Origin of the sequence: Pseudomonas sp. I2 (assembly GCF_040984075.1) — a bacterium.
Classification (GTDB): Bacteria; Pseudomonadota; Gammaproteobacteria; order Pseudomonadales; family Pseudomonadaceae; genus Aquipseudomonas; species Aquipseudomonas guariconensis_B.
The window spans coordinates 1-55,749 of the sequence record NZ_JBCGFQ010000030.1 but is presented as its reverse complement, the minus strand read 5'-3'; the positions used below and the strand labels follow the sequence as shown (position 1 = coordinate 55,749).

Below are 55,749 nucleotides of genomic sequence, written 5' to 3'. Positions count from 1 at the left end.
CAGGGAGCTGGCTCTGATCGAGGAGCTGGGCTACGAAAGTTATTTTCTCACCGTCCACGACATCGTCGACTTCGCCCGGCAGCAGGGCATCCTCTGCCAGGGCCGGGGCTCGGCCGCCAACTCGGTGGTGTGCTTCGTGCTGGGCATCACCGAGCTGGACCCCATGCAGCACCGGCTGCTGTTCGAGCGCTTCCTGTCCCGCGAGCGCAACGAGCCGCCGGACATCGACGTGGACTTCGAGCACGACCGCCGCGAAGAGGTGATCCAGTACGTGTTCCGTCGCTATGGCCGGCACCGGGCCGCACTCACCGCGGTGGTCAACACCTACCACGCCGCCGGTGCGGTGCGCGACGTGGCCCGGGCGCTGGGGCTGCCGGCCGACCAGGTGGATGCCCTGGCCAAGTGCTGCGGGCGCTGGAGCGACCGCATCCCCGGTGCGCAGCGCCTGGCCGAGGCTGGCTTCGAGGCGCAGAGCCCGTCGCTGCGGCGCATCCTGGTGCTGGCCGGCGAGCTGATCGGGTTTCCCCGGCACCTGTCCCAGCACCCCGGGGGCTTCGTCATCTCCGAACAGCCGCTGGACCGCCTGGTGCCGGTGGAGAACGCCGCCATGCCGGAGCGCACGGTGATCCAGTGGGACAAGGACGACCTCGATCTGGTCGGCCTGCTCAAGGTCGACGTGCTCGCCCTGGGCATGCTCAGCGCGCTACGGCGCTGCTTCGACCTGATGGCCCGGCACCGTGACCGGCACCTGAGCCTGGCGACCATCCCGGCCGACGATCCGGCCACCTACGCCATGATCAGCCGTGCCGAGACCATGGGCGTGTTCCAGATCGAGTCGCGGGCGCAGATGGCCATGTTGCCCCGGCTCAGGCCACAGACGTTCTACGACCTGGTGATCGAGGTGGCCATCGTCCGCCCGGGGCCGATCCAGGGCGATATGGTCCATCCCTTCCTGCGCCGGCGCCTGGGGCAGGAGCCGATCAGCTACCCGTCGCCGGCGCTGAAGGCGGTGTTCAAGCGGACCCTGGGCGTGCCGCTGTTCCAGGAGCAGGTGATGGAGCTGGCCATGGTCGCTGCCGACTACAGCCCCGGCGAGGCCGACCAGTTGCGTCGCAGCATGGCCGCCTGGAAGCGCCATGGCGGCTTGGAGCCGCACCGCGAGCGGCTGGTCCGCGGCATGCTGCGCAACGGCTACGACCAGGCCTTCGCCGAACGCATCTTCGAGCAGATCAAGGGGTTCGGCAGCTATGGCTTTCCTGAGTCCCATGCCGCCAGCTTCGCCTTGTTGTGCTACGCCAGCAGTTGGCTCAAGTGCCACGAGCCGGCGATCTTCACCTGTGCCCTGGTCAACAGCTGGCCCATGGGGTTCTACAGCCCCGACCAGTTGTTGCAGGAGGCGCGTCGCCAGGGTGTCGAGGTGCGGCCGGTGGATGTGTGCCACAGCGAGTGGGACTGCACCCTGGAGCCGATGGGGCAGGGGGCGCTGGCGATCCGCCTCGGGCTGCGCCAGGTGCGCGGTTTCAACGAGGCCGACGCCCGGCGCCTGGAGCAGGCGCGGGCGCAGCGGCCCTGGCGGGACATCGAGGACCTGTGCCTGCGCGCTGGCCTGGACGGGCGCGCCCGTGCCCGCCTGGCCGATGCCGGTGCCCTGCGCACGCTGGCCCGTAACCGGCACCAGGCACGCTGGCAGGTGGCGGCGGTGCAGGCGCAACTGCCGTTGTTCGCAAGTGTGCAGGCCACGCCGGAAGCGCCGGTGGCATTGCCGGCGCCGACGTTGGGCGAGGACCTGCTTGCCGACTACGCCACCCTGGGCACTACCCTGGGGCCGCATCCGCTGGCCCTGCTGCGCTCCCGCTTGCGGGCGTTGGGCTGTCGCAGTTCCGGCGAACTGGCCGGGGTCGGGCATGGCGACAGCATCGCCGTGGCCGGGCTGGTGGTGGGCAGGCAGCGGCCACAGACCGCCAGCGGGGTGACCTTCGTCACCCTCGAGGACGAACACGGGATGGTCAATGTGGTGGTCTGGCGCGACCTGGCCGAACGCCAGCGCAGGGCGCTGGTGGGGGCGCAGTTGCTCAAGGTGAGTGGGCGGCTGGAGCAAGAGAGTGGCGTCAGGCACCTGGTCGCCCGACGGCTGGAGGACATCAGCCCCTTGTTGCAGGGGCTGGATGTGCGCAGTCGGGATTTCCATTAGGGCAAGCGACATTGCTCGCTTTTCAGGGTGTCAGGGCTGGCTTATTCGCGGGCAGGCCCGCCCCCCTTGGTAGCCTTCAGACCATCGCCAACCGCTGCTTGCGCGTAGGCGCCGGAAACGCCCGGTCGATCGCCCGCAGGTCCTCGCTGGTCAACACCAGGCTTCCCGCCGCGGCATTGAGTTGCACATGCGCCGGCGCCACCGCCTTGGGTATGGCGATCACCCCGTCGTTGCGCGTCACCCAGGCCAGGCTGACCTGGGCCGGGGTCGCCCCGTGGCGCTCGCCGATCTCGGCCAGCACCGGGTGCTGCAACAAGCGCCCGGCCTGGGCCAAGGGGCAGTAGGCCATGGTCGGCAGTTGGCGCGCCTGGCTCCAGGGCAGCAGGTCGAACTCGATGCCGCGTTGGGCCGGGTTGTACAGCACCTGGTTGGTGGCGCAGTCGGGATTGTGCAGTTCGCGCAAGTCGTCGACATCGAAGTTGGAGACGCCCCAGCGGCGGATCTTGCCTTGCTCGCGCAGGCGCTCGAAGGCCTCGACGGTTTCCTCCAGCGGGTACTGGCCGCGCCAGTGCAGCAGGTACAGGTCGATGCAGTCGGTACCCAGGCGCGCCAGGCTGCGCTCGCAGGCGGCGGGCAGGCCACGGCGGCTGGCGTTGTGCGGATAGACCTTGCTGACCAGGAACACCTGGTCGCGGCGCCCGGCGATGGCCTGGCCGACCACCTGCTCGGCGCCACCCTCGGCGTACATCTCGGCCGTGTCGATCAGGCTCAGGCCCAGTTCGATACCCTGCTGCAGGGCGGCCACCTCGGCCGCCCGGTTGCCTGGGTCTTCGCCCATGTACCAGGTGCCCTGGCCAATGGCCGGAACCGTGGCGCCTGCCAGTTTCACGAAACGCATGTCACCTCCTGTGGTCGGGTGTGGGAAAGCAATACCTCGAGCAGCGCCTGGGCTGCGGTGGAGAGCTTATGGTCGCTCAGGGCGATGACCCCGATGCGTCGCTCCACGCTGGGCTCGACCAGTGGTACGCAGCGGGCACCGAGCTCCTGCATCTGGCCGATGCACAGCGCTGGCACGGCGCTGACGCCCAGGCCGTTGGCGACCATGCGACCGATGGTCGACAACTGGTGGCTCTCGAAGGCCACCGCCAGTTTGCCATGCTCGGCCGCCAGGTGCTGCTCCAGCAGCAGGCGTACCGCCGAGGGGCGTTGCAGGGCGATGAAGTCCTCGGCCAGCAGTTCGCGCCAGGTCACTTGCCGCTGCCCGGCCAGGGGCGAGTCGGCGGGCACCACGGCGACGAAACGGTCCAGGTACAGCGGGTGGAAGCGCAGGGCGTCGCTGCTTTCCGGTTCGAAGCCGATGCCCAGTTCGACGCGGCGATGGCGCACCAGCTCCAGCACCTGTTCGTTGATCACGTCGTGCACGGTGACGTTGACCCGCGGGTAGCGCTGGCGGAATACCTTGAGCGACTGGGGCAGCAGGTTGCCGGCGAAGGCCGGCATGGCCGCCACCGCGACCCGGCCCAGTTGCAGGGTGAAGCGCTGGCGCAGCATCTCCTCGGTGTCGTCCCAGTCGGCCAGCAGGCGCCGCGCCAGGGGCAGCAGCACCTCGCCCTCGGGTGTCAGGCTGACGCTGCGGGTGGTGCGGGTGAGCAGGGCGCCGCCGAGGTTGTCCTCCAGGGCCTTGATGGTCAGGCTCAGGGCCGGTTGCGAGACGTGCAGGTGCTCGCCGGCCTGGGCGAAGCTCTTGTACTTGGCCACGGTGACGAAGGCGCGCAGTTGCTTGACGTTCATGGCAGGCTCGGTTTTGTTTTGGAAAAATTATCAATCGATGATTAAAACAAAATTAACAAATCAGTCGCCAGCGGTGAAGATGCCCACACATGCACTTCAACAACTACAACAGGGCGAATCAGCATGGCCGGACTGGACAAGCGCGTAGCAACCTATGAACAGGCCCTCGAAGGCCTGACCGACAACATGACGGTACTGGCCGGCGGTTTCGGCCTGTGCGGCATCCCCGAGAACCTCATCGCCGAGATCAAGCGCCGTGGCGTCAAGGGCCTGACCGTGGTCTCCAACAACTGCGGCGTGGATGGCTTTGGCCTGGGTGTGCTGCTGGAAGACCGGCAGATCCGCAAGATGGTCGCCTCCTACGTGGGCGAGAACGCCGAGTTCGAGCGCCAACTGCTCAGCGGCGAGCTGGAAGTCGAGCTGACCCCGCAAGGCACCCTGGCCGAGAAGATGCGCGCCGGTGGCGCCGGTATCCCGGCCTTCTACACCGCCACCGGCTACGGCACCCCGGTCGCCGAAGGCAAGGAAGTGCGCGAGTTCAAGGGCCGCAAGTACATCCTCGAAGAATCCATCACCGGCGACTTCGCCATCGTCAAGGGCTGGAAGGCCGACCACTACGGCAACGTGGTGTACCGCAACACCGCGCAGAACTTCAACCCGCTGGCCGCCACCGCCGGCAAGATCACCGTGGTCGAGGTCGAGGAGATCGTCGAGCCGGGCGTGCTGCTGCCCAGCGAGATCCACACCCCGGGCATCTATGTCGACCGGGTCATCGTCGGCACCTTCGAGAAGCGCATCGAAAAGCGCACCGTCAAGGCCTGAGCGCCGTCCACAGAACAACAAAGAGATCCTGACCATGGCACTGACCCGCGAACAGATGGCGCAACGCGTCGCCCGTGAACTGAAGGATGGTTACTACGTCAACCTCGGCATCGGCATCCCGACCCTGGTGGCCAACTACGTGCCCGCCGACATGGATGTGATGCTGCAGTCGGAGAACGGCCTGCTGGGCATGGGCGAGTTCCCCACCGAGGGCACCATCGATGCCGACATGATCAACGCCGGCAAGCAGACCGTCACCGCCCGCCGCGGTGCCTCGATCTTCGACTCGGCCCAGTCCTTCGCCATGATCCGTGGCGGCCACGTCGACCTCACCGTGCTCGGTGCCTTCGAGGTGGACGTGGAGGGCAACATCGCGTCCTGGATGATTCCCGGCAAGCTGGTCAAGGGCATGGGCGGCGCCATGGACCTGGTGGCCGGTGCCGAGAACATCATCGTCACCATGACCCACGCCTCCAAGGACGGCGAGTCCAAGCTGTTGCCGCGCTGCAGCCTGCCGCTGACCGGCGCCGGCTGCATTCGCAAGGTGCTCACCGACCTGGCCTACCTCGAGATCGAGGATGGCGCCTTCATCCTGCGCGAGACCGCACCGGGAGTGAGCATCGAGGAAATCATCGAAAAGACCGCCGGCAAGCTGATCGTGCCGGACGATGTGCAAGAAATGACGTTCTGACGGACGTTGTTGGCAAGCCCCCCATCGGAGGGTGAGCCCGTTCCCACAATGGACCACGCATCCATTGTGGGAACGGGTTCGCCCCCCGATGGGGTTTTCGTCGTTTCAGGAAAGACCAATAAGAAGGAAAACAACCGTGGCCGCTGAAATCCAAGACAGCCGCTCTGCTCGCTTTGCCCTGCGCTGCTCCAACTGGGCCGAACGCTGGTTCCCCGACTCCTGGGTGTTCGCCGCCCTGGCCGTGGTGCTGGTGTGCCTCGGCGCCCTGGCCATGGGCGCCCAGCCCACCGACACCGCCAAGGCGTTCGGCGATGGTTTCTGGAGCCTGATCCCGTTCACCATGCAGATGGCCTTCGTGGTCATCGGCGGTTACGTGGTGGCCAGTTCACCGCCCGCGGCGCGGCTGATCGACCGCCTGGCGCGCCTGCCACGCAACGGCCGCTCGGCGGTGTGCTGGGTGGCGCTGATCTCGATGCTGGCATCGCTGCTCAACTGGGGCTTGTCGCTGGTGTTCGGCGGCCTGCTGGTGCGCGCCCTGGCGCGCCGCCAGGACCTGAAGATGGACTACCGCGCCGCGGGTGCCGCCGCCTACCTGGGCCTGGGTGCGGTATGGGCGCTGGGCCTGTCGTCGTCCGCCGCGCAGCTGCAAGCCAACCCGGCCAGCCTGCCGCCCTCGATCCTGGCCATCACTGGGGTGATCCCGTTCACCGAGACCATTTTCCTCTGGCAGTCCGGCGTCATGCTGGCAGCGCTGGTGATCATCTCGCTGATCGTCGCCTATGCCACCGCGCCCGGCCCGAACAGCGCACGTACCGCCGAGGCCTGCGGCGTCGACCCAAGCTTCAGCGCGCCCCCACCGGCGCAACGCACCCGCCCTGGCGAGTGGCTGGAATACAGCCCGGTGCTGACCCTGCTGCTGGTAGTGCTGGCCGCCGGCTGGCTGTACCACGAGTTCGCCACCAAGCCTGCGATCACCGCGATCTCCGGGCTGAACACCTACAACTTCCTGTTCATCATGCTCGGTGCCTTGCTCCACTGGCGCCCGCGCAGCTTCCTCGACGCGGTGGCCCGTGCCGTGCCGACCACCACCGGCGTGCTGATCCAGTTCCCGCTGTATGGCTCGATCGCGGCCATCCTCACCCAGGTCAAGGGCGTGGACGAACAGACCCTGGCCCATCACATTTCCACCTTCTTCGTGCAGATCGCCTCGCATGACACCTATGCCGTGCTCATGGGCGTGTACTCGGCGGTGCTCGGCTTCTTCATCCCCTCGGGCGGTGGCAAGTGGATCATCGAGGCGCCCTACGTGATGCTGGTGGCCAATGACCTGCAGTACCACCTGGGCTGGGCGGTGCAGATCTACAATGCCGCCGAAGCCCTGCCGAACCTGATCAACCCGTTCTACATGCTGCCGCTGCTGGGCGTGCTGGGGCTCAAGGCGCGGGACCTGATCGGTTTCTCGTTCGTGCAACTGCTGGTGCATGTGCCGCTGGTGCTGGTGCTGCTGTGGGCGCTGGGGACGACGTTGCAGTACACGGCGCCGGTGATGCCGTAGGGCGAGCGGGTTGTCGCGCGCAGCGCTCGCAGGGGCCGCTTCGTGAGGCGGCACCCATGCCGGTTCTGTCATCCTGGGGCTGCAAAGCAGCCCCAGGACTCCTCGACCGGAGCTGTCTTTCTTTTCGTTTCGATGACATTTCGATAACGAATCTCATACGAGATTCGTTTTCACATGACTGCCACCTCACGGCAGCCAAGGACTTTCATCGAACGAACAAGGAGAAAGGCCGCGATGTTCGCGCCCATCAGCCGTTCCATGACCCTGACCCTGGGTCTGTGCAGCACCGTCATCACCCCCCTTGCCCTGGCCGACGACACCTCGTCGAATCCCGACAATGGCGTATTGGAGCTCGGTTCCACCGAGATTCTCGCCCAAGGGCTGGGCAGCACCACGGAGCACACGGGGTCCTACACCACCGGCAGCATGAGCGCTGCCACGCGCTTGAACCTGTCGATCAAGGACACTCCGCAATCGGTCTCGGTGCTGACCCGCCAGCAACTCGACGACTTCCAGCTCGATACCCTGTCCGAAGCCATGGCCCACGTCACCGGCGTGACCGTGCAACGCAACGACTCGGAGCGGCCGACGTACTACTCGCGCGGCTACGCGATCAACAACTTCCAGGTCGACGGGATGCTCAACACCTTCTCGGGGCTCAAGTCGGACTCGGACACCATCATCTACGACCGCATCGAGGTGGTGCGCGGCGCCACCGGCCTGACCACTGGAGCGGGGGACCCGTCCGGGACCATCGCCATGGTACGCAAGCGCCCGACCCACGAGCTGGCGATCAAGACCGGTGTCAGTGCCGGCAGCTACGACAACTACTACAGCTACCTGGATGTCGGCGGCCCGCTGGGCTGGGACGGGCGCCTGCGCGGGCGCACGGTGCTGGCCTACCGTGACAGCAAGTCGTTCATGGACAAGTACGCCAGCCAGCGCGAAGTGGTCTACGGCATCCTCGAGGCGGACCTGACCGACAGCACCGTGCTGGCAGTGGGCTACGACTACCAGAACAAACATGTGCAGGGCTCGTCCTGGGGCACGGTGCCGTACTGGAACGCCGACGGTGGCAAGGCCGACCTGCCGCGTTCGACGAACTTCGCCGCGCCTTGGTCGTCCTGGCCACTCAAGGACAAGACGGTGTTCGTCACCCTGGACCAGCGCTTGGGTGATGACTGGCAGCTCAAGGCCGCCTACACCCATCGCCAGAGCGACAGCGACGGCAAGCTGTACTACGGCGGCAACGGTTTCCCCGAGGCCGATCGCAGTGGCATGACGGCCTGGACCGCGCATTTTGCCGGTGAGGAGAAGATGGATGCCATCGATTTCAACCTGGCCGGGCCTTACCAGCTGTTCGGGCGCAGCCATGACTTCATGATCGGCTACGGCGAGTCGGAGCGGCGCAACACCTCTCCCTACCTGGTCGGCCAGCCGCTACCGGATGGCTATACGCAGATTCCGGACTGGAAGTACATGGGCTCGATTCCCAAGTTCTACGACACCGATACCGGGCTCGACGAGTCGCGCGACTACACCCGGCAGAAGGCCGGCTACATCGCCACCCGGCTCAACCCCACCGAGCGCCTGCACTTCGTGCTGGGCAGCCGCTATGGCAGTTGGCGGACGAAAAGCCGCTCGTGGGAATACGACGCGGCGCTCAATGCCACGGAAAACCCAGCCAGCGAGCAGACACAGAACGACCAGTGGACGCCCTATGCCGGGGTACTCTACGACCTCACCGAGGCGTACACGGTCTATGCCAGCTATACCGACATCTTCAATCCGCAGACGGTACGCGACGTCAACAGGAAGTACCTGGAGCCCATCGTCGGCAAGGTCTACGAGGTCGGCCTGAAGGGCAGCCTGCTCGAGGAACGACTCAACCTGAGCACGGCGGTGTACCGCTCCAAGCAGGACAATGTCCCCGAACAGGACGATTCGGTCCCGCCGGGAGACAATGGCGAGGTGTTCTACAAGTCAGGGGGCAAGGGCGTGGTCGTGGAGGGCTTCGAAGCCGAGATCGCCGGCGAAGTCATGCCCGACTGGCAGATGAGCCTGGGCTACAGCTACACCCATGCCGCGGCGGGCGATCATTCGCGCAAGAGTACCGAACAGCCCTTGAACCTGGTGCGCTTCGCCACGACCTACCACCTCACCCCGGCGCTGACGGTCGGCGGCTCCCTGGACTGGCAGAGCGGCAACTACAAGGCGGGGAAACGCCCGGTGGGGCGTGGCGAGGATGGCAGGATCATCACGGTTGCCGATACCATCAGCCAGAAGGCCTTCTCGGTGGTCGGCCTGATGGCCCGCTACCGCTTCGACGAGCACCTGTCGGCCTCGCTGAACGTGAAGAACCTGTTCGATGAGCATTACTACAACAACCTGGGGTTCTACAACGGCGTCTATCATGGTGAACCGCGTACCTTGATGGTCAGCCTGGACTGGCAACTGTAGCCGCGGCCCGGAGCGTTTCCCGGGGGCGGCGGTGGAGGAGGGGGAGAGGCGATGATCGAGGTATCGCGGTTCTGGCGGGACCCGGCATTGCCCTTCGTCGAGGCGCGCCGCGTGGGGGATGGGCGCAAGGTCTGCTATGCGGCCCATTCCCACGAGAGCTTCTCCATCGGCGTGATCACCGGTGGGCGTAGCACCTACCTGACGGGAGGTACCCGGCGAGAGGTCGCTGCCGGTACCTCCGTGCTGATGAACCCAGGTGTGGTGCACACCTGCAACCCGATCGACGGGATGCCCTGGTCCTACCTGATGCTGTTCGTCGACCTGCCCTGGTTGCAGGCGCAGGGCTTCGTGCTGCCCGAGGTGACCTGGAGCACGTCGGCGGCGCTCTATGGTCGGTTGCTGCAGGTGTTCGCCGATCGTACAGGCCCAGGCCGACCAGCACCAGCAGCAGGCAGAAGCCCAGGGTGGCGCCGAGGGCATGTTGCAGGCTGGCCCGCAGGCCATGACGGGCGCCGCTGCCGAGGGCCACGAGGTTGACCGGACCAGGGGAAATGGACGCCGCCAGGGCGAAGGCGGCCATGGACAGGGACAGGCTCATGGGGCATTCCTTGTTGTCGGTGAGGCCGCCATCTTGGCGGGCAGGCCGTGTCGAGGTATTGAAGAAAAGTCCCCCAGCAGCTCTGTGACAGCTTTTGTAATAGTTTCACGTTGCCAGAAAAAGCCGCTGTGATTGTAGGATCGTCTTTCGCAATCACTTACAAGGTATGTATGAGCACCTTCTCGGAGCCTCCCAGTTCCTGGCCGTCCCGGCCATCCTTCCCCCGTCCCCGTGACGCTTCCCATGTGAGTATCCGCTGATGGAATGGCTAGCCGACCCCACGGCCTGGCTGGGCCTGCTCACGCTCATCGTCCTCGAGTTGGTCCTGGGCATCGATAACCTGGTGTTCATCGCCATCCTCGCCGACAAGCTGCCACCGCACCAACGCGACCGCGCGCGGGTGATCGGCCTGACCCTGGCGCTGGTGATGCGCCTGGGCCTGCTGGCGAGCATCTCGTGGATGGTCACCCTGACCGAACCGTTGTTCGAGGTCTTCGGCAAGAGCTTCTCCGGCCGTGACCTGATCATGCTGTTCGGTGGTGTGTTCCTGCTGTTCAAGGCCACCATGGAACTGCACGAGCGCCTGGAGGGCCATGTCACCCAGGCCAGCGGCGCGGTGCGCCATGCCGCCTTCTGGCCGATCGTCGCGCAGATCGTGGTGCTCGACGCGGTGTTCTCGCTGGACGCGGTGATCACTGCGGTGGGCATGGTCGAACACCTGTCGGTGATGATGATCGCGGTGGTCTTCTCCATCGGCATCATGATCGTCGCCAGCAAGCCGCTGACCCGCTTCGTCAATGCCCACCCGACGGTGATCATGCTGTGCCTGGGCTTCTTGATGATGATCGGCTTCAGCCTCACCGCCGAGGGCCTGGGCTTCCATATCCCCAAAGGCTACCTGTACGCGGCGATCGGCTTCTCGTTGCTGATCGAGCTGTTCAACCAGTTGGCCCGTGCCCGCCGCAAGCGCAGCGTGCAGCAGCACCGGCCGCTGCGTGAGCGCACCGCGCATGCGGTGTTGCGCCTGCTCGGCGGGCGCCGGGTGGAAGCTGACGAGGTGGGCGAGGAAATCGCCGACCTGGTCGAGGGGGGTGAGGAGCAGGTGCTGTTCGATCGCCGCGAACGGGTGATGATCAGCGGTGTGCTGAACCTGGCCGAACGACCGATCCGCACGGTGATGACGGTGCGCGCCGAAGTCGATGCCATCGACCTGGGGCTGCCGCCCGAGGCCGTCGCCCAGGCGCTGGCCAACTCGCCGTATTCGCGCCTGCCGCTGATCCGCGACGGGCGCATCGACGAGCCACTGGGCTTCGTGCACAAGAAGGAGCTGCTCAAGGAGCTGCTGTCCGGCAGCCAGCCGGACCTCGAGCGCATGGCGCACCAACCGCTGAACCTGCTGGAGAGCTTCAGCATCCTCAACGCCCTGGAGCAGATGCGTGGCCAGTCGACGCACATCGCCTTCGTGGTCAATGAATTCGGTGACTTCACCGGCCTGCTGACCATGACCGATATCCTCGAGTCGATCGCCGGCGAGTTGCCGGACGCCAGCGAGGTGGCAGGGCCAGGGATCGTCGAGGAGGCCGACGGCTTCATCGTCAGTGGTGCCCTGAACCTCAGCCAGGTCCAGGCGCGCACCGGTTTCTGCGCCCGCGCCACCGACGACTACCAGACCCTGGCGGGGCTGGTGATGAGCCTGCTGGACCGTCTGCCGGTGGTCGGTGACCGCCTGGCCTGGAATGGCTGGACCATGACCGTGGTGGCGGTGGAGGAGCGTCGGGTGCGCCAGGTACGCCTTACACCGGGCGCCGACGTTGCCGCAGCAGGTGCTTGATGCCTTCGAGCACCAGCACCAGCACGGCGGCCCAGATCGGCAGGTAGGTCAGCCACTGGTCTGGGCCGATGGTTTCGCCCAGCAGCAGGGCGACGAACACCAGCAGCACCGGTTCGACGTAGCTGAGCAGGCCGAACAGGCTGAACGGCAACAGGCGGCTGGCCAGCACATAGGCGATCAATGCCGAGGCGCTGATCGCCCCGAGCAGCGGAATCAGGCCGTACAGCGCCGGATGCCCGGCCAGGTCGGCCGCCGATAGCGGGCTCTGGGTCACGAAGTACAGGGCCCAGGGCAGCAGCAGGCACATGTCGCACCACAGGCCGCCCAGGTGGTCGGTGCGGCAGCGGCGGCGCAGGACGAAGTAGATCGGGTAGCCGGTCATCACCACCAGGGTTTCCCAGGCGAAGCTGCCGTGTTGGTACAGCTCGTGGCCGACGCCGAGGGTGGCGCAGGCTACCGCGACCTTCTGCAGGCGCGACAGCCGCTCGCCATACACCAGCCGGCCGGTCAGGACCATGGCCAGCGGCAGGAGGAAATAGCCCATCGAGACCTCCAGGCTACGCCCGTGCAAGGGTGCCCAGAGAAACAGCCACAACTGCACGCCCATCAGCCAGGAGGTGCCGATCATCCCCAGCAACAGCACGGGCGTCTGCCGCACCCGGGCCAGCAAGCCGCCGACCCGCTTCCAGTCGCCGGTGACCAGCATGAACAGGGTGAGGCAGGGTAGCGTCAGCAGGGTGCGCCAGCCGAAGATTTCCTCGCCGTCCAGCGGCGCGAGCAGGGAGGTATAGAAGTACATCACGGCGAACAGACAGGACGCCATGACCGACGAAAGAATGCCTTTTGACACGAATGCCTCGGTTAAGGGAGTTGAGCGGGTGGATCAGCCGGGCATGATCTCAGGGGGCGCGCCCTGCGGCAACCGCGCGCTGGCATGCTGGGTCAGGGCCTGGAGGAAATCCTCCAGCGGCATCGGCCTGCCGAACAGGTAGCCTTGCTGGAAGTCCACCTGGTGGCGCGCCAGGTAGTCGCGCTGGACCTCGGTTTCCACCCCTTCGGCAACGATGCCGAGCCCGAGCTTGCCGGACAACTCGACGATGGTGTCGAGGATGTGCTGGGACAGGGCGTCACCCCCGATCATGGCGACGAAGCTCTGGTCGATCTTCAGGTAGTCGACCTTGAACTGGCGCAGGTAGTTGAGGCTCGACTGGCCGGTGCCGAAGTCGTCCAGGGCGATCATCACGCCCATTTCATGCAGTTTGCCGAACAGTTCCAGGGTCACCGGCGTGGCCTCGATCAGCTTGCGCTCGGTCAGCTCCAGGGTCAGTACCACGCGCCCCGGTGGGAAGTGCTGGAGGAAGGTACGGCAGTCGTCCAGCAAGCCCAGGTCGCGGCAATGGTCGGCGGTGATGTTGATGCCGATGTGAAAGCCGTCCTCCAGCAGCGCGGCATAGGGCGCCAGGCCCTGGGCGGTGTGCAGCATCAGGGCGCGGGTCATGGCGACGATCTGCCCGCTGTGCTCGGCGTAGGGGATGAACAGGTCCGGGCGCACCAGGCCTTCGCGCGGATGGTTCCAGCGCATCAGCACTTCGACGCCGGCCCAGCGGTAGTCGTCCTTGCGCACCACGGGCTGGAAGTATGGCAGGAACTCATCCGCCTCCAGGGCCCGGCTCAGTTCGGCGCGTGGGGAGGAGGCGCGGCGGATCTGCCAGCGGCAGACACCGCCGGCCAGGGCGCCGAGCAACAGCAGCAGGCTGAGCAGGGCCGGGTAGTGCTCGCGCATGAAGGCGTGCTTGATGCCAGGCCCGTAGCCGCCGTGCACACTGAAGGGGTAGCGGGTCGAGGCCTGTACCACGGCGGCGCTGACCGCCACCGGTGGGACGCCGCTGCGGACCACGCCGTCCTTGCCCATCCAGTGCTCGCCGACCTGCAGTTGCAGGACCTCGTCGGGGCCGATCAGGCGCAGGGCGGTGAGCAGGTGGTCGCCATCGACCGTGGCGATGGCGCCGCGGTCGCCGTCGCTGGCGCGGTACACCAGCAAAGGATGGCCAGGGGTGACCGAGTTACCGTCCATCAGCCACAGGCGGCCGTCGGTGTAGTCGCGGGCATTGACCGGCTCATCGAAGTCGCCGAACAACGAGGTGCAATACAGGGTGTTGTGCCGGAATAGGTTGGTCGAACGCACGAAGGCGTTGCGCGTGACGTGCCCGCGCAGCTCCAGCTGGGCCTGGGCGCACGGGCTGCCGGCCAGCGGCAGCAGCTCCTGGGTAGTTGTGCTGAGGCTGTCGAGGATGTGCTCGACGTGCTCGACCACCTGTCGGGCCGTCGCCTCGCTGCTGTAGTGCAGCTCCCGTTCGGTCTGCCAGTGCATGACCGCAAGGCCGCACAGCAGCGGCACCAGGCCCACGCCCCAAGGGAACAGGGTACGCCAACTCCAGCGGGCGGGACGTTTAGCCGTGAGGGGCATGCTGACCTAATCTATTGAAAGAAAAACCTGCTAATGATAGCCGTTTGCCCATTACCAGGGCCAACTAAAGCGCGACAAATGAATTTACGCACTGTAGAATCGCGTTACGAATACAAGAATAAGGTTCCCCGCCTTCCGGGGGATCAAGCCCTCCGAGAATGGGTCCATATGACATATCATGGGTTCAAGCTGATCATTGGTGACTTCCTGGCCCGCAGCGTGCGGGGCATCCCCTGTTCACCACCTTCCCTGTGCGACATCCACGGCAACTAACCGTTTTTTTCGCAGCAGATGAGGACACGAACATGGCTGATATCTTCGACAACCCAATGGGCCTGATGGGCTTCGAATTCATCGAACTCGCCTCGCCGACCCCTGGCGTGCTGGAACCGGTATTCCAGATGCTGGGCTTCACCAAGGTGGCGACCCACCGTTCCAAGGATGTGCACCTGTATCGCCAGGGCGGCATCAACCTGATCCTGAACAACGAGCCCAAGAGCGTCGCCTCGTACTTCGCCGCCGAGCACGGCCCTTCGGTTTGCGGCATGGCGTTCCGTGTGCGTAATGCCCACGAAGCCTATGCCCGTGCCCTGGAACTGGGCGCCCAGCCGGTGGAGATCGAGACCGGGCCGATGGAACTGCGCCTGCCAGCGATCAAGGGTATCGGCGGTGCGCCGCTGTACCTGATCGACCGTTTCGAGGAAGGTAGCTCGATCTACGACATCGACTTCAAGTTCATCGAAGGCGTGGACCGCAACCCGGTCGGCGCGGGCCTGAAGATCATCGATCACCTGACCCACAACGTCTATCGCGGGCGCATGTCCTACTGGGCCGGTTTCTACGAGAAGCTGTTCAACTTCCGCGAGATCCGTTACTTCGACATCAAGGGCGAGTACACCGGCCTGACCTCGCGCGCCATGACCGCGCCCGACGGCATGATCCGCATCCCGCTGAACGAGGAGTCGTCCAAGGGGTCGGGTCAGATCGAAGAGTTCCTGATGCAGTTCAACGGCGAAGGCATCCAGCACGTGGCCTTCCTCACCGACGACCTGCTCAAGACCTGGGACGCGCTCAAGGCATATGGCATGCGTTTCATGACCGCGCCGCCGCAGACCTACTACGAGATGCTCGAGGAGCGTCTGCCAGGGCATGGCGAGCCAGTCGGCGAGTTGCAGGCACGAGGCATCCTGCTCGACGGTGCCTCGGAGGCCAACGACAAGCGCCTGCTGCTGCAGATCTTCTCCGAGACGCTGCTTGGCCCGGTGTTCTTCGAGTTCATCCAGCGCAAGGGTGACGACGGCTTCGGCGAAGGCAACTTCAAGGCCCTGTTCGAATCCATCGAGCGCGACCAGGTTCGCCGTGGCGTGCTGAACGTCGAGTAAGCGCACGGGCGTACCCCCTCATCTTTCGGTCGAGGGGGTGCGCCGGGCGTTGTTGCGTGCCCTGAAAATCCCCCAGTAGGTGATGCCCGCCGTCAGCAGGCCCACCAGTGCCAGCGAAGGCAGGACCTGCAGCGTCGATTGGCGGATCTCCTGCGCGGTGAAGCCCTTGGGGTAGCCCCCTTTCGCCGTATAGCCGTGCTTGACCGAAACCGCGCTCTTGAAGAACTCCGATTGGGAGGGCGGGCTTTCGTCGCGGCTGTCCCCCATGCTCCAGATGTACTTGTCGCCAAACTCCAGCGTGAGCAGCAGCCCGTCCTGGAAGCCATGCAGTTCGTTACGCAACTCGATGCCATAGGCGGTCGCGATGACGCCGGGGTTGGCGTGGGCGAGCCGCAGCTCGACGACCACGCCATTGGGTGTGGTGGGGGAGTTGAAATTGAGCCGGACATGTTCGGTCGGGCTGGCGAAGGCCGGGGTTTTCACCTGGACTTGCGGTACGCTGCCACAGTAGGCCTGGCCGTCCCGGGTGAGTATCAGGGCGCGGATGCGTGGGTCACTGGCGGCGAGCTGCTTGAGCGGCTCCTGGGCCTCGGCGCATGGCTTGCCGGCCAGCGACAGGGCGTTGATGGCGGCGACCTGCAGGTTGTCCAGGACCCGGTCGACGGCGAAGATGGCTTCCTGGACCGAGACACGGGCATTCTGCTCCAGCTTGCTTTCCAGCTGGTACACCATCACCAGCAGTCCCGACACCATGGGCACCAGGCCGATCGCCAGGATCAGCAGCAATTCCAGCAGGCTGCGCCCTGCATAGGTGAACCTCGACATTGGCTTGCGATCCTCCTGTCAGGCTGTCCGTGAGTGGACAGACGGCAGGAGGTTACGTCGGGCAAGAAGGGCGGGCTGTAGCCGCTATCCGCTTGTCGCGCGGGCTATCGGGCCGACCGCTGTCGGATTCATGCCGGCTTTCTCAGGCGCTCCAGCACCCGTTCCGCCACCCGTTGGCTGGAGGCCGGGTTCTGGCCGGTGATCAGCCTGTCGTCGCAGACCACGAACGCCGCCCAGGGATCGTCGTGCTTGCTGTACTTGCCGCCGCGGGCCACCAGTTCGTTCTCGGTGAGGTAGGGCACTACCTTGTCCAGCTCCGCCAGTTTCTCCTCGGTGTTGGAAAAACCGGTCACCTGGCGGTCCTTGACCAGCAGGCTGTTGTCGCTGAGCTTGACGTTGAGCAGCCCGACCACGCCATGGCATACCGCACTGACCACGCCACCGTTTTCGTAGATGCGCCGCGTCAGGTCCTGCAGGGCAGGGTTGTCCGGAAAGTCCCAGATGACCCCATGGCCGCCGGTGTAGTAGATCGCGCAATAGTCGTTGGCCTTGGCCTGGCCGGGGCTGAGGGTGTTGCCAAGGCGATTCATGAAGGCTTTGTCGTCGTACCATTGCCAGTCCAGCTCCGGGGCCATCTGCAGGCTGTGCGGATCGATCGGTACGTAGCCGCCCAACGGGCTGACGTAATCGACCGCATAGCCGGCTTTCTGCACCTCGTCGACGAAATGCACCGCCTCGCCCAGCCACAGCCCGGTGGCCCGGTGGAGCGTCGGGTATTTCGCCGTATTGGTCAGCACCACCAGGATCTTCTTGCTCATGGCCACACTCCCAACGGCTGGAAAAGGCCCCCGGTTGCTCGGAGAACGGGGGAAAGCCTAATGAGCATAGCCGGCAATGCCAGGAAAACCATGCCCTGATAGCGCTGTGCTAGCCTTGCCCGGAATCGTTTCCATATCGCTGAAAAACCAGGGGGCAGGGGCTATGACGTCGGACACTTTCATGCAGGCCGCCATCGATGAAGCGCGCCAGGGACTGGCCGAAGGTGGCATCCCGATCGGCTCGGTGCTGGTGCACCAGGGGCGGATCATCGGCCGGGGGCATAACCGCCGGGTCCAATGCGCCAGCGCCATTCTCCATGGCGAAATGGATGCCCTGGAACGGGCAGGGCGTCAGCCGGCCGAGGTCTATCGGGAGGCAACGCTTTACACCACCCTGTCGCCGTGCGCCATGTGCAGCGGCGCGATACTGCTCTACGGCATCCGCCATGTGGTGGTGGGCGAGAACCGCACGTTCATGGGCGAGGAGCAACTGCTGCAAAGCCGCGGCGTGCGCCTGGAGGTGCTGCAGGATGCCGCCTGCGAGGGGATGATGCGGGACTTCATCGCCAGCCATCCGCAACTGTGGGACGAAGACATCGGGCGTTGACGACGCCCTATCATCCTTTCCCCAGCATCTGGGCGACACGAGCCTGCAGGTGCTTGAGCTCGAAGGGTTTGCAGATCAGTTGCATGCCCGGGTCGAGAAAGCCGTTGCGGGCCATGGCCGTCTCGGCGTAGCCGGTGATGAACAGTACCTGCAGGCCGGGCCGCAGCTTGCGAGCGATCTCCGCCAGTTGCCGGCCATTCATCCCGGGTAGCCCGACATCGCTGATCATCAGGGCGATCGGTTGTGGCGAGCGCAACACCTGTAGCGCCTCGTTGGCATTGCAGGCGGTGTGGCAGGGAAAACCGTCTTCGCGCAGCGCCTGGCAGAGCAACAGGCGCACCGCCTCGTCGTCCTCGACCACCAGCACGTCGCGGTTACCGCCTGTGCTCGGCCCGGCGGTGCTGCAGGCCTGCGGCTGGGCCTGGTCAAGGTAGCGCGGCAGGTACAGGTCGACCCGCGTGCCCTGGCCGATCCGGCTGCGCAGGGACACATGGCCATGGGACTGCTTGCTGAAGCCATAGACCATCGACAGGCCAAGGCCGACGCCCTGGCCGACCGGCTTGGTACTGAAGAAGGGTTCGAAGGCCCGTTCCAGGGTGCTCTCGGACATGCCCTGGCCATCGTCGATGATGCTCAGGCACAGATAGTCGCCACTGGGCAGCCCACCTCCGCGAAAGCGTGTGGCATCGACCCGTTGGTTGCTCGCCTCGATACTCAGGTGGCCACCGCTTGGCATGGCTTCGCAGGCGTTGAGCAGCAGGTTGTCGAGGGCTTCGTGCAACTGTTTGTCGTCCGCTTCGACCAACCACAGGTCGGCTGGCAAGGTCAGGCGCACATCCACCGAGACGCCCAGGCGGGCTTGCAGGTCCTGCGGCTGCAGTAGATCGTGCAGGTCGACGATGCGGCTTTCCAGGGATTGGCGCGAGGAAAACGCCAGGAGCCGATGGGTCAGCCGGGCAGCCCGGGAAACCGCCTCCTGGCCCATGCGCAACACGCCTTCGAGTTGCTCGGTACGCCCTTGTTGCAGGCGCTTGCCGATCAGCTCGAAGCTGCCGCCGATACTGGTCAGCAGGTTGTTGAAGTCATGCGCGACGCCACCGGCCAATTGGCCGATGGCCTCCATCTTTCGGGTCTGGTGCAGCATCTGTGCATCGGCCTGGTGACGTTGCATCTCGTTTTCCAGGCGTTGCTGCAGGTCGAGCAACTGGTCGCGGGCCAGGTATTGGCGACGCCGGGTGCGCAGGGCTGCTTGGCTCAGGTTCGACAATTGCGCGGCGTCCAAGGGCAGGGGCAGCAGCCACACGTTGCCCAGCCGTGGATGGGGTGGGCCGGTGCTGGGCGAGTGCGTGTCGGCCAGTAGGACGATGGGCAGGTCCGACCATGGCGGCTGCTGGTCGATGAAACGCTGCAAGGGCGATTGCGGCCCGCATGGCAGGGCTTGCTCGGCGGCGACCAGCAGGCCGGCGCCTTCTGCCAGCCAATGGCCCAGGCGCTGCGGGTCGGTGGTGCACAGACACTCCACGCCCACGCTTGCCAGGACACGGGAAACATCTGCAGCGATCTGCGTGGGTGCCAGGATCAGGGCACGTTCGTCCACGGCTAACGAACCGGCCAAGGTAGCTCTCCTGTGACGATGGGCTGGCGGACCGATACCCACTGGACCACGGGACGACGACCAGGGTTCAACCCAAGGTGTACGATTCCTTTACAGCCCTTGCTGCAGCAGCGGGTCGTCGGGGTTCTGCCGCTCCAGCTCGGCCAGCAGTACCTGGACGTTCTGCAACTGGCCGGTTTCCTTCCAGTACTGGATCAGCAGCACCCGTGCACGACGGTTCGCCGGCTGCCGGTCGAGCAGGGTCTGCAGCTGTTTCTGCGCGGCCTCGACCTGGTCCAGTGCATGCAGGGTCACCGCCAGCACGTAGCGATAATCGGCGTTGTCCGGTGCCAGCTCGACGGCACGGGAAAGGGCCAGCAAGGCATATTCCTGTTGCTCGTGGCGTGTCAGCCACAGGCCCAGCTCGTGCTGCAGGAAGGCGGAGTCCGGCTGCAGGGCCAGGGCCTTGGCCAGTACCTGGCGGGAGGCATCGTGCTCGCCCTGGCGCTCCAGCAGGCGCACCTGGATGGCCAGGGCGTCGAGGTCATCCGGTGCGATCTCCAGGCTGCGGCGCAGGGCAGCGGCAGCGTGCTCGTAGTCGTGCTCGTGCAGGTAGAGGCGGGCCAGGTGAACCTGGGCGGCGGCATCGTCAGCTTGTGCCGTCAATGCCTGTTGGTACTGTTCCAGGGCATGCTGGAGCGGGCCGAAGTACAGGCCGATGGCGTCTGGGTCCAGGCCCAGCAGGGCGTCCACCGCGGCGAAGCGCACGCTCTGCTCGCTGTCCTCCAGCAACGGCCCCAGCACCAGGCTGCGCTGTGCCGGGGGCAGCAGTCGGCGGATGCTGGCGATGGCGGCGCGGCGTACCAGTGGGTCGCCGTGCTCCAGGTCCAGCCGGGCCAGCTTCAACGCTTGGGGCGAGGGGTAGTTGGGAAGTTCGACATACAGCGCCGCGCGGCGGATTGGCGCCAGGTCGTTGCGCTGCAGTTGCTGGTACAGGACCCGCGCCGCGCCGGGCTGGCCTTCATGGGCCTGGCGCAGGGCCTTGGCGTAGCTGTGGGGGGGAAGGCTGGGCTGGCTCGGTGGGGCGTCGCGCCACAGGTAGCCGACCAGCACCGATGCCAGGATCAGCAGCACCAGGGCGATCAGGTAGCGGCGGCGTAGGGGCATTGGCGGGTCCGGGTCGAAGGGAAGGGCAGAGCTTGGGACAGGCGGGCGGTAAATGCAACGGGGTGTCCTGGTGGACCGGCGTAGATGCAGGGTTACGCTGGATGAACGTGTGCGTGGAAAGCACTATGCTTGCCCCATGAGTACCCCTCATGCCCTTCGCCAACCCTGCCCACCAGGCGCCTGCAACTGCGGGCGCGAACGTCTGCACGAGGGGCCGCCCCAGGCCCAGCGCATCCTGCTGCTGACCCGCCAGGAAGAAAAGCGCCTGCTCGAGCGCCTGGAAAACCTCAGGGACCTGGCCGACCTCGAGCGCCTGCAGCTTCGCATGTACGAGCAGTTGGGCATCCGTGTACGCATTGCCCCCAGTTACAACGAAGTGCGCACCATGCGCGGCATCGTCATCGAGCTGGACGACCAGCCAGGCCTGTGCCGCAAGACCCGCCAGGCGATCCCGGCCGCCATCCGCCGGGGCCTGGAGCGCAATCCCCAGGTCGCCTTCCGCCTGCTGGACGCCCACGACCTGCTGCGCGACGCCTGAGCCTCAGCGCATGGCCACCAGCTTGATGCCGAACCCCACCAGGCAGGCCCCGGCCAGGCGCTCCAGCAGGTTGGCCACACGCGGGTTGGCGCGCATGCGCTCGGCCAAGTGATGGGTCAGCAGGACTGCTGCCAGGCCATAGAGGAAGGTCAGAGCGGCCACGGTCACCGCCATGAAGGCGAACGTCAGCGCGCCCTGGTGGCGCACCGGGTCGATGAACAGTGGGAAGAACGCCATGTAGAACATGATCGCCTTGGGGTTGAGCAGGGTTATCATCATGGTCTGGCGCAGGTAGCGACCACTGGCCATCCGGCTTTCCCGCGGCGCGCCCCCGGGCTTGCTCAGCACCATGCGCAGCCCGAGCCAGGCCAGGTAGGCTGCGCCGGCCCACTGCACCACATGGAACGCCGTAGGGTAGGCGGCCAGCAGCGTCGCCACCCCGGCCACGGCCAGCCACATCAGCACTTGGTCGCCGAGAATCACCCCGCACGTGGCGGCCAGGCCACCCTTGATACCGCCCTTGCCGGTGGCGGTGATCAGGGCGAAGTTGCCCGGCCCGGGGATGGCCAGGAGGATGATGAAGGCAATCACGAAAGCGCCGTAGTCGGTCACGCCGAGCATGGGGGATCTCCGGGTGGGCATCGTCGGGGGATGAATGGATATAGGCCATCATCCACCTCGCTTGCAAGGCGGACAGGGGATTTTCTAATTTTTCATGGGTGTCTTTCGTTTCCTTGGAAGCCGACCTGCGCGCCGCGCATCGGCCTTCATCATTCAAGGAGACAGGCAATGACTTCCGTTTTCGACCGCGACGACATCGTATTCCAGGTAGTGGTCAACCACGAAGAGCAATATTCCATCTGGCCTGACTACAAGGCGATTCCCAACGGTTGGCGCGCCGTGGGCAAGAGCGGCCTGAAGAAGGAGTGCCTGGCGTACATCGACGAGGTGTGGACCGACATGCGTCCCCTGAGCCTGCGCCAGAAGATGGCCGAAGCCCAGGCGCAGTGAGGCGGGCCGGTGAGCGCAGTGAACCTGTTGTGCCTGCCTTATTCCGGCGCCAGCGCCATGGTCTACAGCCGCTGGCGCCGCAAGCTACCGGCCTGGCTGCAGGTACGCCCGGTGGAGCTGCCCGGGCGCGGTGCACGCCTGGGTGAACCCCTGCAGACCGACATGCAGGCCCTGGCACGCCAGTTGGCCAGCGAACAGCGCCTCGCTGCCAGTGCCCCCTATGCGCTGCTCGGCCATAGCCTCGGCGCACTGCTGGCGTTCGAGCTGGCCCATGAGCTGCAGGCCCTGGGCTGCCCGGCGCCGCTGGCGCTGTTCGCTTGCGGTACCGCCGCGCCGACCCGTCGCGAGGACTACGACGGCAAGCACTGGCGCGACCCCAAGTGCGACGACGAACTGCTCGCCGAGCTGCGCGAGTTGCAGGGGACGCCCGAGGAGGTGCTGGCCAACCAGGAGCTGATGAGCCTGACCCTACCGATCCTGCGCGCCGACTTCCTGCTGTGTGGCCGTTACGCCTATCGTCAGCGCTCGCCGCTGCAGTGTCCCGTGCATGTCCTGGGCGGCGAGGACGACCGGGCCAGCGAGGAGCAGTTGCTGGCCTGGCGCAGGGAAACCGTGGGCGACTTCTCCCTGGCGCTGTTTCCCGGTGGACATTTCTTCATTCATGAGCACGAAGACCGCGTGCTCGGCAGGCTGGCCGAGTCCCTCGAGCCGCTGCGCCTGTCCGCCTGATTGACGTCGCCCCCACCCTTGGTGGATCGTTGTGGCCCATCGCGGGCCACTCCTATTCCCAGGCAAAAGGGCAGACAATGCTGATCGATCCTCACAACGCCACGCTGCTGGTCGTCGACATCCAGGAAAAACTCATCGGTGCCATGAGCGACCCGCAGGGTACCCGGGCGCGGGCCCGCTGGTTGCTGGCCGCGACAGCGGACCTCGCGCTGCCGACGGTGATTTCCGAGCAGTACCCCAAGGGTCTGGGCCCGACCCTGGCAGAGCTCAAGGCAGCCTCGCCGGCGGCCGAGGTGGTGGAAAAGCTGTATTTCTCCTGCGTGGCCGCCGAGTGCCTGCCCGCCAGCCTGATGGCGCGCGAGCAGGTCATCGTCTGCGGCATGGAGACCCACGTCTGCGTGCTGCAGACGGTGCTCGGCCTGTTGGCCCAGGGCAAGCAGGTGTTCGTGGTCGAGGACGCCTGCGACAGCCGCACGCCGGCCAGCAAGGCGGCGGGCCTGGCGCGCATGCGCGATGCCGGGGCGCAACTGGTCACCCGCGAGATGGTGCTGTTCGAGCTGATGGGCAGTGCCAACCACCCGCTGTTCCGCCATATCAGCAAGACCTACCTGGTGGGCGAGCAGCCTTGAGCGAAACCACCGTCTGGCGCCAGGTACTGCTGGGGGCGGCGATCCTGGCGTTGCTGCAGGGGTGTGCCACGCCCCGTGGCGGGCCGGTGGCCGACCCGGCCAAGGTACAGGCCCAGGTCAAGCGCCTGCTGCCCGCGTCAGTGCGCGATCGCGACGGTTGGGCGCGGGATATCCAGACAGCGTTCAGTGCCCAGCGCCTGGCGCCGAGCAAGAGCAACCTGTGCGCGGTGCTGGCGGTGACCGAGCAGGAGTCGACGTTCAATGCCGACCCCCAGGTCCCCAACCTGGGGCGCATCGCGCGGGAGGAGATCGACCGGCGCGCCGCGCGCCTGCATGTGCCAGGCATGCTGGTGGAGGCTGCCTTGCAGACGCCCTCGAGCAATGGCCAGACCTACCAGCAGCGGCTGCTCTCGGTGCGCAGCGAGCGGCAGTTGAGCGGCCTGTTCGACGACTTCATCGCCGGCCTGCCGCTCGGCCGTACCCTGCTCGGTGGCCTCAACCCGGTGCGCACCGGTGGGCCGATGCAGGTCAGTATCGATTTTGCCGAGCGCCATGCCGAGGGCTATCCCTATGCCTACGAGGGCTCCATTCGCCAGGAGGTCTTCACCCGGCGTGGCGGCCTGTACTTCGGTATCGCCCACCTGCTGGGCTACCCCAGCCACTACGAGCGCCAGCTGTACCGTTTCGCAGATTTCAATGCCGGGTGGTACGCCAGCCGCAACGCAGCGTTCCAGGCGGCGCTGAGCCGGGTGACGGGCCAGACGCTGGCGCTCGACGGCGACCTGGTCGCCCCGGGTGCGATCATGCCCGGCCATACCGAGCAGGCGGCGCGCAAGCTGGGGGTGAAGCTTGGGCTGCGCAACCCGCAGATCCGCAGCCAGTTGGAGGAGGGCGAGCGCCTGGCGTTCGAGGAAACGGCCCTGTACCGCGGGGTGTTCGCCCTGGCCGATGCGGCAGCGGGCAAGCCCATGCCTCGGGCGGTGCTACCGGGCATCGAGCTCAAGAGCCCGAAGATCACCCGCAAGCTGACCACGGCGTGGTTCGCGGGGAGGGTGGACGAGCGTTATCGGCGGTGCATGCAGCGGTGATCATGGGGGCTGCGCAGCAGCCCCAGATGGCCCTCGATGAAAGCCCGCCTGCAACAAGGCCCCAGGCAATCAGAGGGTCAACGCTCCGACCACCTGGTCGACACTGGCCTTGAGCCCGGCCACGGCATCCGCCGGGTCACTGTCCACGACCAGCAGCCTGGCGCCGGCGGCCTCGATCACCTTGGCCACCGCTGGGTCCGGCTGGCGGTGATGCAGCACCAGGGCCACGTCCTGGGCCACGAGGTTGTCGCCCAGGGCCTTGAGCGCCGCCTCGTCCCATTTGTCTTCGGCCGGCAGCGGCTGCTCCACCACGTCCAGGTTGAGGCCGCTGGCCAGGTAGCCCAAGCGTTCGGACAAGCTCACCACGCTGAGGTTGTCGGCCTCGGCCAGGCGTGTCTGGCTGCTGGCGGCCAGCTCCAGCAACTGGCGCTTGAGGCCGGCGAGGTTGGCCTGGATCTTCGCCTTGTCGGCCGGCGACAGGCGCTCGAGATCGTTGGCCAGCACATCGGCCATGCGCCCCAGGTTGGTCGGGTTGAGCCAGGGGTAGGCCGCGAAGGCGTCGTCACCCTTGACCGCGATACCCGGCAAGGCACCGTCCACCGGGCGCGCAGCGTCGATCTCGACGATGCGGATGTTGCTGCGCCGGGCCATGGGGTAGAGCGGGTCGTCGCGCCAGATCGAGCGCAGGCCGATCACTGCGTCGGCCTGCTGCGCCGCCTTCTGCAGGCTGGCGCCACCGCGGCCGCTGAAGTACGACGGTTGGCGGCTGGCCGGCAGGTTGGCCGGGGCGGCGCGCTTGAGCTGCACGGTGGTGCCGTCGAGCAGGGCGACCGCCAGGCTGTGGGTCACCGGCAGGGTGGTCAGCACTTGCGTGGCCGCGACCTGCCCGGTGCGCGCGGTCGGTTGTGCCGCCAGGGCGAGGGAGGGCAGGCCGGCCAGGGCGAGGGCCAGGGTCAGGTGCTTGAGGCTCAGGGTCATGCCGGGTTTCCTTGCAGGCGTGGAACGAGGGCGCGGGCCAGGGCGGCGAGGGCGAAGCATGCGCCGGCGACCAGGATGATCGCGGCGCCCGATGGCACGGGCAGGTCGAAGACGATCGGCAGGAGGATGCCGAGCAGGGTGCTCAGGGTGGCGATGACCACCGAGGCGAAGAAGAACCCCTTGAGCGACTGGCTGACCAGGCGCGCGGCAGCGGCCGGGATCACCAGCAGGGCGCCGACCAGGATCGCGCCGATCACCTTCACCGAGGCCACGGTGACCAGGGTCACCAGCACCACGAACAGGTAGTCCAGCGTCTTCACCGCCACCCCGCGCACCGCAGCCAGTTGCGGGTTGAAGCTGGCCAGCATGATGCGGTTGTACAGCGGCACGGCCAGGGCCAGCACCAGGAGTGCGACGATGCCCAGCACCACCAGGTCCTGGGCGCTGACGGTCAGCACCGAACCGAACAGCACGTTCTCCAGGATATGCACGTTGATCTTGCCGGCCAGCATCAACAACAGGCTCGCCCCCAGGGCCAGGGAGACCGAGAGGAACACGCCGATCAGCGTATCCGGCGACAGCCCCGTGCGGTTGCGCAGGAAGTTGAGCAGGATGCCGAACAGCAGGCAGTAGCCGAACAGGCTGCCATAGGGGCCGGTGTACGGCTCGCCGAGCAGGATGCCGATGGCCACGCCGGTGAGCGCGGCGTGGCCGACCGCCTCGGAGAAAAAGGCGAAGCGCTTGACCACCACCAGGGTGCCCAGGCCGCCGAGTACCGGGCCGATCATCAGGCCGGCGAGCAGTGCGTTGACCACGAAACCGTAGGCCAGGGCCTCGGGCAGGTAGCCAGCCGTGGCCCAGTCCTGGACCAGCTGGCGGAAAGCTTCATAGCTCATCAGGCAAGGTTCTCGCTGCGAGGGTGGACGGAGAACAGCCCGAGCAGGCGCTCCGGGGTCAGGGCCTGGGCGGGCGGAGCATCGAACAGCACCTGGCGGCTCAGGCCCGTGACCCGGTCGGCCAGGCGCAGTACCGCCTCGAGGTCGTGCTCGATCCACAGCACCGTGGTGCCGGCCTGGCGCCAGCTGTGCAGCAGCTGTTCGAACACCTGGATACCGGCCTCGTCGAGGGCTGACATGGGCTCATCGAGCACCAGCAGTTGCGGCTCGGGGATCAGCCCCTGGGCCAGCAGCACGCGCTGGCGCTCGCCACCGGACAAGGCGCCCATGCGCCGCTTGCGCTTGTCGAGCATGCCGACCCGCTCCAGGGCGGCGTCGATGGCCGGGCGGATGCGCCGGGACAGGCCGAGAAACGCCGGGCGGCGCTGGCACATGGAGGCCATGAAATCGTCCACGGTCATCGGCAGGCCACGGTCGAACTCCAGGGCCTGGGGCACGTAGCCGATCACCTCCTGCTCGCTTGGCCAGTGCAGGGTCAGTTGGCCTTGGTGCGGCATCTGCCCGAGCAGGGTCTTGATCAGCGAGCTCTTGCCGCCGCCGTTGGGGCCGACGATGGCGTGCACGCTGCCGGCGGCGACGCTGAAGGCGACCTGCTCGAGGATGCGTGTGCGGCCCAGGGTCAGGTCGATGCCGGCGAACTCGATGCGCGGCCCGCAGGGCGCGGCGAGGTTGGCGGCCGCGGTCATGCGCGGTTCTCCTGGATGGCCTTGACCACGGTGTCGAGGTTGCGTTTCATCTCCACCTCGTACTTGTCCTTGGTGTAGTCGCCATAGGAAATGTGGGTCAGCGGATAGATGTGCACGCCGGACTCGCGCTGGATGGTGTCCACGTAGGCGGACGGGAAGTCCATCTCCGAGAAGATCACCTTCACGTCCAGGGCCTTGAGCTGGTCGATGGTCTTCTTCAACTGCGCCGGGCTCGGCTCGATGCCGTGGGCCGGCTCGACCACTGCGGTGACCTCCAGGCCGAAGTCGCGCACCAGGTAGTCGTAGGCGGCGTGGATGGTGGCCACGCGGAAGTCGGCGTTCGGCGCCTCGGTGACCTTGGCCAGGGCCTCGGCGCGCAGGGCACGCAGGCGTTTGGCGTAGGCGCGGGCGTTCTGCCGGTAGACGGCGGCGTTGTCCGGGTCGAGCTTGCCCAGTTCGCGGGCGATATTGTTGACCTGGGCGATGGTGGCGCTGATCGACAGGAAGGTGTGCGGGTTGACCACTTTGCCAGCCCCCCGGGCGGCGATGCCGGTGGCGGCCAGCAGCGGCACGTTCGCGTTGGCCTCGATGGTCTTGATCTGGGGCTTCTCGCTGGCGGCGATCATGCGGTCGGCGAAGTCGTCGTGGCCGATGCCGTTGAGCACGACCACGTCCAGGGTGCCGATGCGCTTGATGTCCTCGGCGCGCGGTTCATAGGCATGGGGATTGAAGCCGGCCGGGATCAGCGGCACCACCTCGGCCTTGTCGCCGACGATGTTGCTCACATAGCTGTAGTAGGGGTGCAGGGTGATGCCGATGCGCAGGGGCTTGCCGTTGTCGGCCTGGGCCAGGGCCGGCAGGACGCAGGCCAGAAGCAGGGGGAGGACGCGGCGGGCGAGGGCGGAGCGGAACATGGAGGAGTCCTTGGGTTCAGTGGCGGTGTTGGCGGGTGACCCCGGCGTCGTAGTGGCTGACCACCTGCTGCCAGCCGGCGGCGATCAAGGCCTCCTGGCCCAGGTCGGCGGGTGGCGTGGCGGTACCGTCGCGGCGTAGCCAGACATCAGGGTGGCTGTCGCCGTCAGGCGGCAGGACCAGCAGGAAGCTGCCGGCCACCTGGGCATCCTGGCTGCGGCCGAGGTAGGCGCCGGCGTCGAGCCACTGCCATTGGTGGTTGCCACGGCTCGCGCTACTGGCGTCGGCGACGAAGGGCGGCAGGCCATCCTCGGCCAGTGCCTCGACCTGTGGCGCTTGGCTTTGCTCTTCGCGCAGCGCCTGGATTTCGTCGAAGGCGACCCACAGGTCGGTATAGATGCCCTGTTCCGCGGCATTGAGGTCGCGGCGCACATCGAGCTGGTGGCTGGCCACGGCCTGCTCGTCCTGGCGCTCGCCCCGCAACCCCACCACCGTGGCGGCGAGCACCACGATCAGCACGGCGGCCAACAGCACGTACAGGGTTTCATGCCCGGCGCCTGCCGGGCGCACCAACTGGGCGCGACTCATGGTTCACCGATATCGGCGTAGTCCACTTCCACCACGTGGCCGGGCCCAGCATCGAACAGCACGTAGAACTCGCCGTCGGGGCGCTTGAAGGTCAGGGTCGAGTCATCACCGAGCTTGCCGCCGACCAGCACCTGTTCGTCGTAGCCGATCACGTCGAGGGTCACCCCCGGTGCGCCGCTGCCATCGGAGAAGCCGCCGGTGCACTTGATCTGGTCGCCGTCGACTGGCTCGCACTCGCACATGGGGTTGTGGGCCAGGGCGGGCGTGGCGGCCAGCATCAGCAGGGGCAGGGCGAGCCTGCGCATCAGGTGTTTCATTTCTTGCCTCCTTGTTTCTCGAGCCAGGCCACGGTGGCTGGCGACGCCTTGGCCAGCGGGACCGAGGCCTGGTGCATGCTGCCGTCCCAGCCTTCGATGGTGATCCAGATGTCGGCGTCGGGGTGGGTGCGCGGCGGGACCGGCAGCGAGGTACCCATGCGGTATGGTGCGCCGAAGAACAACGTGCCGGCGGCGCGCAGGCTGCGGGGCTTGCCGATGCGCAGGTAGACGGCCTTGGCGCCGTCGATGCAGGTCTTGCACAGTGCGGCGTTGAAGCTCTTGAAATAGCCCGCCGGGCCATTGGCCTGCGGTGGCTGGTCGCGCAGCTCGGCCAGGTCCAGGCTGTACGGGCCGACTTGGATGCCGCTGATCTGGTTCACGCCCAACCCAGCCTCGCCGCGAAACAGCTTGGCGTCGGCGAAGTACTTGGGCATGAAGCCCAGGGGAATGAGGATCAGCAGGATGTTCAGGTGGAAGCGCCACTTCAGCCAGAACTGCTTCAGGGGGCTGGCGGGCAGGGTCTGTGCCTGGCTCATGGCTGGATCTCCACGGTGGTTTCGCTATGTGCCTTGCGTGGCCGGGCCTCGCGCTCGCCGCGCTTGAGGGCGGCGGCGGTGGCCTGGGCGGTGCGCTTGGTCCAGATCAGCAGGCCGCTGAACACCATCAGGGTCAGGATCAGGCCGAAGAACGCCCAGATGAGCTTGATCGGCAAGCCGCCGAAGTCGCCGGTGTGCAGCGGGCGCATGGACTCGGTGACGAACTCCAGGGTCGAGCGGTCCGAGAGCAGGAACTGGCTGTCGACGTTACGGGTATAGGGGTTGACCTCGGCGGTCTGGAACATCAGCGGGTACCAGCCGCGCCCACCCATGCTGATGTGGCTGTAGGCGGTGCCTGGCAAGGAGATGAAGGTGATGTCCAGGCCGGGGATCGCCGTGGTGGCGATGCGCTGGGCCTCGTTCAGGTCGATGCGAGGGGCAGGGCTGCCGTCCTCGGTGCGAGGTACGTCCTCGCGGGCGATCACTGGCACCACGGGTTCGGTGGAGATCGTGATGTGGTTGTCGGCGAGGATCGCCTGGATCAGGAACCAGGTGCCGGTGATGGAGATCACCGCGATGAACCAGATCGACCAGACACCGGCCAGGCGGTGCAGGTCGCCCCAGAAGATCCGCGGCCCATGGCTACGCCGCGGCAGCTTGAAGAAGCCTTTCCAGAACTTCTTGTAGACCACCAGGCCGGTGACCAGCGAGGCCAGCATCGGCAGGCCTAGCAGCGAGACCAGGTACCAGCCCCAACTGTAGCCGTTGGTGAACGGCACCAGCCACCAGCCGTGCAGGGCGCGGGTGAAGGCTTCGAAGTTGAAGTCCGGCATCTTGCCCTGGATCGCGCCGGTATAGGGGTTGACGTAGAGCGTCCGTGACGTGCCGTCGGCGAGGGTGGCGCTGGCGGTCAGTGCGAAGTGCGAACCATCCGGCTGGCTCAGGGAGCGCACCACCATGTCCGGCTCGGCCTTGTGCATGGCGTCGAGCACCTGTTGGAAGCTCAGGCGCTCGGCATCGTCGTTGGGCTTGGTCGCACGCACGTCGGGGTTCGCCAGCCAGACGATCTCCTGGCTGACCACGGCCAGCATGCCGGTGAAACAGACGATCAGGACGAAGAACCAGATCGGCAGGGCGAGCCAGCTGTGGACGAGGAACCACAGCTTGGACTTGGATTTTTTCGTTTGTCGGGCCATCGGTCGGTCTTCTGAAAAATGAGGGTCGAGTCACGGCTCAACCTGGAGGCTGCATCTAATAAGACGAATGAGAATCGAAATCCTGCCACTGTAAATGAAAGCAAATATTTCAGCGATGGCCATTAGGGGCTTTCGGGCCTGCCTGGGCCCTGGTTTTCTGCAGATTGTATCTGGGAGGGGTTGCCAACTGGGCATCAGCGGGCGGCACAGCGCCAGGAGGGGGCGCTGTGTATGGGGGAGGGCGCTTCAAGTTGAACAACATTGGGGCTGCGTTGCAGCCCCTGATATTCAGGCGCGGGTAAGCGCTACGACGTCATGTGCCCCCGTGGCTTGTTTGCTCAGGTGCTTGTACAGCGACTGACCGATTTCAGCGGCGCGTACCGGCAGCACAGACAGCAAGGTATCGCTCAGGCCATGGGATGCTTCGCAGAAGCCTTGTAGGTAGACACTGGCGCCGAACTCCGGGCTGGCCAGGGCGCGATAGTCGCGGTCCACGTCGAAGTCCTTCAGGTGCTGCTGCAGGGGGGCGAGCAGTTCGCGGTGGGAGCGGCGCTCGTAGCCGGTGGCGAGGATGACCGCGTCGTAGCGATGGGTCTGGCGTACGTTGGTGGCCAGGTCGCGCAGGGTCAGTTCGATACCTTCGGCGGTGTTCACCACATCTTCGATAGTGCGACGGCAAAGTACGGCATGACGGTGATTGTGGGCGACCTTCTGGCGATAGAGAATGCCGTAGATGCGTTCGAGCAGGTCGACATCGACCACCGAGTAGTTGGTGTTGTGGTACTCGGCGATGAGTTTTTCGCGCTCGGCGTGGGGCTGGTTGAACACCAGGTCGGTGTACTCGGGGGCGAAGATCTCGTTGACGAACGGGCTGTCGTCGGCCGGTTTGAGGGCCGAGGCGCGCAGGATCATGTCGACCTTGACCGACGGGTAGCTGTCGTTGAGGTCGATGAAGGCCTCGGCGGCGCTCTGGCCGGAGCCGACCACGGCGATGCGCATCGGCTTGCCCTCGGTGCAAGGCAGTTGCTGCAGGGCGCTCAGGTACTGGGAGTGGTGGAAGATACGAGGGTCGCCCTTGAAGGCGCGGAAGGCCTCGGGGATCTTCGGCGTGCCGCCGCTGCCGACCACCACCGAACGTGCACGGCGCAGGTGTTCGCGACCCTGCTGGTCGCGAGATACCAGGCGCAGGTGATCGACGCGACCGTCGCGCAGTTCCGGTTCGATGCGCAGCACCTCTTCGCCATACACCGCCTGGGTGGCGAAATGCTCGGCGGCCCAGCGCAGGTAGTCGTTGTATTCCAGTCGGCAGGGGTAGAACGTGCCGAGGTTGATGAAGTCGGCCAGGCGTTGTTTCTGGTGCAGGTAGTTGACGAAGCTATATGGGCTGGTGGGGTTGCGCAGCGAGACCAGGTCCTTGAGGAAGGAAATCTGCAGTTCGCTCTGGGTGGCCAGGGTGTTGCCGTGCCAGCGGTAGTCGCTCTGCTTGTCGATGAACAGGGCATCGAGGGCATGGCCGTTGGTTTCGGCGAGCTCTTCCAAGGCAATGGCCAGGGCCAGGTTGGAAGGGCCGAAGCCGACGCCGATAAGGTCGTGGATTTTTTCGGGGGAAGAGGTCTGGCTCATGGAGGCGTTCCTTGGATAGTCGTGTAGAGGCGCCGCGCAAGGCGCTCCGAGTCCTGTGCAAGTACACCGATTAGGACGAGCCGGAGGGTGGAGAATTTACCTGGGGGGCTTGCGGCGGTCACTCGACTCAAGAAATGTCCTGGATAGCCGATAGAAGCGGGGTACAAGGACTCAAGTGAGGACATGGGGAACATGGTAGGAATCACCGCAATCAACATCCCCGCGGCATCGCTGCCCAATGCTGGCGAGGTGAGCGAGGCCGGGCAGGGGCGCCAGCGCGAAGGGCGCTTGCAGGTCGATGTGTCCGGGCTTCGTGGTGGCGAGCGAGCGCAACAGGCGCAAAGTGCCGAGGACAGCAGCGAGCCGCCGCACATCAAGCAATTGCGCGAGATGATCAAGAAGCTGCAGAAGCAGTTGGCCGAGGAGCAGAAGCAACTGGCCGAGCTCATGCAGCGGGAGATGGACGAAACCAGCAAGCTGGCGGCGGTCAGCGCCAAGCAGGCCAGCATCGCCACCCTCAATGGCGAGATCCTGGCGGCTACCGCCCAGTTGCTCGAAGCGCTGAGCAAAGCCGGTGGCAGCAGTGCTGGCGGTATGGTCAGCACCCAGGCCTGAGAGGGCCTGGGGTGTCACCTTGGGCTGCAACGCAGCCCTGGCTGCGCAGTCAATCCGCTGCCAGCCGCGCGCGGTTCTGGCGTTCGGCCTTGTACTGCATCGCCACCGCCGGCGCCGGCTTGGCCGTGCCGGTTTCCAGCCATTGGCGCATGCGGCTGGCATCGGCGAAGTGGGTGTACTTGCCGAAGGCGTCGAGGATCACCATGGCCACCGGGCGGTTGTCCATCTTGGTCAGCAGCACCAGGCAGTGGCCGGCATCGTTGGTGAAGCCGGTCTTGGTCAGCGTGATGTCCCAGTCGCTCTTGTTCACCAGGTGGTCGGTATTGCGAAAGCCCAGGGTGTAGTTGGGCTTGCGGAAGGCCACGGTCTTCTCGCGGGTGGTGGACAGCTCGCTGAGCATCGGGTACTTGCGCGACGCCAGCAGCAGCTTGGCCAGGTCGCGGGCCGTGGAGACGTTCTGGGTCGACAGGCCCGTGGGCTCGACATAGCGGGTCTGCGTCATGCCCAGGCTGCGGGCCTTGGCGTTCATCGCCTTGATGAAGGCGCCATAGCCACCCGGGTAATGGTTGGCCAGGCTATTGGCCGCCCGGTTCTCCGACGACATCAGGGTAATCAGCAAGGTCTCGCGCCGGTTCAGTTGGCTGCCCAGCCGCACCCGCGAATAGACACCTTTCATCTGTGGGTTGTTGGCGATGGTCATGGTGAGCATTTCGTCCATCGGCTGCCTGGCGTCGAGCACCACCATCGCGGTCATCAGCTTGGTCACCGAAGCGATGGGCACCACGCGGTCGGCATGGCTGGCGTACAGCTCCTTGTGGGTGTTCAGGTCGATCAGCAGGGCGCTGCCAGAGGCCAGGTGCAGCTTGGCGGGGTCGCGTTGTACCTGGGCCGAGGGTTGTGCAGCAGCGGTCGACGGAGGGATGGTGGTTCCTGTGAGCAACAGCAGCAGGCTGAGAATGGACAGGGGAGTTTTCACGTTGAGGCTCACTAAAGGTTGGTATGTCGTTGGCTGTGCAAGGGTTTCCCCCAGAAACCGTGCATTCTGGAGTATGGTCGAAGTGCTGTCGATTGCTCGTTGATCGCAGGCGTCGAAATGAAAAAAGCTTCATGCTGGAACGTTTCTCCCCGGCGCCGTTCGTCGGCTCGCCAGGTCAAAAAAAAAGCCCGCCAGGGAAGGCGGGCAACAGAGGCATAGAGAGCAACGCACAACAAAATTCGTTCAGGCGAGCAAGCTTGTAGCCTGCAGTCGTTCGGCAAGGGCCTGGGCCGAAGCCCGCGATGCCAGCGGGCCGCTGACCGCCTCGCCATTGCGCACCAGGTACCAGCAGGCCAGCATCCCCTGTTCACGCAAGGGAGCCGGGACGGCGCTGCCGATGACGGACATGATCTGGATAGTGGCCATTGGGTATCTCCTGTGGAACTTGGCCCTACCTTACGGAGCCGTCGGCGCGTTTTGAAATCAACTTCCTCGATAGTGATCATTGCTTTTATCAACGATCGCCAGCGCAGTGGGTGTCCCCATGATGACAGCGGTGACCGTCAAGCGAGTAGCGGGTGCAGGGTAAAGGTTGTGTAAGGATGGCAGGCACTCTCTGTTACGCTGCATGAACGATTCAGCGAGAAGGAACAGGCAATGGCCATCCCACCCAGCAGAGACACCGTCCTGTGCATTTCCCTGGCCGGGCGGCCCGGCACCTTCGGGGTACGCTTTCACAACCACCTCTACCAGCAGTTGGGCCTGGACTATTACTACAAGGCCATGACCACCCAGGACCTGCCGGCGGCGGTGGCGGGCATCCGGGCCCTGGGTATTCGCGGTTGTGGCGTGTCGATGCCCTACAAGGAAGCCTGCATGGCGCTGGTCGACGAGATCGACCCGTCGGCGGCGGCGATCGAATCGGTCAATACGCTGGTCAATAGCGACGGCCATCTGAAGGCGTACAACACCGACTACCTGGCGGTGCGCCAGTTGCTTGCACGGCATGAGGTCGATCCGGGTACCGCGTTTGCCTTGCGTGGCAGCGGCGGTATGGCCAAGGCGGTGGCCAGCGCGCTGCGGGACGCCGGGTTCCGGGAAGGGATCATCGTCGCCCGCAATGAGCAGGCCGGGCGGCAATTGGCGGATGTTTGCGGTTATCGCTGGCAGGCCGAGCTGGACGACCTGTGCCCGCCGATGCTGGTGAACGTCACCCCGATCGGCATGGCGGGCGGGCCCGAGGCGCAGCAGCTGGCGTTTCCGGAAACTGCCATCGCGGCGGCCGAACGGGTATTCGACGTGGTCGCGATGCCGGCGCGCACGCCGTTGATCGCCCGGGCCGAGGTGTTGGGCAAGCCGGTCATCACTGGGTTGGAGGTCATTGCCCTGCAGGCGCTGGAGCAGTTCGTGCTGTACACCGGGGTGCGTCCGACGCAGGCGCAGGTGGACGCCGCGGTGGTCTATGCCCGGGGGCAGGATTGACGGGGCCGCTGTGCGGCCCCCGGTTCACCAAGGCTCAGAAGGCCTTGCGATGGCCATCCAGCTGCTGGTCGACCAGCCACCGCCCATGGGCGAGCGCCGCATGCTGGGCATTTTCCAGGTCGCAGAGAAACGCCATCTTCAATGGCAGCGCGATGCGCCTGCTGGTGTGCCCTTCCGGGTCGGTGATCCGGCAGCCGGCGGCATAGGGCAGGGGGGAGTCCGGGTGAGCCATCACGCTGGCGGTGATGGTGTGGTCGCGGTATTCACAGTGAAGGGTTTGCATCGTCCTTACCTCGCTGTGGCTTGGAAGCGGTCATTTCCATATACCACAGCGAGGGGCCGGGAGTTCCCGGCCCGACGAGCGTACCGCGCAGGTTTCAGCCCTGGAGTTCGCCAGGCTGGATGATTTCCACCCAGTAGCCGTCCGGGTCCTTGATGAAGGCCAGGTGCTTCATGCGGCCATCACTCAGGCGCTTCTGGAAGGGGACTTCCAGGGCTTCGAAGCGCTCGCAGGCTGCGCGCACGTCCGGCACCGAGATGCAGATGTGGCCGAAGCCGCGCGGATCGGTGTTGCCGTCGTGGTAGGCGAACTCGGGGTCGTTCTCGGTGCCGTGGTTGTGGGTCAGCTCGAGCACGCCAGGGATCGACTTCATCCATTGGTGGCGCTCGGCGTCGTCGGCCGGGATCCGGGCCGGGTCGACCAGAGCCAGGAAGTACAGGCTGAAGGCCGCTTCCGGGAAGTCGCGCTTGTCCACCAGGCTGAAGCCTAGGACACGTGTGTAGAAGTCCAGGGACTTCTCGATGTCCTTGACCCGCAGCATGGTGTGGTTGAAGACGAAGTTGGCGGTGGCGGCGTCCGGCTGGGCGGTGACGCCGGGCAGGGTTTGCAGGTCGTGCAGGCTCATGGGTACTCCAGGAACGGGGCTGGGCCGTGAGGCGCCAGCGGTAAAGACAGGTGCGTCATGATACGGCAGTCAGGTGGGCGCGCAAATGAAAACGCCCTGCACGAAGGCAGGGCGCTGGAATTAGAGGCCCGCATGTGCGGGCGCGTGATGGGGTCGCTAGTCCTTTAGCTGGTTCGATACTGGACCAGCCGCTGTGAAAAAAGTGTGAAGTGTGTGTTGATGTTTCATGAGCGCACCCAACTTTCCACGGTCTTGGCGCCGTACTGTTCTTTCCAGGCCTTCAAGCCACGATGGTTGCCGCCTTTGGTCTCGATCAGCTCGCCGGTGTGCGGGTTCTCGTAGACCTTCACCACCCGCGGGCGGCGTTGCTGTTTCGGCGGTGTGCCCGGGGCCTTGGCCGCCTGCTTCGGATCGAGGATGGCAATGATGTCGCGCAGGCTCTTGTCATAGCTCTTCATCAGGCCGAGTAGTTTCTGCTCGAATTCGATTTCGCGTTTCAGGCCGGCATCCTTTTTCATCGCTTCCAGTTGCGCCATCTGCTCCTGAAGCGCTTTTTCGGCAGCACGAAACTCTGCAAGTCTGGACACTGTCATCACTCCTGTAAGTCTGCCGTGGCATGACGTGACGAACATTGAAAAGCAATAAACGCCGGCCACGCGGTGGGAAAAAACTGTTCGCTGATAATGAGTGTAGTAGTCGTCGGCTAGTGGGTAAACCGCAAACTTTCAATTCATTATCCGGGAACTTTGCTAGTTTTTTGCGCGGTATTGGCCAAGGTGCGCGGCATGCCCTGCCCGGGTGTCTAGACCATGGTCCAATGGCCTGTCGTAGAGCGCCCGGGCGATCATGGCAGATGATGGCAGGGATCTTTTCCCGCAGTCTTGCAGTCCCGGGGGCAAACTGCGCTCCCGGTTGGTATTCGCCCTTCTTTTCGGATGTCCCCTCGCATGTTTGCCCCCTTTCCCCTGGCCCCTGGGCGCCGTGTTGCCGGCCTGTTCTTGCTGTGCGCCGCTATCGATGCCCAGGCCGCCGGTTTTCTTGAAGACAGCACGGCCAAAGTCGAAGCACGCACTGTCTATTTCAACCGGGATTTGCGTGATGGCCACAGCAGTTCCAGCCAGGGCGCATCGAAACGTGAAGAGTGGGCGCAGGGTTTCATCCTCGATGTTCGCTCCGGTTATACCCAGGGCCCACTGGGTTTCGGCGTGGATGCCCTGGGCATGGCCGGCTTCAAGCTCGACTCCAGCCCGGCAGACAGCAACAGTGGGCTGTTGCCCTCCAGTGGCCATGACCCGCGCCGTTCCGCCGACGAATACGCCAAGCTGGGCGTGGCCGGCAAGCTGAGGCTGTCGCGCACCGTGCTGCGTTATGGCTCGATGATGCCGGACATGCCGCTGCTCAAATACAACGATGGCCGCCTGCTGCCAACCCTGTTCCACGGTGCCATGCTGACTTCGCAGGAGGTGCGCGACCTGAAGCTCACCCTGGCACGCCTGGACAAGTACACCGCACGTGACTCCACCGACCGCCAGGACATTCGCGTCCACTGCAAGAACAAGCGCTACGCCTGCGGCATCGAGGCCGACCACTTCGACCTGGCCGGCCTCGACTACCGTTTCAATGACCGCCTCAGCGCCCAGTACCAGGTGGCGAAGCTGGAGAACATCTATCGCCAGCACTTCCTCGGCCTGGTGGCCAGCCAGCCGTTGACCTTGGGTAGCCTGGTCGCCGACCTGCGCCTGATCAAGAGCGACGACATCGGCAACGCCCGCGCCGGAGCGATCGACCACCGCGCCTTCAGTGGCATGCTCGGCTACAACCTGGGTGGCCACAAGGTCAGCGCCGGCTGGCAGCGCATGTACGGCGAGAGCGCGATGCCGTACCTCGACGGCAGCAATCCGTACCTGGTCAACTACGCCCAGGTCAACGACTTCGCCGCGGCCCAGGAGCGTTCCTGGCAACTGCGCTACGACTACGATTTCAAGGCTCTCGGCGTGCCAGGGCTGACCTTCTTCACCCGCTACATCAACGGCGACCATATCCGCGTGCCAGGCAGCACCGCCGAGGGCCGGGAGTGGGAACGCGACACCGAGCTCAAATACCAGGTGCAGGGTGGCACCTTCAAGGACCTCAGCGTGCGCCTGCGCAACTCCACCTACCGCAGCAACTACGCACAATGGGCGCGGGACATGGACGAGACGCGGATCATCGTCAGCTACAACTTCTCGATTTTGTAGGACGCTTTACCCGATGCGGGCGGACGGTCGACAATGGCCGCTGGTTTGCGGACGGGCGGGGCGATGAAACAACTCCTACTGATTGGCATCGGGCCAGGCGATCCTCGCCAGGTCACCTTCGAAGCGGTGGACGCGCTGCGGCGCGCCTCGGTGTTCTTCGTGCTGGACAAGGGCACCGACAAGGATGAGCTGGTGCGCCTGCGCAAGGCCATCCTCGAGCGCTACCGGCCGCAAGGTGGTTACCGCCTGGTGCAGGTCGAGGACCCGCGTCGCGATGGCCAAGCGCCGGACTATGTCGGTGCGGTGCAGGACTGGCACCAGCAACGTGCCGCCCTGTATGCCCGCCTGCTGGAGGACGAACTTGGCGTCGAGGATGTCGGCGCCTTCCTGCTGTGGGGCGAGCCGGGGCTGTACGACAGCACCCTGCGCATCCTCGACCTGGTCTGTGAACGGGGTGTGGCGCTGCGCCTGGAGGTGATTCCCGGGATCAGCAGCGTACAGGCCCTGGCGGCGCGTCACCAGATTCCCCTCAACCGTATCGGCGAGCCGCTCACCGTGTTGCCGGGCCGGCGCCTGGCCGAGCAGGCGCGTATCGACAACGTGGTGGTGATGCTCGACGGCCAGTGTGCCTTCGCCGAACTCGACGACCCGGGGCTGACGATCTACTGGGGCGCCTACCTGGGCACCGCCGACGAGATACTCATCGCCGGGCCCCTGGTGGCGGTCAAGGCGCAGATCCTCGAGGCCCGCGAGCAGGCGCGGCGGCGCAAGGGCTGGATCATGGACACCTATCTGCTGCGGCGCTAGTGGCCTGCACGTCGGTCAGGCGGTTCTTCGCCTCGATCCATTGGGCCATGTACTGGGTGCTCTTGTGCTGGTGATGGCGCAGCATGGCGCCGGTGAAGTTGTACAGGCGCTGCTCGGCCAGGTGCGCCAGGCTGTGTTCGATCCGCTCGACCAAGGCCGGGCCGTGGCGACGCTGGTCGTAGCGCGCCTGGAGCAATGGCGCGCAGGCAGCTTGCGCCTGCTGCCAGGCTGCTTCGTCGCTGTACAGACGCACGGCGGCCTCGGCCAGCCCTTCGGCGGTGCTCGCCACCGCGCCGGGCCAGGGCAGTGGGCCATGCATGGCCTCGGCACCGATCGGCGTGGTCACGCTGGGTGTGCCGCAGAGCATGGCGTCGGTCAGCTTGCCCTTGATGCCGGCACCGAAGCGCAGCGGCGCCAGGCAGATGCGCGCGGCGCTCATCACCGCCAGGGCATCCTCGGCCCAGTCCTGCACATGGAAGCCTTCGCGCGGGTTGTGCAGGGCCGTGGCCTTGGGTGGGGTATAGGCACCGTACAGATGCAACTGGGCCTCGGGCAGGCGCCGGCGGATCATCGGCCAGAGGTTGTGCTTCATCCACAGCACCGCGTCCCAGTTCGGCGCATGGCGGAAATTACCGATGCTCAGGAAGTGCTGGCGTTCGGCGTACGGGCGCAGGCTCTGGGTGGCCGGGTCGAGCATCAGCGGGCACCAGTGCAGCAGGTAGTCCGGCACGCCGAAGCCGTTGACCAGCAGGTCGATCTCCACGTCGGAGATGATCAGCGACAGGTCGCTGCGGTAGATCGCCGCCAGTTCCCGCTGGGTCAGGTCGGCCGGCGCCATCTGGCGGAACAGGTCGGGGCCGCTGGTGTTGAACAGGGCGCGGAAATCGTTGGGGTCCAGGCCCTCCACCAAGCGCCGGCGCAGCAGCTGGTGGCGGGCCTCGCGCAGGCTCTGCAGGTCGGAGGTCTCCAGGACGCGCAGGGCCTGCGGGCAATGTTTCGCCACCCGCCAGCCGAACTGCTCCTCCATCATGAAACGGTCGAACAGCACGACGTCCGGGGCCAGGTCGACGACGAAGCGGTCGAAGCTTTCATCGTTGAGGGCGATGGCCTGTTCGGCGATACCCAGCGCGGCGAGGTCGGCCTTGTGCTCGCCGACGCTTGCCGGGCTGGCGAAGGTGATGCGCCAGCCGTGGGCCAGGAAGCTTTCGAGGATCTGCATCATGTGCCCGCCGGCGGCGGAGGAACGAGGCTCGGGCCAGACGTAGCCGATGACCAGGACGTGGAGCATGGGGGAGGGCCTTGGGGGTCAAAAGGTGCTATTTAATCATGAGTCGATGGGAATGGCCCTGTCCCCGCACCTCACGGCCTACCCAGTATCCCCACCACCTTTTCACGCAACTGCTCGATGCTGAACGGCTTGCCGATCAGGTGCATGCCCGGCGGCACCTCGACGCTTTCGGCATAGCCGCTGGCGAACAGCACCGGCAGTTGTGGCCTTGCCTGCCGCGCCCGGGCCGCCAGTTCCTCGCCGCGCATGTCTGGCAGGCCCACATCGGTCATCAGCAGGGCCAGGGGCTGCCCGGGATCCTCGAGGATCGCCAGCGCGGCAGTGGCGCTTGCTGCTTCGATGGCCGTATAGCCCAACTCGTCGAGCACTTCGACCATCAGCATGCGTACGATGTCGTCGTCTTCGACTACCAGAAGTTGCATGATCCGGGGTCCTGTTCAGGGAAAAGGGGATTTCTACTCAGTGCCTGCGGCGCTGGCAGAAGTTCCCCCAAGCATAACGATCGGCACCTTTCCAGGGAACGATTAGCGCAGGGTACCTTCAAATACTGGCTAAGTGCCCTGTCAGACCTGGCAAAGCTGGTTAGACTCGCTATGAAGCCAGTGGGCGCAGCGGCAGGACCTGCCCGCCAGGCCCTTCAGTGGACTTTTTTCGCTCAGGCGTTTTCAGATGATTCAAGCAGCCTCGATGGATCAGCAAAGCTTTCGCAAGCTGTTGAGCCGCAACATCGGTCTCCCCCTGGGGGTGGGCCTGCTGGGCGCCGTGGCCTTCGTCGCGGTGATCAACTACCTGCTCTCGGCCATGCAGTGGGTCGAGCATACCGATCAGGTGATCGGCAATGCCAACGAGACGGTCAAGCTTTCGATCGACATGGAAACCGGCATGCGCGGTTTCCTGATCACCGGCGACGAGCGCTTCCTCGACCCGTACGAGGTGGCCAAGCCACGCATCTTCAGCAGCCTGCAGAGCCTGCGCGCCATGGTGGCGGACAACCCGCAGCAGGTCGAGCGCATCGACCGGCTGATCGCCTTGCAGCGCGCCTGGAACGACTTCGGCGGCGCCATGATCGCCCTGCGCCGCAACCAGGGCGACTACCAGAGCAGCATTGGCAACGGCCAGGGCAAGCGCCTGACCGACGAGATCCGCAAGGAGTTCGACGATCTCATCGCCAGCGAGCAGCAACTGCGCATGACGCGCAATGCGACGGTCAACACCGTCACGATGACGGCCATCAGCGCCTTCGTGGCGTTGATCGTCGCCCTGACCGGGCTGCTGGCGTACCTGGGCCGGCGTGACCTGCTGGCGCTGTCCGACAGCTATGTCGACAACCTGCAGGCCCAGCAGCGCGCGGCCGAGCGGCTGGAGCAACAGGCCTGGCTGCGCAACGGCCAGACCCAGTTGGCCGAGCAGGTGCTGGGCCAGTTGACCCTGCCCATGCTCGGCGACAATGTCTTGCGTTTCTTCGCCAGCTACCTGGGCAGCGTAGTAGGGGCCTTCTACATACGCGACGAGCAGGGGCATCTGGTTCGGGTAGCCAGCTATGGGCTGGATGCCGAGGAACAGGCCCGCGAGCAACGGCTCGGCAGCCAGGAAGGGCTGCTGGCCCAGGCGGTTCGCCAGTCGCGCCTGCTGCGCCTGGACGATCTGCCGCAAGACTACTACCGCCTGAGCTCCGGCCTGGGCAGCGGCCTGCCACGCAGTGCCTTGCTGATGCCGCTCAGCGATGACGGCCAGGTCAATGGCGTCATCGAGCTGGGCTTCTTGCGGCCGTTGCACGAACGCGACGGCGAGCTGTTGCAGCAGGTCGGCGGCAACCTGGGCATTTCCATCGAAACCGCCCGCTACCGCCAGCGTCTGCAGGAGGTGCTGGCCGAGACCCAGCAGCTCAACGAAGAGCTGCAGGTCCAGCAGGAAGAGCTCAAGACCGCCAACGAGGAACTGGAAGAACAGTCGCGGGTGCTCAAGGAGTCCCAGGCCCATCTGGAGACCCAGCAGGCAGAGCTCGAGCAGACCAACGAGCAGTTGGCCGAGCGCACCGAGGCCCTGGACCGCAAGAACAGCGAGCTGAACCAAGCCCAGCTGGAATTGCAGGCTCGCGCCGAGGACCTGCAGCGCTCGAACAGGTACAAGTCCGAGTTCCTCGCCAACATGTCCCACGAGTTGCGCACGCCGCTCAACAGCTCGCTGATCCTGGCCAAGCTGCTGGCCGAGAACGCCGAAGGCAACCTCAGCGAGGAACAGGTCAAGTTCGCCGAGTCGATCTACTCGGCCGGTAACGACCTGCTCAACCTGATCAACGACATCCTGGACATCGCCAAGGTCGAGGCCGGCAAGCTCGAGGTACGTCCGGAGCCCACCCAGCTCGAACGCCTGGTAGAAGGGTTGCAGGCCATGTTCCAGCCCCTGGCCCAGGACAAGGGCCTGGCCTTCAAGGTGCAGGTCGAGCCGCAGGTGCCGGCGACCTTGTTCACCGACCGCCAGCGCCTGGAGCAGATTCTCAAGAACCTGTTGTCCAACGCCATCAAGTTCACCGAGCACGGCCAGGTCAGCCTGGACATCAGCCAGCAGGCCGGGCAGGGCATCGTTTTCACCGTGCGCGACAGTGGCATCGGCATCGCCGCCGACCAGCAGCAGGCGATCTTCGGCGCCTTTCACCAGGTCGACGGCACCAGCAACCGCCGCTATGGCGGCACCGGCCTGGGCCTGTCGATCTCCCGCGACCTTGCCCACCTGCTCGGTGGACACATCAGCGTCGACAGCAGCCCTGGCCAGGGCAGCGTGTTCAGCCTGGTCCTGCCGGCGCGTTACGAGGCACCGGAGGAACAGGACCACGCGCACAGCCCGCGACCTGACGCCGATGAACCGCCGGCACCGCTGACGATGCCGGTGCCCGTGCCCGTCCAGGCGCCACGCCAGGCCCCGGCATTCGCCGACGACCGCGAGCGGGCGCCGTTCACCCGGCGCTGCATCCTGGTAGTCGAGGACGAGCCGAACTTCGCCCGTATCCTTTTCGACCTGGCCCACGAGCTGGGCTACGACTGCCTGGTGGCCCAGGCCGCCGACGAAGGCTTCGCCCTGGCCGTGCAATACACGCCGGACGCCATCCTGCTCGACATGCGCCTGCCCGACCACTCCGGGCTCACCGTGCTGCAGCGCCTCAAGGAGCAGGCCTCGACCCGCCACATCCCGGTGCACATCCTCTCGGTGGAGGACCGCGTCGAGGCGGCCATGCACATGGGCGCGGTGGGCTATGCGGTCAAGCCCACCAGCCGCGAGGAGCTCAAGGACGTGTTCGCCCGCCTGGAAGCCAAGCTCACCCAGAAGCTCAAGCACATCCTGCTGGTGGAGGACGATGACCTGCAGCGCGAGAGCATCGCTCGGCTGATCGGCGACGACGACATCGAGATCACTGCCGTGGCCCTGGCCCAGGACGCCCTGGCGCTGTTGCGCGAGCACGTCTACGACTGCATGATCATCGACCTGAAGCTGCCGGACATGCTCGGCAACGAGCTGCTCAAGCGCATGACCTGCGAGCAGATCCGCGCCTTCCCGCCGGTGATCGTCTACACCGGGCGCAACCTCACCCGCGAGGAAGAGGCCGACCTGCTCAAGTACTCGCGCTCGATCATCATCAAGGGCGCGCGCTCGCCGGAGCGCCTGCTCGACGAGGTCACCCTGTTCCTGCACAAGGTCGAGTCGCAGCTGTCCCACGAGCGCCAACGCATGCTCAAGACCGCGCGCAGCCGCGACAAGGTCTTCGAGGGGCGCAGGATCCTGCTGGTGGACGACGATGTGCGCAACATCTTCGCCCTGACCAGCGCCTTGGAGCACAAGGGCGCCATCGTCGAGATCGGCCGCAACGGGCGCGAGGCCATCGAGCGCCTGGAGCTGCACGAGGACATCGACCTGGTGCTGATGGACGTGATGATGCCGGAGATGGACGGCTACGAGGCGACCCGGCTGATCCGCCAACAGCCCCGCTGGCGCAAGCTGCCGATCATCGCCGTGACCGCCAAGGCGATGAAGGATGACCAGCAGCGTTGCCTGCAGGCCGGTGCCAACGACTACCTGGCCAAGCCGATCGACCTGGACCGGCTGTTTTCCCTGATCCGTGTCTGGCTGCCGCAACTGGAGCGAATTTGACTAGCGAACGTAACACCGATATCGAGATCCGGCTGCTGATCGAGGCGATCTACCTCAAGTACAGCTACGATTTCCGCGATTATTCCGGCGCTTCGATCAAGCGCCGGATCCTGCATGCCTTGCGCCAGTTCGACTGCCGTACGGTGTCGGCGCTGCAGGAGCGGGTGCTGCACGACCCGGGCATGTTCATGCAGCTGCTGCAGTACCTGACGATCCCGGTCAGCGAGATGTTCCGCGACCCGGGGCACTTCCTCGCGCTGCGCAACGAGGTGGTGCCGCTGCTGCGCACCTGGCCGTCGCTCAAGGTATGGATCGCCGGTTGCAGCACGGGCGAGGAAGTCTATTCGATGGCCATCCTGCTGCACGAGGAAGGCCTGCTCGAGCGCACCATCATCTATGCCACCGACATCAACCCGCACTCGCTGGAAAAAGCCAAGCAAGGCATCTACTCGCTGCAGGACCTGCACAAGTATGCCGAGAACTACCGCAAGGCCGGTGGGCGTCGCGACTTCTCCGAGTACTACACCGCCGCCTATGGCAACGGGATCATGGACGCCAGCCTGCGCGACAACGTGACCTTCGCCGACCACAGCCTGGCCACCGACAGCGTGTTCTCCGAGACCCAGCTGGTGTCTTGCCGCAACGTGCTGATCTATTTCAACAAGGACCTGCAGGACCGCGCCCTGGGCCTGTTCCACGAGTCGTTGTGCCACCGCGGCTTCTTGGTCCTGGGCAGCAAGGAGTCGGTGGACTTTTCCGCCTACGGCGAGCGTTTCGAGGCGCTGGTACGGCCCGAACGGATCTACCGCAAATCATGATCGGGGTAGAGGCGGTGGTCATCGGCGCTTCGGCCGGCGGTGTCGCGGCGCTGTTCAAGGTGCTCGGTGCCTTGCCGCCGGGGTTCGGCATCCCGGTGCTGTGCGTGTTGCACCTGCCTGACGACCGCCACAGCCAGCTGGCCGAGGTGCTGCAGCGGCGCCTGCACCGGCCAGTGCGCGAGGCCCGTGACAAGGAGCGCATCGCGCCGGGGCTGATCTACGTGGCCGGGCCTGGCTACCACCTGTCGGTGGAGCGTGACCTGACCCTGTCGCTGAGCCAGGAAGAGCCGGTGCATTTCTCCCGCCCGGCGATCGACTTCCTGTTCCAGTCGGCGGCCGATGCCTATGGCCCCGGTTTGCTTGGCGTGCTGCTCACCGGTGCCAACGAAGACGGTGCCCAGGGGCTTGCCTGCATCAAGAACAGCGGGGGCCGGACCGTGGTCCAGGCCCCCCGCGACGCACAGGTCGCGCTGATGCCGGAGGCCGCACTGGCCCTGCATCGGCCCGACCATATCCTTTCCCTGAACGGTATCGGGCAACTGCTCGCGACCCTGGAACCCTGCGCATGCTAAGCCATATCATCGCCAAACTGCTGATCGTCGACGACCTGCCGGAAAACCTGCTGGCCCTCGACGCCCTGATCCAGGGTGCGGATCGCGAAGTGCACAGGGCCCAGTCCGCCGAGCAGGCATTGTCGCTGATGCTCGAGCATGAGTTCGCGCTGGCCATCCTCGATGTGCAGATGCCGGGCATGAACGGCTTCGAGCTGGCCGAGTTGATGCGCGGTACCGAGAAGACCAAGAGCATCCCGATCGTCTTCGTCAGCGCCGCCGGGCGGGAGATGAACTATGCCTTCAAGGGCTACGAGAGCGGCGCGGTGGACTTCCTGCACAAGCCTCTCGATACCCTGGCGGTGAAGAGCAAGGTCTCGGTGTTCGTCGACCTGTACCGCCAGCGCAAGGCCCTCAATCGCCAACTGGAAGCCCTCGAGCACAGCCGCCAGGAGCAGGAGCAGTTGTTGGCCCAGCTGCAGGTGGCGCGCAGCGAGCTGGAGCATGCGGTGCGCATGCGCGACGACTTCATGTCGATCGTCTCGCACGAGGTGCGCACGCCGCTCAATGGCCTGATCCTCGAGACCCAGCTGCGCAAGATGCACCTGGCCAGGGGCAACCTCGCGGCCTTCACCGAAGACCGCTTGCGCGCCATGGTCGAGCGTGACGAACGGCAGATCAACAGCCTGATCCGGCTGATCGAGGACATGCTCGATGTGTCGCGGATACGCACCGGCAAGTTGTCGATCCGCACCCAGCCGTTCGATCTCGGCCACCTGGTACGGGGGTTGGTCGAGAACTTCGCGGCCCAGGCCACCGCCCTCGACACCCACATCGAACTGGAGCGCTGCGAGGCATTGCCGGGGGAGTGGGATGAGTTTCGCATCGAGCAGGTGGTGGCCAACCTGTTGTCCAATGCCCTGCGTTATGGCGAGCGGCGGCCGGTACGGGTGCGGGTGTTCGAGGCGCACGGCATGGCCTGTGTGCAGGTTCAGGACCAGGGCATCGGCATCAGCGCTGCTAACCAGCAACGGATCTTCCAGCAGTTCGAGCGGGTCGCTGCGCAGCAGGCCAGTGGCGGCCTGGGGCTTGGCCTGTACATCTGCGAGCAGATCGTCCAGGCTCACGGCGGGCGTATCCAGGTCGACAGTGAGGAGGGCAAGGGGGCGACCTTCAGCCTGTACCTGCCGCTGGCGACGGCACGGCGAGAAAGCGACCAGGCGCAGGCAACCTCTGCGTGAGCCTGGGGTCAGATAGCCAACCTGTTGAATTGCAAGGCGCTGCCATGAGTGAAGATGCACAAGATGTCGTATTGATCGTCGAGGACGAGCCGGCGATTCGCATGATCCTGCGCGATTACCTGGCAGGCGAGGGCTACCATGTGCTGGTGGCCGAGGATGGCGAGCAGGCCTTCGCCATCCTCGCCAGCAAGCCGCACCTGGACCTGATGGTGACCGATTTCCGCCTGCCGGGCGGGATCTCCGGCGTGGATATCGCCGAGCCGGCGGTCAAGCTGCGGCCGGACCTGAAGGTGATCTTCATCAGCGGTTATCCGGCGGAAATCCGCGATTGCGGCAGCCCTATCACGCGCAAGGCGCCGATCCTGGCCAAGCCGTTCGACCTCGATAACCTGCGCGAACAGATCCAGGAATTGTTGCGCTGATGATGACACCAGGCCTGGGCAAGGCCCGTTAGGAAGACCATGTGGCAATTTGATCCGGTATCGCTCAGGCTCTTCATCGCCGCGTGCGAGGAGGGCAGTATCGCGGCGGCTGCGGCACGGGAGTTCATCGCGCCTTCAGCGGTGAGCAAGCGGATCTCGGACATCGAGTCGGCCTTCGCCACCGCGTTGCTGGTGCGCGGCAAGAAAGGCGTGGCGCCCACCCCGGCCGGGCAAGCGTTGCTCCGCCATGCACGAAAGTTCATGCGCGACATCGAGCGCCTGCAAGGCGAGCTGAGCGAATATGCCGAAGGTGCTCGCGGCCATGTGCGGGTGCTGGCCAACGTGTCGTCGCTCATGGAGTTCCTGCCCGAAGAGCTCGCCCGCTTCCTGGCCGAGAACGAACATATCCAGGTCGATGTCGAGGAGCGGTTCAGCTCGGATGTGGTACGTGGCATCGAGGAAGGGCAGGCTGATATCGGCGTCTGCCGCAAGTCCATGGCCGAAGGCGACCTGGAGTTCCATCCGTACCGCAGCGACCACCTGGCGGTCGTGGTCAATGCCCGCCACCCCCTGGCGGGCCGTGAAAGCCTCAGCTTCGTCGAGACGCTGGATTTCCATCACCTCAACATCTCGGCCTTTTCCACGCTCGGTACCCAGATGCAGAAACGGGCCCGTGCGGCGGGCAAGGACTTGCAGTACCGAACCTGCGTATCGTCCTTCGATGCGGCGCTGCGCCTGGTGGCTGCAGGCATGGTGCTGGCCATCTTTCCCCGCGAGGCGGTGGCGCGGTATGTGGAGCTGTTCGGGCTGCGGGTCATTCCGCTGACCGATGACTGGGTCACGGACGAGTTCGTCATCTGCGTGCGGGACAGCGCGAGCCTTTCGCTTGCGGCCAGGCGCCTGCTCGATCATCTCTTGGCCACACCTGTTTCCGCATAGGCAAGCGGCACCGGCGTCGCGCTATCCATCGCCGACGGAGATGGATAGCACCGCCAAAAACGTCTTTTCCGCGCTTTGCGAGCTCCTTAGGCTGGCAGCACTTCCTCTCGCCTGGGGCCGGCATGAACCACATCACCTTGAACGAAGTCGGCATGCGCGATGGCTTGCAGAGCCTTCGCAGCATCATGCCCACCGCCGCGAAGCTGAAATGGATCGACATGGCCTACGAGGCCGGTGTGCGGCACATGGAGGTCGCATCGTTCGTGCCCGCCAAGCGCCTGCCGCAAATGGCCGATGCCGACGCGGTCGTCGCCCATGCCCTGGCCTTTGCGGACCTGACCGTCACGGTGCTGGCGCCCAATCTGCACGGGGCACAGGCCGCGCTCGCCTCTGGCGCCCAGCGCATCATCGTGCCGGTGTCGGTCAGTGCCGCCCACAGCCTGTCGAACGTGCGCCGTAGCCCGGAGCAGATGGTCGAAGCGTTCGCCCGCATGTGCGAGCTGCGCGACCAGGCAGGCCATCCGGTGACGATGATCGCCGGCATGTCGACCGCCTTCGGCTGCACCTTGCAAGGGCAGGTTCCCCTGCACGACCTGCTCGCGTTGACAGCGAAGGTCGTGCAGGCCGGTTGCGACATCGTTTCCCTGGCCGATACCACCGGCCACGCCACCCCGGGCCAGGTCGAGCGAACGCTGCAGGCGGTGCGAGCCGTTGCCGGCGACAAGCTGCGCTCGGTGCATTTCCACGATACCCGCGGGCAGGCCCTGGCCAACTCGCTGGTGGCTGTCCAGCACGGCATTCGTGAGCTGGATGCGTCCCTGGGCGGCATTGGCGGGTGTCCGTTCGCCCCGGGGGTGTCGGGTAACGCCGTCAGCGAAGACCTGGTGTTCATGCTCGAGGGCATGGGCTTTCGAACCGGTATCGACATCGAGCGCTTGCTGGCGTGCCGGAAAGCCGTCGAAACCTCGCTGCCTGGCGAACAGCTGCATGGCCACCTCGCACGTGCCGGCCTGCCCAGGCGCGTTCCAACCTTTGCTTGATTTCACTCGGGCGTGAAGGCCTGTAACGGAGTGCATCCGATGTCAACGCTGCCGCTTGAAGGGATTCGTGTCGTCGAGCTGTCCCACATGGTGATGGGGCCTGCGTGCGGCATGGTATTGGCTGACCTGGGCGCCGAGGTGATCAAGGTCGAACCACCGAAAGGGGATGGCACGCGGCACCTTCCCGGGGCGGGCGCGGGCTTTTTCAGGATCTTCAACCGCAACAAGAAGAGCGTCGCCGTCGACCTGGGCACGACGGCCGGCCAGGAAGCGATCCTGGCCCTGGTCGATAGCGCCGACGTGTTCATCGAGAACTTCAAGCCCGGGCGCATGGCCGGGTTCGGCCTGGACTACGACACGCTTCACGCGCGTAACCCCGCGCTGATCTACGTGTCCCACAAAGGCTTCCTGAAGGGCCCTTACGAACATCGCCTGGCATTGGACGAAGTCGTGCAGATGATGGGCGGGCTCGCCTACATGACCGGCCCCGCGGGGCAACCGCTGCGTGCGGGCAGTTCGGTGAACGACATCATGGGCGGCATGTTCGGCGCCATTGGCGTTCTCGCCGCCTTGCATGAGCGAAACCGGACGGGCAGAGGCAAGGCGATCCAGAGCGCCCTGTTCGAGAACTGCGTGCTGCTTTGCGCCCAGCACATGCAACAGTATGCCGTGACCGGCCAGGCACCTGCGCCGATGCCCAGCAGGATCAGCGCCTGGTCGATCTATGACGTTTTCAGGTTCGCAGGCGATGAGCAGATGTTCGTCGCGGCAACCGGCGATGGGCAATGGGCTGCGCTGTGCAGGGTCCTGGGCCAGGAAGCGCTGCTGGACGATCCCAGCCTTGCGACCAACACGGCGCGTGTGGCGCAGCGCCCCCGGCTGCTCGCCCACCTGGCCGAGATCTTCGCCACCCTGGATGCCCAGGCGCTGGCGGTGCAACTGGAGCGCAATGGCATTCCGTTCGCGGCGATTCGTAAGCCCGAGGAACTGTTCGACGATCCCCACCTGCAGGCCAGCGGTGGCCTGGCCACGTTGCAACTGGACGACGGTTCGCATACCGAAGTGCCGTTGCTGCCACTGAGCTTCGATGGGGAGCGTTTCGGGCCTCGTCTTGCATTGGCGCGCGTGGGCGAACATACCGTCGAGGTCATGCGAGGCCTGGGGTATGACGATACCCGGATCGAGGGGCTGCAGACGGCCGGTATCTTCAGCGCCGCCAACGAGCCTGATGCCGTTTAACTGACCGGCATTGGGAAAAGGACTTTTCATCTCGAACAATTAGAAAAACCGGAGAAACCCCATGGTCACCGTTACCAACGCTTCGGCCCAGCAGGCCTCGGGCGAGGATCATCTGAAAGAGTTGCTGCTCTACCGCCGGGTGGCCTGGCGCATCGTCCCGCTGGCCATCATCTGCTTCCTGTTTTCCTATTTCGACAGGATAAACATCAGCTTCGCCAAGACGCAGATGCAGGCCGAACTGGGGCTGAGCGATACGGCCTATGGTCTGGCCGCGAGCATGTTCTTCATCGGCTACGTGCTGTTCGAGGTACCCAGTGGCCTTGGCCTGAGGAAGTACGGTGCGCCGGCCTGGATCTGCCGCATCATGATCTCGTGGGGGCTGGCGACGGCTGCCCTGGTGTTCGCGTATTCGCAATACACCTTGTACTTCCTGCGCTTTCTCATCGGGGTCATGGAGGCAGGGTTCGGCCCGGCCATCCTGTTCTACATGGCGTGCTGGTTCCCCAAGAAGCAGCTGGCTGGCATCAATGGGATCTGGTTCCTCGCCATCCCCCTCTCCGGCGCTGTCGGCGCGCCGCTCGCAGGGCTGGTGCTCAACGGCATGGACGGTTTCCTGGGGTTGGCGGGGTGGCACTGGCTGTTCGTGCTCTCCGGCCTGCCGTGCTGCCTGATGGGGCTGGTCGTGCTGTGGAAACTGGACCGGGATATCCAGTCCGCCAAGTGGCTTTCCCAGGAAGAAAAGGACCTGCTGCAAAAGAATGTGGAAGCTGGGCGTGACAAGGTGCCCGAAAGCCATTCCTCGTTCTGGAGGGTGCTGGTGACGCGCGAAGTGGCGGTTTTCGCGTTCGTGTACTTCGGCATCAAGATGGCGAGTTATGGCCTGAACTTCTGGATGCCGCACCTGATCGCCCAGTCGGGCGTCAAGGACATGCTCCATGTCGGCATGCTGACCGCCTTGCCTTACGCGGTCGCCTGCGTTGGCATGCTATGGATGACGCGGCGATCCGACCGTACAGGGGACCGCAAGTCCTACCTGATGCTGTGCATGCTGGCGTCCACGGTCGGTTACCTACTGGCTTGCTGGTTCTTCGACAGCCCGGTCATATTGATGGCGGCCCTGGTGCTCGCGACCGCAGGGTCGTTCATCGCGATACCGATCTTCTGGTGCCTGCCCCAGTCGACGTTTTCGGGCATCGCCATCGCCAGTGCCGTTGCCGCGGTGAACTCCATGGGGCAACTGAGCGGCATGATCGCCCCGGCCATGGTGGGCTTGATCAACGACCTCACCGGGCAGACGTACATGGGCATGCTGGCGATCGTGCCGGTGTTGATCGCCAGTTGCTATGTGCTGGCCCGCTATGTGCGCAATCCTGCAATGGGCTGATGCCTGCCGCGGCCAACTGGGTTCATTTGCCTTTCTTCATCGAGGTTGTATCTTTTTACTGTTCTTGAAACATCAGCGGTATTGCCAGCGACCCCGCTATAACAGCGGTTGATAATCCAACTATCGACTTATAGCGTTATCGGATAAGTCGTGTAGGGAGTGACCATGGCGAATCGACGCAAGGTACCTGGTGTTCGCAACTACGATGGCCCGGCGGGAGGCTGGGGCGCACTCAAGGCGACTGCAACGGCGGTACGAGAGCAGATGGACACGCTCAAGGCGCCTATCACCCTCATGCGCACCAACCAGCCGGACGGTTTCGATTGCCCAGGGTGCGCCTGGCCGGACAAGGAGCATCGCTCGACCTTCCAGTTCTGCGAGAATGGCGCCAAGGCCGTGACCTGGGAGGCGACCAACAAGCGCGTCACCCCGGAGTTCTTCGCCAACCACCCGGTCGCCACCTTGCTCCATCGCACGGACTACGAGCTGGAAGATCTCGGCCGGCTGACCCACCCGATGGCCTACGACCGGGCCAGCGATACCTACAAGCCGGTCGAATGGGAGCAGGCATTCGCCAGGATCGGCGAGATACTCCGTGGCCTGGAGCCGAACCAGGTCGAGTTCTATACCTCCGGCAGGGCGTCCAACGAGGCGGCCTACTTGTACCAGTTGTTCGCCAGGGCGCTGGGCACCAACAATTTCCCGGACTGCTCGAACATGTGTCACGAGCCCACCAGCGTGGGCTTGCCGCGTTCCATCGGCATGGGCAAGGGGTCGGTGTCGCTGGATGACTTCGAGTCTTGCGAGCTGGTGATCTCGATCGGCCACAACCCCGGGACCAATCATCCCCGCATGATGGGGACCCTGCACGAAGTGTCGCGACGCAAGGTGCCGATCATGGTCTTCAACCCGCTTCGCGAGCGCGCGTTGGAGCGCTTCGCCGACCCGCAGAACATGATCGAGATGGCTACCTACGGCTCCACGCGGATCGCCTCGACCTACTTGCAGGTGAAGGCCGGCGGTGATGCGGCGGCCATCAAGGGCGTGATGAAATCGCTGCTGGAGCTGGAAGACGCTGTCGGGGGTGTGCTCGACCATGAATTCATCGAGCACCACACCAATGGTTTCGATGCGCTGAAAGCCGACCTGCTGACCACCGCCTGGCCAGACATAGAACAGGCCAGCGGCCTGAGCAAGGCGCAAATGGAGAAGGTGGCTGCAGCCTATGCCAAGTCCAACGCGACCATCGTCACCTATGGCATGGGCATTACCCAGCACAACGAGGGGACGGCCAACGTCCGGTTGATCTGCGACCTGCTGATGCTGCGGGGGAATTTCGGCAAGCCTGGCGCGGGGATCTGCCCGCTGCGCGGCCACTCCAACGTCCAGGGCAACCGGACGGTGGGCATCACCGAGAAGCCCTCCGCCAGCTTTCTGCGGAAGATCGAAGAGGTATTGGGCTTCAAGCCGCCAACCGCGCATGGCCACGACGCCGTGCAGGCCATGCAGGCGATGATCGCCGGCACCTCCAAGGCACTCATCTGCCTGGGCGGCAACTTCGCCGTGGCGCTGCCCGACCCGGGCCAGTGTTTCCCGGCCATGGGCAAGCTGGACCTGAGCGTGCACATCGGCACCAAGCTCAACCGTACCCACTTGCTGGTCGCCAAGGAAACCTTCCTCTTCCCGTGCCTCGGCCGCACCGAGCTGGATGTGCAAGGGGGCGTGCGCCAGTCCATCACCGTCGAGGACTCCATGTCGATGGTCCATGCCTCGGCCGGCAAGTTGAATCCCGCCTCCGAGTTCTTGCGCTCGGAACCGGCGATCGTGGCGGGCATGGCCCACGCGACCCTGCCTGACAGCCCCGTGCCCTGGCTGGCGCTTGCCGCGGACTACGACAAGATCCGTGACCTGATCGAGAAGACCATCCCGGGCTTTGACGACTACAACGAGCGCATCCGTGTTCCCGGTGGGTTCCGCATGCCGCTGCCTGCCACGGAGCGGGTGTGGATGACACCTTCCGGAAAGGCTGAGTTCTTCGTCTTCCCAGGGCTGCATGAAGACAAGGAAGTCGATGGCGACGATGTCTTGCGCTTGATCACCCTGCGTAGCCATGACCAGTACAACACCACCATCTATGCCATGGATGACCGCTACCGCGGTGTGTTCGGCCGGCGCGATGTGCTGTTCATGAACCCGGCGGACTTGGAGGCGCGTGGCCTGGCCCATGGCGACCTGGTGGACATCGAGACGGTCTCCCATGGCAGGAAGATGCGCTATGAGCGAATCACGGCCATCGAGTACAAGATCTCTGCTGGCTCGGTGGGGGCGTACTATCCGGAGGCGAACCAATTGGTGCCACTGGATTATATCGACGTGGACAGTGGCACGCCGTCGTACAAGTCGGTGCCGGTGCGGGTGATGCGTTCGGAGCTCAACTGAGCGAAGTGCTTTCGGTTGGTGGGGCAACTGCCATTAGGGCCGCTGCGCGCCCCTCGAGTTCGGCGCTATCCTGTGGGAGCCGGCTTGCCGGCGATGGGGCGCGCAGCGGCCCTAATATTTGCCAACTCGATCCAGGGGCTGGACGCTGCTCTGATATGGGCGTCGAATATATTAATGGGTCTATATTCATATAGGCATTTGCAGCTTATGAATGTTCGCGGTGTTCGTCAAATTGCTTTCTTTTAATACTTGATAAGTGTCATCTATCACTAACTTGCAATGCGTCGGAAACCCCTGTTTTTACGGGCTCATAGATAAGCCCGATCACTCTGTAGTTACTTTTGATTGGACGGGGCGCGGCAGCAAAAATAGTCTGCCGTTGTAAAGTTTTGAAGCGCACCTGGAAGTTCGCACTTCAATTCGACCTCCCTCTGCGTGCCAATCAAGGGTTACCTGATGAGCGAAGAAGAACATATTAGAACCTACAACGGGCCGGCTGCCGGCTGGGGTGCGCTCAAGAGCGTGACCAAGGCCTGGCTGGGCAGCGAGAATGCCTTCAAGAACCTGCGGGCCATGCTCAAGACCAACCAGAACGGTGGCTTCGACTGCCCCGGCTGCGCCTGGGGCGAGTCGCCGG

General features: G+C 65.2%; 53 protein-coding genes and 2 pseudogenes (1 of these 55 only partly in view). 29 read left to right on the top strand and 26 right to left on the bottom strand.

All coding sequences use genetic code 11. The annotated features are described in order from the left end of the window. Positions 1 to 2,191, top strand: partial view of an error-prone DNA polymerase gene (locus WCE05_RS16580; protein WP_253081076.1) — the 3' portion only. 890 nt of this gene lie to the left of the window's left edge; 2,191 of the gene's 3,081 nt are visible here — the last part of the coding sequence; its start codon lies beyond the left edge, outside the window; the stop codon is at positions 2,189 to 2,191. Between the two features lie 76 nt (positions 2,192 to 2,267). On the opposite strand, the gene WCE05_RS16575 is transcribed toward WCE05_RS16580, so the two are convergent. Both WCE05_RS16575 and WCE05_RS16570 read right to left on the bottom strand, forming a co-directional pair. Then, positions 2,268 to 3,089, bottom strand: a complete 822-nt coding sequence (locus WCE05_RS16575; protein WP_225790313.1) for an aldo/keto reductase — start codon at positions 3,087 to 3,089, stop codon at positions 2,268 to 2,270. Then, positions 3,077 to 3,982, bottom strand: a complete 906-nt coding sequence (locus tag WCE05_RS16570; protein ID WP_368816177.1) for a LysR family transcriptional regulator — start codon at positions 3,980 to 3,982, stop codon at positions 3,077 to 3,079. Before WCE05_RS16570 ends, WCE05_RS16575 begins: the two co-directional genes overlap by 13 nt. 123 nt (positions 3,983 to 4,105) lie before the next feature. Between WCE05_RS16570 and WCE05_RS16565 the strand changes: the two genes are divergently transcribed. The 5 genes and pseudogenes from WCE05_RS16565 to WCE05_RS16545 form a co-directional block, all read left to right on the top strand. Next, positions 4,106 to 4,804 carry a CoA transferase subunit A gene (locus WCE05_RS16565; RefSeq protein ID WP_225790315.1) on the top strand — a complete coding sequence of 233 codons (699 nt, stop codon included), beginning with the start codon at positions 4,106 to 4,108 and terminating at the stop codon, positions 4,802 to 4,804. 34 nt (positions 4,805 to 4,838) lie between these two features. Then, positions 4,839 to 5,495 (top strand): CoA transferase subunit B, encoded by a 657-nt coding sequence (locus tag WCE05_RS16560; RefSeq protein WP_253081077.1) that lies wholly within the window; start codon positions 4,839 to 4,841, stop codon positions 5,493 to 5,495. An 88-nt stretch (positions 5,496 to 5,583) separates the two neighbouring features. Beyond that, a complete protein-coding gene (locus WCE05_RS16555; protein WP_225790317.1) occupies positions 5,584 to 7,050 on the top strand; it encodes a short-chain fatty acid transporter in 1,467 nt (488 codons plus the stop codon). A gap of 234 nt (positions 7,051 to 7,284) precedes the next feature. Further along, entirely contained in the window at positions 7,285 to 9,510 is a 2,226-nt protein-coding gene (locus WCE05_RS16550) for a TonB-dependent siderophore receptor (RefSeq protein WP_368816176.1), read from the top strand. Between the two features lie 51 nt (positions 9,511 to 9,561). Continuing rightward, positions 9,562 to 9,927, top strand: a pseudogene (locus WCE05_RS16545) (AraC family ligand binding domain-containing protein); the annotation flags it as partial. 1 nt (position 9,928) lies between these two features. Here the strand turns inward: WCE05_RS16545 and WCE05_RS16540 are convergent. Beyond that, positions 9,929 to 10,108: pseudogene (locus WCE05_RS16540) on the bottom strand (LysE family translocator); the annotation flags it as partial. A 259-nt stretch (positions 10,109 to 10,367) separates the two neighbouring features. Between WCE05_RS16540 and WCE05_RS16535 the strand changes: the two are divergent. Further along, positions 10,368 to 11,939 carry a TerC family protein gene (locus WCE05_RS16535; RefSeq protein WP_225790319.1) on the top strand — a complete coding sequence of 524 codons (1,572 nt, stop codon included), beginning with the start codon at positions 10,368 to 10,370 and terminating at the stop codon, positions 11,937 to 11,939. Here WCE05_RS16535 and rarD read toward each other — a convergent pair. Both rarD and WCE05_RS16525 read right to left on the bottom strand, forming a co-directional pair. Continuing rightward, on the bottom strand, positions 11,902 to 12,789 hold the full coding sequence (gene rarD, locus WCE05_RS16530; RefSeq protein ID WP_225790320.1) for an EamA family transporter RarD: 888 nt from the start codon (positions 12,787 to 12,789) through the stop codon (positions 11,902 to 11,904). The genes WCE05_RS16535 and rarD overlap by 38 nt on opposite strands. Positions 12,790 to 12,822: 33 nt before the next feature. Further along, positions 12,823 to 14,406 carry an EAL domain-containing protein gene (locus WCE05_RS16525; protein WP_368816175.1) on the bottom strand — a complete coding sequence of 528 codons (1,584 nt, stop codon included), beginning with the start codon at positions 14,404 to 14,406 and terminating at the stop codon, positions 12,823 to 12,825. Positions 14,407 to 14,711: 305 nt separating this feature from the next. On the opposite strand from WCE05_RS16525, the gene hppD reads away from it, so the two are divergent. Further along, positions 14,712 to 15,788, top strand: coding sequence for a 4-hydroxyphenylpyruvate dioxygenase (gene hppD, locus WCE05_RS16520; RefSeq protein ID WP_225790322.1), 1,077 nt, complete (start codon positions 14,712 to 14,714; stop codon positions 15,786 to 15,788). An 18-nt stretch (positions 15,789 to 15,806) separates the two neighbouring features. On the opposite strand, the gene WCE05_RS16515 is transcribed toward hppD, so the two are convergent. Continuing rightward, positions 15,807 to 16,613: a CSS-motif domain-containing protein gene (locus tag WCE05_RS16515; RefSeq protein ID WP_225790323.1), complete on the bottom strand. Its 807-nt coding sequence runs from the start codon at positions 16,611 to 16,613 to the stop codon at positions 15,807 to 15,809. 128 nt (positions 16,614 to 16,741) lie between these two features. Next, on the bottom strand, positions 16,742 to 17,431 hold the full coding sequence (locus WCE05_RS16510; protein WP_225790324.1) for a type 1 glutamine amidotransferase domain-containing protein: 690 nt from the start codon (positions 17,429 to 17,431) through the stop codon (positions 16,742 to 16,744). 163 nt (positions 17,432 to 17,594) lie between these two features. On the opposite strand from WCE05_RS16510, the gene WCE05_RS16505 reads away from it, so the two are divergent. Beyond that, on the top strand, positions 17,595 to 18,038 hold the full coding sequence (locus tag WCE05_RS16505) for a nucleoside deaminase (protein ID WP_225790325.1): 444 nt from the start codon (positions 17,595 to 17,597) through the stop codon (positions 18,036 to 18,038). A gap of 10 nt (positions 18,039 to 18,048) precedes the next feature. Here WCE05_RS16505 and WCE05_RS16500 read toward each other — a convergent pair whose 3' ends face one another. Both WCE05_RS16500 and WCE05_RS16495 read right to left on the bottom strand, forming a co-directional pair. After that, entirely contained in the window at positions 18,049 to 19,653 is a 1,605-nt protein-coding gene (locus WCE05_RS16500; RefSeq protein ID WP_368816174.1) for an ATP-binding protein, read from the bottom strand. A 90-nt stretch (positions 19,654 to 19,743) separates the two neighbouring features. After that, positions 19,744 to 20,799: a hypothetical protein gene (locus tag WCE05_RS16495; RefSeq protein ID WP_368816173.1), complete on the bottom strand. Its 1,056-nt coding sequence runs from the start codon at positions 20,797 to 20,799 to the stop codon at positions 19,744 to 19,746. 136 nt (positions 20,800 to 20,935) lie between these two features. Between WCE05_RS16495 and WCE05_RS16490 the strand changes: the two genes are divergently transcribed. Then, the gene (locus WCE05_RS16490) at positions 20,936 to 21,337 is read left to right on the top strand and encodes a hypothetical protein (protein WP_225790328.1); all 402 of its coding nucleotides are present in this window, start codon (positions 20,936 to 20,938) and stop codon (positions 21,335 to 21,337) included. 3 nt (positions 21,338 to 21,340) lie between these two features. Here the strand turns inward: WCE05_RS16490 and WCE05_RS16485 are convergent, their stop codons facing one another. After that, positions 21,341 to 21,958, bottom strand: coding sequence for a LysE family transporter (locus WCE05_RS16485; protein ID WP_225790329.1), 618 nt, complete (start codon positions 21,956 to 21,958; stop codon positions 21,341 to 21,343). A 168-nt stretch (positions 21,959 to 22,126) separates the two neighbouring features. On the opposite strand from WCE05_RS16485, the gene WCE05_RS16480 reads away from it, so the two are divergent. The 4 genes from WCE05_RS16480 to WCE05_RS16465 all read left to right on the top strand — a co-directional run bounded on the left by WCE05_RS16480 (position 22,127) and on the right by WCE05_RS16465 (position 24,794). Beyond that, positions 22,127 to 22,348, top strand: a complete 222-nt coding sequence (locus WCE05_RS16480; RefSeq protein ID WP_225790330.1) for an MbtH family protein — start codon at positions 22,127 to 22,129, stop codon at positions 22,346 to 22,348. Positions 22,349 to 22,357: 9 nt separating this feature from the next. Next, the gene (locus WCE05_RS16475) at positions 22,358 to 23,077 is read left to right on the top strand and encodes a thioesterase II family protein (RefSeq protein WP_225790331.1); all 720 of its coding nucleotides are present in this window, start codon (positions 22,358 to 22,360) and stop codon (positions 23,075 to 23,077) included. Between the two features lie 77 nt (positions 23,078 to 23,154). Continuing rightward, the gene (locus tag WCE05_RS16470) at positions 23,155 to 23,706 is read left to right on the top strand and encodes a hydrolase (protein ID WP_225790332.1); all 552 of its coding nucleotides are present in this window, start codon (positions 23,155 to 23,157) and stop codon (positions 23,704 to 23,706) included. Continuing rightward, positions 23,703 to 24,794, top strand: coding sequence for a DUF1615 domain-containing protein (locus tag WCE05_RS16465; RefSeq protein ID WP_368816172.1), 1,092 nt, complete (start codon positions 23,703 to 23,705; stop codon positions 24,792 to 24,794). Before WCE05_RS16470 ends, WCE05_RS16465 begins: the two co-directional genes overlap by 4 nt. A gap of 69 nt (positions 24,795 to 24,863) precedes the next feature. Here WCE05_RS16465 and WCE05_RS16460 read toward each other — a convergent pair whose 3' ends face one another. From WCE05_RS16460 to WCE05_RS16420, 9 genes are all read right to left on the bottom strand, one after another. Further along, positions 24,864 to 25,766, bottom strand: a complete 903-nt coding sequence (locus WCE05_RS16460) for a metal ABC transporter solute-binding protein, Zn/Mn family (RefSeq protein ID WP_225790362.1) — start codon at positions 25,764 to 25,766, stop codon at positions 24,864 to 24,866. Positions 25,767 to 25,768: 2 nt separating this feature from the next. Beyond that, positions 25,769 to 26,668, bottom strand: a complete 900-nt coding sequence (locus WCE05_RS16455) for a metal ABC transporter permease (RefSeq protein ID WP_225790333.1) — start codon at positions 26,666 to 26,668, stop codon at positions 25,769 to 25,771. Beyond that, on the bottom strand, positions 26,668 to 27,414 hold the full coding sequence (locus WCE05_RS16450; RefSeq protein ID WP_253081084.1) for a metal ABC transporter ATP-binding protein: 747 nt from the start codon (positions 27,412 to 27,414) through the stop codon (positions 26,668 to 26,670). The genes WCE05_RS16455 and WCE05_RS16450 overlap by 1 nt, the downstream gene beginning before the upstream one ends. Further along, on the bottom strand, positions 27,411 to 28,328 hold the full coding sequence (locus WCE05_RS16445; protein WP_225790335.1) for a metal ABC transporter substrate-binding protein: 918 nt from the start codon (positions 28,326 to 28,328) through the stop codon (positions 27,411 to 27,413). Before WCE05_RS16445 ends, WCE05_RS16450 begins: the two co-directional genes overlap by 4 nt. A gap of 16 nt (positions 28,329 to 28,344) precedes the next feature. Then, a complete protein-coding gene (locus WCE05_RS16440) occupies positions 28,345 to 28,914 on the bottom strand; it encodes a DUF6162 family protein (RefSeq protein ID WP_225790336.1) in 570 nt (189 codons plus the stop codon). Beyond that, a complete protein-coding gene (locus WCE05_RS16435; RefSeq protein ID WP_225790337.1) occupies positions 28,911 to 29,231 on the bottom strand; it encodes a hypothetical protein in 321 nt (106 codons plus the stop codon). The genes WCE05_RS16440 and WCE05_RS16435 overlap by 4 nt, the downstream gene beginning before the upstream one ends. Further along, positions 29,228 to 29,767, bottom strand: coding sequence for a thiamine pyrophosphate-binding protein (locus tag WCE05_RS16430; RefSeq protein WP_253081085.1), 540 nt, complete (start codon positions 29,765 to 29,767; stop codon positions 29,228 to 29,230). Before WCE05_RS16430 ends, WCE05_RS16435 begins: the two co-directional genes overlap by 4 nt. Continuing rightward, the gene (locus tag WCE05_RS16425; protein WP_225790339.1) at positions 29,764 to 30,963 is read right to left on the bottom strand and encodes a PepSY domain-containing protein; all 1,200 of its coding nucleotides are present in this window, start codon (positions 30,961 to 30,963) and stop codon (positions 29,764 to 29,766) included. Before WCE05_RS16425 ends, WCE05_RS16430 begins: the two co-directional genes overlap by 4 nt. A 288-nt stretch (positions 30,964 to 31,251) precedes the next feature. Beyond that, complete coding sequence (locus WCE05_RS16420; protein ID WP_225790340.1) at positions 31,252 to 32,586, bottom strand: lysine N(6)-hydroxylase/L-ornithine N(5)-oxygenase family protein; 1,335 nt, start codon at positions 32,584 to 32,586, stop codon at positions 31,252 to 31,254. 192 nt (positions 32,587 to 32,778) lie between these two features. Between WCE05_RS16420 and WCE05_RS16415 the strand changes: the two genes are divergently transcribed. Next, positions 32,779 to 33,201 (top strand): hypothetical protein, encoded by a 423-nt coding sequence (locus WCE05_RS16415; protein WP_225790341.1) that lies wholly within the window; start codon positions 32,779 to 32,781, stop codon positions 33,199 to 33,201. Positions 33,202 to 33,250: 49 nt separating this feature from the next. Here the strand turns inward: WCE05_RS16415 and pbpG are convergent, their stop codons facing one another. Continuing rightward, positions 33,251 to 34,177 (bottom strand): D-alanyl-D-alanine endopeptidase, encoded by a 927-nt coding sequence (gene pbpG / locus WCE05_RS16410; protein ID WP_253081089.1) that lies wholly within the window; start codon positions 34,175 to 34,177, stop codon positions 33,251 to 33,253. A gap of 243 nt (positions 34,178 to 34,420) precedes the next feature. After that, entirely contained in the window at positions 34,421 to 34,603 is a 183-nt protein-coding gene (locus tag WCE05_RS16405) for a hypothetical protein (protein WP_225790343.1), read from the bottom strand. Between the two features lie 231 nt (positions 34,604 to 34,834). On the opposite strand from WCE05_RS16405, the gene WCE05_RS16400 reads away from it, so the two are divergent. Then, positions 34,835 to 35,659, top strand: a complete 825-nt coding sequence (locus WCE05_RS16400) for a shikimate 5-dehydrogenase (RefSeq protein ID WP_368816171.1) — start codon at positions 34,835 to 34,837, stop codon at positions 35,657 to 35,659. A 34-nt stretch (positions 35,660 to 35,693) separates the two neighbouring features. Here WCE05_RS16400 and WCE05_RS16395 read toward each other — a convergent pair whose 3' ends face one another. The 3 genes from WCE05_RS16395 to WCE05_RS16385 all read right to left on the bottom strand — a co-directional run bounded on the left by WCE05_RS16395 (position 35,694) and on the right by WCE05_RS16385 (position 37,151). After that, positions 35,694 to 35,942, bottom strand: coding sequence for a hypothetical protein (locus tag WCE05_RS16395; protein ID WP_225790345.1), 249 nt, complete (start codon positions 35,940 to 35,942; stop codon positions 35,694 to 35,696). A gap of 94 nt (positions 35,943 to 36,036) precedes the next feature. Beyond that, complete coding sequence (gene gloA / locus WCE05_RS16390; RefSeq protein ID WP_225790346.1) at positions 36,037 to 36,564, bottom strand: lactoylglutathione lyase; 528 nt, start codon at positions 36,562 to 36,564, stop codon at positions 36,037 to 36,039. 224 nt (positions 36,565 to 36,788) lie between these two features. Further along, positions 36,789 to 37,151: a histone-like nucleoid-structuring protein, MvaT/MvaU family gene (locus WCE05_RS16385; RefSeq protein ID WP_225790363.1), complete on the bottom strand. Its 363-nt coding sequence runs from the start codon at positions 37,149 to 37,151 to the stop codon at positions 36,789 to 36,791. Between the two features lie 360 nt (positions 37,152 to 37,511). Here WCE05_RS16385 and WCE05_RS16380 point away from each other — a divergent pair, with 360 nt between their 5' ends. After that, positions 37,512 to 38,801: an OprD family porin gene (locus WCE05_RS16380; protein ID WP_225790347.1), complete on the top strand. Its 1,290-nt coding sequence runs from the start codon at positions 37,512 to 37,514 to the stop codon at positions 38,799 to 38,801. Between the two features lie 63 nt (positions 38,802 to 38,864). Beyond that, positions 38,865 to 39,608, top strand: coding sequence for a precorrin-6A synthase (deacetylating) (cobF, locus tag WCE05_RS16375; RefSeq protein WP_368816170.1), 744 nt, complete (start codon positions 38,865 to 38,867; stop codon positions 39,606 to 39,608). Here cobF and WCE05_RS16370 read toward each other — a convergent pair. Both WCE05_RS16370 and WCE05_RS16365 read right to left on the bottom strand, forming a co-directional pair. Next, positions 39,580 to 40,896, bottom strand: coding sequence for a glycosyltransferase (locus tag WCE05_RS16370; RefSeq protein WP_368816169.1), 1,317 nt, complete (start codon positions 40,894 to 40,896; stop codon positions 39,580 to 39,582). The genes cobF and WCE05_RS16370 overlap by 29 nt on opposite strands. 71 nt (positions 40,897 to 40,967) lie before the next feature. Further along, a complete protein-coding gene (locus WCE05_RS16365) occupies positions 40,968 to 41,318 on the bottom strand; it encodes a response regulator (RefSeq protein WP_368816168.1) in 351 nt (116 codons plus the stop codon). Between the two features lie 247 nt (positions 41,319 to 41,565). Here WCE05_RS16365 and WCE05_RS16360 point away from each other — a divergent pair, with 247 nt between their 5' ends. The 11 genes from WCE05_RS16360 to WCE05_RS16310 all read left to right on the top strand — a co-directional run. Continuing rightward, a complete protein-coding gene (locus WCE05_RS16360) occupies positions 41,566 to 45,039 on the top strand; it encodes a response regulator (RefSeq protein ID WP_368816167.1) in 3,474 nt (1,157 codons plus the stop codon). Further along, positions 45,036 to 45,857, top strand: a complete 822-nt coding sequence (locus WCE05_RS16355; RefSeq protein ID WP_225790352.1) for a protein-glutamate O-methyltransferase CheR — start codon at positions 45,036 to 45,038, stop codon at positions 45,855 to 45,857. Before WCE05_RS16360 ends, WCE05_RS16355 begins: the two co-directional genes overlap by 4 nt. Next, positions 45,854 to 46,429 carry a chemotaxis protein CheB gene (locus WCE05_RS16350; RefSeq protein WP_368816166.1) on the top strand — a complete coding sequence of 192 codons (576 nt, stop codon included), beginning with the start codon at positions 45,854 to 45,856 and terminating at the stop codon, positions 46,427 to 46,429. Before WCE05_RS16355 ends, WCE05_RS16350 begins: the two co-directional genes overlap by 4 nt. Beyond that, complete coding sequence (locus WCE05_RS16345; protein WP_368816165.1) at positions 46,423 to 47,649, top strand: ATP-binding protein; 1,227 nt, start codon at positions 46,423 to 46,425, stop codon at positions 47,647 to 47,649. The genes WCE05_RS16350 and WCE05_RS16345 overlap by 7 nt, the downstream gene beginning before the upstream one ends. Before the next feature lie 44 nt (positions 47,650 to 47,693). Beyond that, positions 47,694 to 48,071 (top strand): response regulator, encoded by a 378-nt coding sequence (locus tag WCE05_RS16340; RefSeq protein ID WP_225790355.1) that lies wholly within the window; start codon positions 47,694 to 47,696, stop codon positions 48,069 to 48,071. A gap of 39 nt (positions 48,072 to 48,110) precedes the next feature. Then, positions 48,111 to 49,010 carry a LysR substrate-binding domain-containing protein gene (locus WCE05_RS16335; RefSeq protein WP_225790356.1) on the top strand — a complete coding sequence of 300 codons (900 nt, stop codon included), beginning with the start codon at positions 48,111 to 48,113 and terminating at the stop codon, positions 49,008 to 49,010. Positions 49,011 to 49,132: 122 nt separating this feature from the next. Further along, complete coding sequence (locus WCE05_RS16330; protein ID WP_225790357.1) at positions 49,133 to 50,050, top strand: hydroxymethylglutaryl-CoA lyase; 918 nt, start codon at positions 49,133 to 49,135, stop codon at positions 50,048 to 50,050. Positions 50,051 to 50,089: 39 nt separating this feature from the next. Continuing rightward, positions 50,090 to 51,289 carry a CaiB/BaiF CoA transferase family protein gene (locus WCE05_RS16325; RefSeq protein ID WP_368816164.1) on the top strand — a complete coding sequence of 400 codons (1,200 nt, stop codon included), beginning with the start codon at positions 50,090 to 50,092 and terminating at the stop codon, positions 51,287 to 51,289. A gap of 61 nt (positions 51,290 to 51,350) precedes the next feature. After that, the gene (locus WCE05_RS16320; protein ID WP_225790358.1) at positions 51,351 to 52,673 is read left to right on the top strand and encodes an MFS transporter; all 1,323 of its coding nucleotides are present in this window, start codon (positions 51,351 to 51,353) and stop codon (positions 52,671 to 52,673) included. Positions 52,674 to 52,838: 165 nt separating this feature from the next. Further along, positions 52,839 to 55,112 carry an FdhF/YdeP family oxidoreductase gene (locus WCE05_RS16315; RefSeq protein ID WP_225790359.1) on the top strand — a complete coding sequence of 758 codons (2,274 nt, stop codon included), beginning with the start codon at positions 52,839 to 52,841 and terminating at the stop codon, positions 55,110 to 55,112. Between the two features lie 456 nt (positions 55,113 to 55,568). Then, positions 55,569 to 55,749: hypothetical protein (locus WCE05_RS16310; RefSeq protein WP_225790360.1), on the top strand; the 181-nt coding region annotated here is incomplete at its 3' end.

Coding starts and splice junctions, on each gene's coding strand:
- gloA (WP_225790346.1), bottom strand. CDS start 36,564: ATGAGCCTGCACGACCTGCAAACCCTGCCCGGCGTCACCGCCCAGCCG.
- WCE05_RS16405 (WP_225790343.1), bottom strand. CDS start 34,603: ATGGCCACTATCCAGATCATGTCCGTCATCGGCAGCGCCGTCCCGGCT.
- WCE05_RS16315 (WP_225790359.1), top strand. CDS start 52,839: ATGGCGAATCGACGCAAGGTACCTGGTGTTCGCAACTACGATGGCCCG.
- WCE05_RS16445 (WP_225790335.1), bottom strand. CDS start 28,328: ATGTTCCGCTCCGCCCTCGCCCGCCGCGTCCTCCCCCTGCTTCTGGCC.
- cobF (WP_368816170.1), top strand. CDS start 38,865: ATGAAACAACTCCTACTGATTGGCATCGGGCCAGGCGATCCTCGCCAG.
- WCE05_RS16510 (WP_225790324.1), bottom strand. CDS start 17,431: ATGAGCAAGAAGATCCTGGTGGTGCTGACCAATACGGCGAAATACCCG.
- WCE05_RS16535 (WP_225790319.1), top strand. CDS start 10,368: ATGGAATGGCTAGCCGACCCCACGGCCTGGCTGGGCCTGCTCACGCTC.
- WCE05_RS16490 (WP_225790328.1), top strand. CDS start 20,936: ATGAGTACCCCTCATGCCCTTCGCCAACCCTGCCCACCAGGCGCCTGC.
- WCE05_RS16360 (WP_368816167.1), top strand. CDS start 41,566: ATGATTCAAGCAGCCTCGATGGATCAGCAAAGCTTTCGCAAGCTGTTG.
- WCE05_RS16480 (WP_225790330.1), top strand. CDS start 22,127: ATGACTTCCGTTTTCGACCGCGACGACATCGTATTCCAGGTAGTGGTC.
- WCE05_RS16555 (WP_225790317.1), top strand. CDS start 5,584: ATGGGGTTTTCGTCGTTTCAGGAAAGACCAATAAGAAGGAAAACAACC.
- WCE05_RS16325 (WP_368816164.1), top strand. CDS start 50,090: ATGTCAACGCTGCCGCTTGAAGGGATTCGTGTCGTCGAGCTGTCCCAC.
- WCE05_RS16350 (WP_368816166.1), top strand. CDS start 45,854: ATGATCGGGGTAGAGGCGGTGGTCATCGGCGCTTCGGCCGGCGGTGTC.
- WCE05_RS16425 (WP_225790339.1), bottom strand. CDS start 30,963: ATGGCCCGACAAACGAAAAAATCCAAGTCCAAGCTGTGGTTCCTCGTC.
- WCE05_RS16420 (WP_225790340.1), bottom strand. CDS start 32,586: ATGAGCCAGACCTCTTCCCCCGAAAAAATCCACGACCTTATCGGCGTC.
- WCE05_RS16495 (WP_368816173.1), bottom strand. CDS start 20,799: ATGCCCCTACGCCGCCGCTACCTGATCGCCCTGGTGCTGCTGATCCTG.
- WCE05_RS16365 (WP_368816168.1), bottom strand. CDS start 41,318: ATGCAACTTCTGGTAGTCGAAGACGACGACATCGTACGCATGCTGATG.
- WCE05_RS16550 (WP_368816176.1), top strand. CDS start 7,285: ATGTTCGCGCCCATCAGCCGTTCCATGACCCTGACCCTGGGTCTGTGC.
- WCE05_RS16560 (WP_253081077.1), top strand. CDS start 4,839: ATGGCACTGACCCGCGAACAGATGGCGCAACGCGTCGCCCGTGAACTG.
- WCE05_RS16335 (WP_225790356.1), top strand. CDS start 48,111: ATGTGGCAATTTGATCCGGTATCGCTCAGGCTCTTCATCGCCGCGTGC.
- WCE05_RS16570 (WP_368816177.1), bottom strand. CDS start 3,982: ATGAACGTCAAGCAACTGCGCGCCTTCGTCACCGTGGCCAAGTACAAG.
- WCE05_RS16525 (WP_368816175.1), bottom strand. CDS start 14,406: ATGCCCCTCACGGCTAAACGTCCCGCCCGCTGGAGTTGGCGTACCCTG.
- WCE05_RS16400 (WP_368816171.1), top strand. CDS start 34,835: ATGGCCATCCCACCCAGCAGAGACACCGTCCTGTGCATTTCCCTGGCC.
- WCE05_RS16455 (WP_225790333.1), bottom strand. CDS start 26,668: ATGAGCTATGAAGCTTTCCGCCAGCTGGTCCAGGACTGGGCCACGGCT.
- WCE05_RS16470 (WP_225790332.1), top strand. CDS start 23,155: ATGCTGATCGATCCTCACAACGCCACGCTGCTGGTCGTCGACATCCAG.
- WCE05_RS16340 (WP_225790355.1), top strand. CDS start 47,694: ATGAGTGAAGATGCACAAGATGTCGTATTGATCGTCGAGGACGAGCCG.
- WCE05_RS16370 (WP_368816169.1), bottom strand. CDS start 40,896: ATGCTCCACGTCCTGGTCATCGGCTACGTCTGGCCCGAGCCTCGTTCC.
- WCE05_RS16435 (WP_225790337.1), bottom strand. CDS start 29,231: ATGAAACACCTGATGCGCAGGCTCGCCCTGCCCCTGCTGATGCTGGCC.
- WCE05_RS16575 (WP_225790313.1), bottom strand. CDS start 3,089: ATGCGTTTCGTGAAACTGGCAGGCGCCACGGTTCCGGCCATTGGCCAG.
- WCE05_RS16395 (WP_225790345.1), bottom strand. CDS start 35,942: ATGCAAACCCTTCACTGTGAATACCGCGACCACACCATCACCGCCAGC.
- WCE05_RS16430 (WP_253081085.1), bottom strand. CDS start 29,767: ATGAGCCAGGCACAGACCCTGCCCGCCAGCCCCCTGAAGCAGTTCTGG.
- WCE05_RS16320 (WP_225790358.1), top strand. CDS start 51,351: ATGGTCACCGTTACCAACGCTTCGGCCCAGCAGGCCTCGGGCGAGGAT.
- WCE05_RS16505 (WP_225790325.1), top strand. CDS start 17,595: ATGACGTCGGACACTTTCATGCAGGCCGCCATCGATGAAGCGCGCCAG.
- WCE05_RS16415 (WP_225790341.1), top strand. CDS start 32,779: ATGGTAGGAATCACCGCAATCAACATCCCCGCGGCATCGCTGCCCAAT.
- WCE05_RS16515 (WP_225790323.1), bottom strand. CDS start 16,613: ATGTCGAGGTTCACCTATGCAGGGCGCAGCCTGCTGGAATTGCTGCTG.
- WCE05_RS16485 (WP_225790329.1), bottom strand. CDS start 21,958: ATGCTCGGCGTGACCGACTACGGCGCTTTCGTGATTGCCTTCATCATC.
- WCE05_RS16450 (WP_253081084.1), bottom strand. CDS start 27,414: ATGACCGCGGCCGCCAACCTCGCCGCGCCCTGCGGGCCGCGCATCGAG.
- WCE05_RS16345 (WP_368816165.1), top strand. CDS start 46,423: ATGCTAAGCCATATCATCGCCAAACTGCTGATCGTCGACGACCTGCCG.
- WCE05_RS16380 (WP_225790347.1), top strand. CDS start 37,512: ATGTTTGCCCCCTTTCCCCTGGCCCCTGGGCGCCGTGTTGCCGGCCTG.
- WCE05_RS16440 (WP_225790336.1), bottom strand. CDS start 28,914: ATGAGTCGCGCCCAGTTGGTGCGCCCGGCAGGCGCCGGGCATGAAACC.
- hppD (WP_225790322.1), top strand. CDS start 14,712: ATGGCTGATATCTTCGACAACCCAATGGGCCTGATGGGCTTCGAATTC.
- WCE05_RS16330 (WP_225790357.1), top strand. CDS start 49,133: ATGAACCACATCACCTTGAACGAAGTCGGCATGCGCGATGGCTTGCAG.
- WCE05_RS16565 (WP_225790315.1), top strand. CDS start 4,106: ATGGCCGGACTGGACAAGCGCGTAGCAACCTATGAACAGGCCCTCGAA.